Annotated in this window: 54 protein-coding genes (1 of these 54 running past the window's edge); 36 read left to right on the top strand and 18 right to left on the bottom strand. The window is 71.2% G+C overall.

The genetic code is table 11. The features are described 5' to 3' along the window. Positions 1–310, bottom strand: partial view of a PQQ-dependent sugar dehydrogenase gene (locus tag ACILSK_RS05955; RefSeq protein ID WP_395726218.1) — the start only. Its footprint begins 1,763 nt before the window's first position; 310 of the gene's 2,073 nt are visible here — the first part of the coding sequence; the start codon lies at positions 308–310; its stop codon lies off the left edge, out of view. Positions 311–501: 191 nt separating this feature from the next. On the opposite strand from ACILSK_RS05955, the gene ACILSK_RS05950 reads away from it, so the two are divergent. Next, the gene (locus ACILSK_RS05950) at positions 502–1,329 is read left to right on the top strand and encodes a class I SAM-dependent methyltransferase (RefSeq protein WP_395726217.1); all 828 of its coding nucleotides are present in this window, start codon (positions 502–504) and stop codon (positions 1,327–1,329) included. Then, a complete protein-coding gene (locus ACILSK_RS05945; protein WP_395726216.1) occupies positions 1,326–2,546 on the top strand; it encodes a glycosyltransferase family 2 protein in 1,221 nt (406 codons plus the stop codon). Before ACILSK_RS05950 ends, ACILSK_RS05945 begins: the two co-directional genes overlap by 4 nt. A gap of 67 nt (positions 2,547–2,613) precedes the next feature. Here the strand turns inward: ACILSK_RS05945 and ACILSK_RS05940 are convergent, their stop codons facing one another. From ACILSK_RS05940 to ACILSK_RS05920, 5 genes are all read right to left on the bottom strand, one after another. Further along, entirely contained in the window at positions 2,614–4,575 is a 1,962-nt protein-coding gene (locus ACILSK_RS05940) for a hypothetical protein (RefSeq protein WP_395726215.1), read from the bottom strand. Between the two features lie 106 nt (positions 4,576–4,681). Next, complete coding sequence (locus ACILSK_RS05935; RefSeq protein ID WP_395726214.1) at positions 4,682–6,553, bottom strand: hypothetical protein; 1,872 nt, start codon at positions 6,551–6,553, stop codon at positions 4,682–4,684. A 255-nt stretch (positions 6,554–6,808) separates the two neighbouring features. After that, positions 6,809–8,104: an acyltransferase family protein gene (locus ACILSK_RS05930; protein WP_395726213.1), complete on the bottom strand. Its 1,296-nt coding sequence runs from the start codon at positions 8,102–8,104 to the stop codon at positions 6,809–6,811. A gap of 225 nt (positions 8,105–8,329) precedes the next feature. Then, the gene (locus ACILSK_RS05925) at positions 8,330–10,072 is read right to left on the bottom strand and encodes a hypothetical protein (RefSeq protein ID WP_395726212.1); all 1,743 of its coding nucleotides are present in this window, start codon (positions 10,070–10,072) and stop codon (positions 8,330–8,332) included. Between the two features lie 135 nt (positions 10,073–10,207). Next, positions 10,208–11,518, bottom strand: a complete 1,311-nt coding sequence (locus tag ACILSK_RS05920) for an alpha/beta hydrolase (protein ID WP_395726211.1) — start codon at positions 11,516–11,518, stop codon at positions 10,208–10,210. Between the two features lie 190 nt (positions 11,519–11,708). On the opposite strand from ACILSK_RS05920, the gene ACILSK_RS05915 reads away from it, so the two are divergent. The 5 genes from ACILSK_RS05915 (at position 11,709) to ACILSK_RS05895 (ending at position 18,259) form a co-directional block, all read left to right on the top strand. Further along, positions 11,709–13,835: a PQQ-dependent sugar dehydrogenase gene (locus tag ACILSK_RS05915; RefSeq protein ID WP_395726210.1), complete on the top strand. Its 2,127-nt coding sequence runs from the start codon at positions 11,709–11,711 to the stop codon at positions 13,833–13,835. A 184-nt stretch (positions 13,836–14,019) separates the two neighbouring features. Continuing rightward, positions 14,020–15,162, top strand: coding sequence for a glycosyltransferase family 4 protein (locus tag ACILSK_RS05910; RefSeq protein ID WP_395726209.1), 1,143 nt, complete (start codon positions 14,020–14,022; stop codon positions 15,160–15,162). A gap of 11 nt (positions 15,163–15,173) precedes the next feature. Then, positions 15,174–16,091 (top strand): glycosyltransferase family 2 protein, encoded by a 918-nt coding sequence (locus ACILSK_RS05905; RefSeq protein WP_395726447.1) that lies wholly within the window; start codon positions 15,174–15,176, stop codon positions 16,089–16,091. Between the two features lie 117 nt (positions 16,092–16,208). Then, positions 16,209–17,108 (top strand): glucose-1-phosphate thymidylyltransferase RfbA, encoded by a 900-nt coding sequence (gene rfbA, locus ACILSK_RS05900; RefSeq protein WP_395726208.1) that lies wholly within the window; start codon positions 16,209–16,211, stop codon positions 17,106–17,108. 62 nt (positions 17,109–17,170) lie between these two features. Continuing rightward, positions 17,171–18,259 carry a sugar phosphate nucleotidyltransferase gene (locus ACILSK_RS05895; protein WP_395726207.1) on the top strand — a complete coding sequence of 363 codons (1,089 nt, stop codon included), beginning with the start codon at positions 17,171–17,173 and terminating at the stop codon, positions 18,257–18,259. A 38-nt stretch (positions 18,260–18,297) separates the two neighbouring features. Here the strand turns inward: ACILSK_RS05895 and ACILSK_RS05890 are convergent, their stop codons facing one another. From ACILSK_RS05890 to ACILSK_RS05870, 5 genes are all read right to left on the bottom strand, one after another. Continuing rightward, the gene (locus ACILSK_RS05890) at positions 18,298–18,873 is read right to left on the bottom strand and encodes an NUDIX hydrolase (protein WP_395726206.1); all 576 of its coding nucleotides are present in this window, start codon (positions 18,871–18,873) and stop codon (positions 18,298–18,300) included. 35 nt (positions 18,874–18,908) lie between these two features. Beyond that, on the bottom strand, positions 18,909–20,288 hold the full coding sequence (locus tag ACILSK_RS05885) for a coenzyme F420-0:L-glutamate ligase (RefSeq protein ID WP_395726446.1): 1,380 nt from the start codon (positions 20,286–20,288) through the stop codon (positions 18,909–18,911). A gap of 1 nt (position 20,289) precedes the next feature. Continuing rightward, positions 20,290–21,321, bottom strand: a complete 1,032-nt coding sequence (gene cofD / locus ACILSK_RS05880) for a 2-phospho-L-lactate transferase (RefSeq protein WP_395726205.1) — start codon at positions 21,319–21,321, stop codon at positions 20,290–20,292. A gap of 176 nt (positions 21,322–21,497) precedes the next feature. Continuing rightward, entirely contained in the window at positions 21,498–22,823 is a 1,326-nt protein-coding gene (locus ACILSK_RS05875) for a M18 family aminopeptidase (protein ID WP_395726204.1), read from the bottom strand. Between the two features lie 231 nt (positions 22,824–23,054). After that, on the bottom strand, positions 23,055–23,825 hold the full coding sequence (locus ACILSK_RS05870; RefSeq protein WP_395726203.1) for a site-2 protease family protein: 771 nt from the start codon (positions 23,823–23,825) through the stop codon (positions 23,055–23,057). A gap of 330 nt (positions 23,826–24,155) precedes the next feature. Between ACILSK_RS05870 and ACILSK_RS05865 the strand changes: the two genes are divergently transcribed. After that, complete coding sequence (locus ACILSK_RS05865) at positions 24,156–24,410, top strand: WhiB family transcriptional regulator (RefSeq protein WP_395726445.1); 255 nt, start codon at positions 24,156–24,158, stop codon at positions 24,408–24,410. Between the two features lie 76 nt (positions 24,411–24,486). Then, positions 24,487–24,888 carry a YccF domain-containing protein gene (locus ACILSK_RS05860; protein WP_395726202.1) on the top strand — a complete coding sequence of 134 codons (402 nt, stop codon included), beginning with the start codon at positions 24,487–24,489 and terminating at the stop codon, positions 24,886–24,888. Here ACILSK_RS05860 and ACILSK_RS05855 read toward each other — a convergent pair. After that, entirely contained in the window at positions 24,881–25,363 is a 483-nt protein-coding gene (locus tag ACILSK_RS05855) for a metallopeptidase family protein (RefSeq protein ID WP_395726201.1), read from the bottom strand. The genes ACILSK_RS05860 and ACILSK_RS05855 overlap by 8 nt on opposite strands. A gap of 267 nt (positions 25,364–25,630) precedes the next feature. On the opposite strand from ACILSK_RS05855, the gene ACILSK_RS05850 reads away from it, so the two are divergent. From ACILSK_RS05850 to ACILSK_RS05795, 12 genes are all read left to right on the top strand, one after another. Continuing rightward, positions 25,631–25,990, top strand: a complete 360-nt coding sequence (locus ACILSK_RS05850) for a DUF3499 domain-containing protein (protein ID WP_395726200.1) — start codon at positions 25,631–25,633, stop codon at positions 25,988–25,990. Positions 25,991–26,120: 130 nt separating this feature from the next. Beyond that, positions 26,121–27,539, top strand: a complete 1,419-nt coding sequence (locus ACILSK_RS05845) for a phosphomannomutase/phosphoglucomutase (RefSeq protein ID WP_395726199.1) — start codon at positions 26,121–26,123, stop codon at positions 27,537–27,539. Positions 27,540–27,637: 98 nt separating this feature from the next. Further along, a complete protein-coding gene (locus ACILSK_RS05840) occupies positions 27,638–27,859 on the top strand; it encodes a Trm112 family protein (protein WP_395726198.1) in 222 nt (73 codons plus the stop codon). Beyond that, positions 27,856–29,169, top strand: coding sequence for a hypothetical protein (locus ACILSK_RS05835; RefSeq protein ID WP_395726197.1), 1,314 nt, complete (start codon positions 27,856–27,858; stop codon positions 29,167–29,169). The genes ACILSK_RS05840 and ACILSK_RS05835 overlap by 4 nt, the downstream gene beginning before the upstream one ends. Further along, the gene (manA, locus tag ACILSK_RS05830; protein WP_395726444.1) at positions 29,169–30,410 is read left to right on the top strand and encodes a mannose-6-phosphate isomerase, class I; all 1,242 of its coding nucleotides are present in this window, start codon (positions 29,169–29,171) and stop codon (positions 30,408–30,410) included. Before ACILSK_RS05835 ends, manA begins: the two co-directional genes overlap by 1 nt. Before the next feature lie 252 nt (positions 30,411–30,662). Further along, positions 30,663–32,330, top strand: a complete 1,668-nt coding sequence (locus ACILSK_RS05825) for an amino acid permease (protein ID WP_395726196.1) — start codon at positions 30,663–30,665, stop codon at positions 32,328–32,330. A gap of 166 nt (positions 32,331–32,496) precedes the next feature. After that, positions 32,497–32,811 (top strand): integration host factor, actinobacterial type, encoded by a 315-nt coding sequence (gene mihF, locus ACILSK_RS05820; RefSeq protein WP_395726195.1) that lies wholly within the window; start codon positions 32,497–32,499, stop codon positions 32,809–32,811. 17 nt (positions 32,812–32,828) lie between these two features. After that, the gene (gene gmk / locus ACILSK_RS05815) at positions 32,829–33,425 is read left to right on the top strand and encodes a guanylate kinase (RefSeq protein ID WP_395726194.1); all 597 of its coding nucleotides are present in this window, start codon (positions 32,829–32,831) and stop codon (positions 33,423–33,425) included. 83 nt (positions 33,426–33,508) lie between these two features. Further along, on the top strand, positions 33,509–33,802 hold the full coding sequence (gene rpoZ / locus ACILSK_RS05810; protein ID WP_395726193.1) for a DNA-directed RNA polymerase subunit omega: 294 nt from the start codon (positions 33,509–33,511) through the stop codon (positions 33,800–33,802). Beyond that, positions 33,762–35,102: a bifunctional phosphopantothenoylcysteine decarboxylase/phosphopantothenate--cysteine ligase CoaBC gene (coaBC, locus tag ACILSK_RS05805; protein ID WP_395726192.1), complete on the top strand. Its 1,341-nt coding sequence runs from the start codon at positions 33,762–33,764 to the stop codon at positions 35,100–35,102. Before rpoZ ends, coaBC begins: the two co-directional genes overlap by 41 nt. A gap of 114 nt (positions 35,103–35,216) precedes the next feature. Further along, entirely contained in the window at positions 35,217–36,410 is a 1,194-nt protein-coding gene (gene metK / locus ACILSK_RS05800) for a methionine adenosyltransferase (RefSeq protein ID WP_395726191.1), read from the top strand. Positions 36,411–36,791: 381 nt separating this feature from the next. Next, a complete protein-coding gene (locus ACILSK_RS05795) occupies positions 36,792–38,990 on the top strand; it encodes a primosomal protein N' (RefSeq protein ID WP_395726190.1) in 2,199 nt (732 codons plus the stop codon). Here the strand turns inward: ACILSK_RS05795 and ACILSK_RS05790 are convergent. Beyond that, the gene (locus tag ACILSK_RS05790) at positions 38,983–39,660 is read right to left on the bottom strand and encodes a GNAT family N-acetyltransferase (protein WP_395726189.1); all 678 of its coding nucleotides are present in this window, start codon (positions 39,658–39,660) and stop codon (positions 38,983–38,985) included. The two genes, ACILSK_RS05795 and ACILSK_RS05790, sit on opposite strands and share 8 nt — an antisense overlap. A 116-nt stretch (positions 39,661–39,776) precedes the next feature. Here ACILSK_RS05790 and fmt point away from each other — a divergent pair, with 116 nt between their 5' ends. The 10 genes from fmt to ACILSK_RS05740 all read left to right on the top strand — a co-directional run bounded on the left by fmt (position 39,777) and on the right by ACILSK_RS05740 (position 51,711). Continuing rightward, a complete protein-coding gene (gene fmt / locus ACILSK_RS05785; RefSeq protein ID WP_395726443.1) occupies positions 39,777–40,700 on the top strand; it encodes a methionyl-tRNA formyltransferase in 924 nt (307 codons plus the stop codon). A gap of 151 nt (positions 40,701–40,851) precedes the next feature. Further along, positions 40,852–42,306, top strand: coding sequence for an RsmB/NOP family class I SAM-dependent RNA methyltransferase (locus ACILSK_RS05780; protein WP_395726188.1), 1,455 nt, complete (start codon positions 40,852–40,854; stop codon positions 42,304–42,306). Positions 42,307–43,283: 977 nt separating this feature from the next. Continuing rightward, positions 43,284–43,943: a ribulose-phosphate 3-epimerase gene (gene rpe, locus ACILSK_RS05775; protein ID WP_395726442.1), complete on the top strand. Its 660-nt coding sequence runs from the start codon at positions 43,284–43,286 to the stop codon at positions 43,941–43,943. A gap of 93 nt (positions 43,944–44,036) precedes the next feature. Then, on the top strand, positions 44,037–44,720 hold the full coding sequence (locus ACILSK_RS05770; protein ID WP_395726187.1) for a riboflavin synthase: 684 nt from the start codon (positions 44,037–44,039) through the stop codon (positions 44,718–44,720). Next, positions 44,717–46,147, top strand: a complete 1,431-nt coding sequence (locus ACILSK_RS05765; RefSeq protein ID WP_395726186.1) for a bifunctional 3,4-dihydroxy-2-butanone-4-phosphate synthase/GTP cyclohydrolase II — start codon at positions 44,717–44,719, stop codon at positions 46,145–46,147. The genes ACILSK_RS05770 and ACILSK_RS05765 overlap by 4 nt, the downstream gene beginning before the upstream one ends. Positions 46,148–46,191: 44 nt before the next feature. Then, the gene (gene ribH / locus ACILSK_RS05760) at positions 46,192–46,707 is read left to right on the top strand and encodes a 6,7-dimethyl-8-ribityllumazine synthase (RefSeq protein WP_395726185.1); all 516 of its coding nucleotides are present in this window, start codon (positions 46,192–46,194) and stop codon (positions 46,705–46,707) included. Then, positions 46,704–47,396, top strand: coding sequence for a PH domain-containing protein (locus ACILSK_RS05755; RefSeq protein ID WP_395726184.1), 693 nt, complete (start codon positions 46,704–46,706; stop codon positions 47,394–47,396). The genes ribH and ACILSK_RS05755 overlap by 4 nt, the downstream gene beginning before the upstream one ends. 561 nt (positions 47,397–47,957) lie before the next feature. Further along, on the top strand, positions 47,958–48,440 hold the full coding sequence (locus ACILSK_RS05750) for a (2Fe-2S)-binding protein (protein WP_395726183.1): 483 nt from the start codon (positions 47,958–47,960) through the stop codon (positions 48,438–48,440). Further along, positions 48,437–50,848, top strand: coding sequence for a xanthine dehydrogenase family protein molybdopterin-binding subunit (locus ACILSK_RS05745; RefSeq protein WP_395726182.1), 2,412 nt, complete (start codon positions 48,437–48,439; stop codon positions 50,846–50,848). Before ACILSK_RS05750 ends, ACILSK_RS05745 begins: the two co-directional genes overlap by 4 nt. Next, on the top strand, positions 50,845–51,711 hold the full coding sequence (locus ACILSK_RS05740; protein WP_395726181.1) for an FAD binding domain-containing protein: 867 nt from the start codon (positions 50,845–50,847) through the stop codon (positions 51,709–51,711). Before ACILSK_RS05745 ends, ACILSK_RS05740 begins: the two co-directional genes overlap by 4 nt. Before the next feature lie 81 nt (positions 51,712–51,792). Here the strand turns inward: ACILSK_RS05740 and ACILSK_RS05735 are convergent, their stop codons facing one another. Next, positions 51,793–52,683, bottom strand: a complete 891-nt coding sequence (locus tag ACILSK_RS05735; protein WP_395726180.1) for a hypothetical protein — start codon at positions 52,681–52,683, stop codon at positions 51,793–51,795. Then, positions 52,676–53,146 (bottom strand): sigma factor-like helix-turn-helix DNA-binding protein, encoded by a 471-nt coding sequence (locus ACILSK_RS05730; protein ID WP_395726179.1) that lies wholly within the window; start codon positions 53,144–53,146, stop codon positions 52,676–52,678. The genes ACILSK_RS05735 and ACILSK_RS05730 overlap by 8 nt, the downstream gene beginning before the upstream one ends. 161 nt (positions 53,147–53,307) lie before the next feature. Between ACILSK_RS05730 and ACILSK_RS05725 the strand changes: the two genes are divergently transcribed. Next, a complete protein-coding gene (locus ACILSK_RS05725) occupies positions 53,308–53,556 on the top strand; it encodes a hypothetical protein (RefSeq protein WP_395726178.1) in 249 nt (82 codons plus the stop codon). Between the two features lie 58 nt (positions 53,557–53,614). On the opposite strand, the gene ACILSK_RS05720 is transcribed toward ACILSK_RS05725, so the two are convergent. After that, complete coding sequence (locus ACILSK_RS05720; RefSeq protein ID WP_395726177.1) at positions 53,615–53,956, bottom strand: DUF1844 domain-containing protein; 342 nt, start codon at positions 53,954–53,956, stop codon at positions 53,615–53,617. A 267-nt stretch (positions 53,957–54,223) separates the two neighbouring features. Between ACILSK_RS05720 and infC the strand changes: the two genes are divergently transcribed. The 4 genes from infC to ACILSK_RS05700 all read left to right on the top strand — a co-directional run bounded on the left by infC (position 54,224) and on the right by ACILSK_RS05700 (position 56,681). Beyond that, positions 54,224–54,796: a translation initiation factor IF-3 gene (gene infC / locus ACILSK_RS05715; protein WP_395726441.1), complete on the top strand. Its 573-nt coding sequence runs from the start codon at positions 54,224–54,226 to the stop codon at positions 54,794–54,796. 222 nt (positions 54,797–55,018) lie between these two features. Then, complete coding sequence (gene rpmI / locus ACILSK_RS05710; RefSeq protein ID WP_395726176.1) at positions 55,019–55,213, top strand: 50S ribosomal protein L35; 195 nt, start codon at positions 55,019–55,021, stop codon at positions 55,211–55,213. 75 nt (positions 55,214–55,288) lie between these two features. Then, entirely contained in the window at positions 55,289–55,690 is a 402-nt protein-coding gene (gene rplT / locus ACILSK_RS05705) for a 50S ribosomal protein L20 (protein ID WP_395726175.1), read from the top strand. Between the two features lie 88 nt (positions 55,691–55,778). Continuing rightward, positions 55,779–56,681, top strand: coding sequence for a TrmH family RNA methyltransferase (locus ACILSK_RS05700; protein ID WP_395726174.1), 903 nt, complete (start codon positions 55,779–55,781; stop codon positions 56,679–56,681). Between the two features lie 45 nt (positions 56,682–56,726). Here ACILSK_RS05700 and ACILSK_RS05695 read toward each other — a convergent pair whose 3' ends face one another. Both ACILSK_RS05695 and ACILSK_RS05690 read right to left on the bottom strand, forming a co-directional pair. Next, on the bottom strand, positions 56,727–57,269 hold the full coding sequence (locus ACILSK_RS05695; protein WP_395726173.1) for a type II toxin-antitoxin system PemK/MazF family toxin: 543 nt from the start codon (positions 57,267–57,269) through the stop codon (positions 56,727–56,729). 9 nt (positions 57,270–57,278) lie between these two features. Further along, on the bottom strand, positions 57,279–57,671 hold a 393-nt coding region (locus ACILSK_RS05690), incomplete at its 5' end, for a tetratricopeptide repeat protein (RefSeq protein WP_395726172.1).

Here is a 57,671-nt window from a genome sequence, read left to right as displayed (position 1 = left end):
CCGACACCTGGGACACGGCGCCGTTGGGGGTCCGCTTCCAGATTCGGCCCGGACGTTCGTTGTAGATCATCGAACCGTCGGGCAGGAAGAACAGGTCCCACGGGTTGGCCAGCCCGGTGACCACTTCGGTGACGGCCAGGCTCGGCGTCGCTCCGACGGTGACGGCCGGCACCGGCCGAGCCGCCGTCGGCGCCGTGGCCGTCGCGGCCGTCGCGGCCGGGGCGAGCTCCACCACGGCCGTCGCGATCAACGCCCCGATCAGCGCTGTGGCGAGCAACGATCGTCCGGCCTTCGCTGCGGTACGCACCATGCAGGTAGGATGCCCTATCTCCCTGTCCGTAATCTAGTGATCACGAATAGTGATGTGCTGCCGGCGGCGAGCCGGTCGGGCGGGCGGGCGCAGGTTTCCGGCGCTGTCGTTGGGCCGTGCATGTCTCCGGGCATGAGATCCTGGTTGCGCCGGCCCGAGGCCGGCCGTTTCTATTCCCGAGGCATTGTGGGGTGCACACCATCGATCCCAAGAAGCGACCCGATTCCGATGTCGTCACCGACGACCGGTCGTCCAAGGTCGAACATGATGTGGTCGACACGGTCACCGCCGAGCCTGCCGTCCCCTTGCCGACGGCGCTGGGCGACTCGGCTTTGCAGTCCCAGACGCTGGAATCCGTCGCCGGTGCGGTGAATTACCACGAATGGTTGACCGACCTCGCGTTGCCGTTCCTGGGCGACCATCCGATGGAACTCGGCAGCGGCCTGGGCGACTATGCGCAGCGATGGCTGGCGGCGGGTATCCCCGAATTCACCGTGACCGAGGTCGATCCGTCCCGCCTCGGGGTCTTGTCCCGCCGGTTCGCCGACGAGCCGCGGGTGCACGTCGAGCCGATCGACATCCTCAACCCGCCGGCGGCCGAGTACTCGTCGCTGGTCGCGTTCAACGTCCTCGAACACATCCCGGACGACGTCGGCGCCCTCCGGGCGGCCCACACGGTGGTGCGGCCGGGCGGCGCGGTCGTGATGTTCGTCCCCGCCTTCGAGTTCGCGATGAGCAAGTTCGATCGGGCGGTGGGGCACGTCCGGCGGTACACGGTGTCGTCGATGACCACGACCATGCAGGCGGCCGGTCTCACCGTCGAGCAGGCCAAGTACGTCAACATCCCGGGTCTGGCCGCCTGGTTCGTCGGAATGCGACTGCTCCGGATGACACCCGGCGAGGGTCGGCTGCTGGCCACGTGGGACAGCCAGGTGGTGCCCCGGGCGCGTCGCTGGGAGGACAAGCATCGCGCGCCCTTCGGGCAGTCGGTCTTCGCCGTCGGCCGGGTCCCGCGATGACGGCGGTCAGGGCTGAGGACGGGCTGCTGGAGACTGATCCGTCGCCCGGAGAGCCGCAGCCAACGCCGACCGCGTACGAGCTGACAGTCGTGCTGCCCTGCCTGAATGAAGCGGAGACGCTCGCCGTCTGCATCCGCAAGGCGCGCGCGTCGCTCGACCGGCTCGGCGTCGCCGGCGAAGTCGTCATCGCGGACAACGGCTCGACCGACGGATCGCAACAGATTGCCGAAGCCGAAGGTGCCCGGGTCGTGCCGGTGCCCCGACGCGGATACGGCGCGGCGCTGCGAGGTGGTATCGAGGCCGCGCGCGGCACCTATGTCCTGATGGCCGACGCCGATGACAGCTATGCGCTCGACGATCTCGGCCCATTCCTGGACAAATTGCGCGGCGGTGCCGACCTCGTGATGGGGAATCGGTTCAAGGGCGGTATCGAGCCCGGAGCGATGCCGCCATTGCATAAGTACCTGGGCAATCCGGTGCTGTCCAGGATCGGACGGTTGTTCTTCCGCATCCCGGTCGGCGACTTTCATTGCGGCATCCGCGCCTTCCGCCGCGATCGAATCCTGGCGCTGGGCATGCAGACCGACGGCATGGAGTTCGCGTCGGAGATGGTGGTCCGGGCGTCGCTGAACAACTTGCGGATCGAAGAGGTCCCCACGGTGTTGCGGCCGGACGGACGGTCACGACCGCCGCACCTGAGGACGTGGCGTGACGGCTGGCGCCACCTGCGGTTCCTGCTGGCGTTGAGCCCCCGGTGGCTGATGCTCTACCCCGGCCTGCTGTTGCTCGTGCTCGGCGGCTCCGGCCTGGTATGGCTGTCCTTCGGTACCCTCACCATCGGTGAGGTGTCCTTCAGCGTCCAGACCATGCTGGCCTGCGCGACGGCCACGGTCGCGGGAATCCAGACCATCGGCTTGGCGGTGGTGGCCCGTTCGTACGCCGCCGACCTGAAGGTGCTGCCGGTGCAGCCGGGACTGGAACGAACTCTCGGGCGGTTCACGCTCGAACGCGGAGTCATCATCGGGTTGATCTCGACCATGCTGGGGATCGCGGCCTTCATCGTCGCCGTGGTCCTGTGGGGTTCGCACGGATTCGGCCAGCTTGACCCCGCGTCCTCCATGCGTTTGCCGATCTGGGGGATGGTGCTGGTGGTCAGCGGTCTTCAGGTCTTCCTGGTGAGCTTCACGTTGAGCCTCACCAAGATCGAGAGTCGCTGACCGTCGAGGCCCGACCACGGGCATCCTCCTGGTGATGTGATCGCCCGCCGGCGAGGACCGACGAGTCTCAACCCCGGTCGGGGCAACTGACGGCGAGTTGCGGCCGGCCGTAGTAGTCGATCTGCTGGCAGGTTCCGTCCGGGTTGACCGCCACGGGAGTCACGACCGTCAGCGATTCCACGCAGAAGGTCGAGCCCGCCGGCATGCCGAACAGGCGCACCGCGTCGACCGTGCCGGATGGCAACGGAACGACGGTTCGGTGGCTGCCGGCGAGGATGGGCTGTTTCCAGGCGCCGAACCGGAACCGGTCACCATCGAACGCAATCGACCGGATGAGGCCGTCCGAATCGGACCGATAGTGCACCACCGCGAACAGCGGCGTCGCCGTCGCCGGTGGCGAAACGGCGAGCTGGACCCCGTCGGTGTCAGTGGTCGGCGAATTGCAGGACACCTGGTCCCCGGCCGGCCGGTCCGCGGCGGAAACGGTCGCCAGCGTGACGGGTTGAACCTCGCCACGATCGTCCAGGATGACCGTTCGGTCGGTCAGCTCGGTCAATGCCCAGCCCGGCGCCATCAGGGGCAGCAGGAACGACTCCTCACCGTAGGCCTCGACCCATGGGCCGGAGGCAGTGACTCGCTCGGGCGCGTGGAGCGGGAGCACGGTGAGCGCCGGGTCCGTCCACCGCTCGGCCGAGGCACGGGCTCCGGCAAAGAAGTCGTTGGCCGCACGGTCGGCGGCCCAGTCGCGTTGGATGACTTGGCGCGCGTTCGCGTCGACGATCGTCACGACGAGCAGGGCAGCGACGCAGCCGGCCACCAGCCACCGACGGGGATGGGCGGACCGGAGCCGGTCCAGTGCGGTCGACCAGCGGGCCGGGCCGTGCATACTGGCCAGTCCGATGAAGATCGGCAGAGTCAGGTAGGCCGAGTTGCTGAGCCGCGCGGCCGTCCCGGCCACGTTCCACGCGTTGAGGATCGGGCTGAACACCAGGAAGCCCCAGTACAGGCCAAAGACCGCAACGATGAACAGCGCCGGCCCGAGGTTGGCCCGGTTCACCAGAACCACCCCGACCGCCAGCACCAGCCCGAGGACCATCGTGGCCAGCTGCATGGCCGGCGTCGGTGGCGAGACCGGCTGATAGCCGGTCAGCTGAGGGAACTGGTAGGTCAACGCCATGACCATGGTGCGTGCAACGACACCCAGCGGCGGTCCGGTCCCGGTCCCGGCGTAGAAGCGCTGGATCAGGACGGCTCCGGCGGCCGCCGTCACCGTCATCGCGAGGAGCGGCCGGCGGATCGACCAGAGCCGGCGGAGGCGTTCGCGCACCGGCGCCGGATTCCACACCAGCAGCACATCGACCAGAACGACGATCGGCAGGGCGAACGCGGCTCGTTCCTGGATCAGGAGGCCGAAGGGAAACACCGCGGCCGCGGCCCACAACCACAGCGAACGGCCGGTGCGCAGACCACGCACGTGCATCGCGACCACCGCGTTGGTGAAGGCGAGCACGGGCAGGATGTGCCAGGCGGCGTCCGTCCAGTGTGCGACGTCGGTGAGGCCGAGCGAGGCGCCGGTCGCGACGACGACCAGCAGACGGCGGACCAGGGACATGCCCAGTTCGCTCACCAGCCAGATCGTGGACAGCAGCACGATCCCGACCAAGGCGGTCGAGACGGCGGCCCCGACAGTCACGTCGAGTTCGGTGTGCAGCAGCAGCAGATGACCGAGCCGGTTCACCGGACCGAAGTGGGAGAAAACGTTGAGCGTGAGCAACTCCCAGCCCAGGCCGGATCGGCGCGCCACCTCGAACTGGACAAAGTCGTCGTCCGCGAACACGTAGGTGTCGCGCAGGCGCAACCACACCAGCAGGCAGCACAGTCCGGTGGCGAAGCCAAGGACGAGGGCCGTGAGCGAGGACGAGGACGAAGCCGAACTGCCGATCCGATCGGTGCGGGTGGCTACCTCGGCGTCGGCATCGGCGTCGGTGATGACGCCGCGGACCGCGTCGACGCTGTCGGGCACGACCATCCCACCACTTCTGCGGTTCACTTGTCCGACCGTCGGCCGACGGCGAACCGGTCTGTCCGGGCGATTGACCAGCCAGTCTAGCGACCACGGCGGTCACGTTCGGTCACTAAGGGAACTGCCGCCCCCATGACGCCGGACAGGGCTGCGGCTGAACCCTTGATCCGGTTTGGTCGACCAGCCAGCATTCGCCGGGCATCGCACCTGGGTCGCGGTCCGGGGTGGCCGGGTCCGCGGCGACCAGTTCGACGGCAGCCACGGTAGCGATGCACACCGGCCCGCCATTGAGCAGTCTGATCCGGACGGCGTCGATCGCGGGATCCGGGATGCGGGCGATGGCCAGCGTGCCCTGGCCGTCGAGACCGGTGGGGAGTGCGGTGTCAAAATACCTGCTGTTGTCGAACCCGGTGACCTGGGCGGTGGCGTCGGATTCTGCGGTGTAGCGCACCACCAGCCACAGACCGGACGTCGACGAGCTCGCCGTGATCGGGACCTCCAGTTGACCGCCGGGTTCCACCCGCGAACATCCCTGGCCCGGGTCCGTCCACTCGTCGAGCACCACCGGCCGGGTATCACGAACGACCCCGGCATCGTCGACGATGACCGGCCGGCCACCGGCGGGCACCGGCTCGACGGGCCGGTGGAAGATGCGCAGGACGTTCACCAGTTCGGTGTACGGCGAGGTGATCCCCGCGAAGATGTAGGCGGGGGGTGCCAGGGTGGGGACGACGTCGAAGGGTTGACCGGCTTGACGCAGTCTGTCCAGGTCGCCGTTGGCGTTGTCGAGGTAGTCGCGCACCGCCGAGGCGGAGCCGATCGCCCGGTCGGCGAAGCGCGGGGCCGTCACGAGAACGTGCGGCAGGAAGATCGCGATCAACAGGGTCAGGATGGCGACCGCGGGCCAGGAGTCGGCTGACCGGGCCCGCCCGTCGAGCGCCGCTCGGCGCAGCGGCCGGCGCAGCGCCAGGGCCACACACATCACCCAGCAGACACCGACCTCGAGGTAGTAGTTGGCCTCCAGGACGAACGAGGGTCCGTAAAGGCCGACTCTGCCCCACGCCAGCAGCGCGAAATTCGCCAGGTAGACAACGGCGAAGAGGGCCCAGACGATCCATGCGCCCCGCCGGGCCCAACTCGTCCAGGCGACGAAAGCGACCATCAGGAGCAGCACGAGCCAGCACGCGGCGACCCGCCAGGGTGGATCCAGCACGTCGCCCCAGAAGCCGGCGAGGGACTGAACGAACGCACGCGCGCTCAGCCCGAGGGTCTCGATGACGTCATCGACGCTGGCCGGCGCGACATTGGGCCGGTAGAAGGCGATCTGATTGATCGCGCTCAGCAACCAGATCACGAACAGTGGCGCCCACGTCGACCAGTCCCGAACGACCTGTCGGGGCAGGCGGCGCAGCGGGCAACTGGTCTCCGCGAGCACCCCGTAGCGCAGCAGAACGAGCGTCAGGGGCAGCAGCAGCGGCTTTTCCTGGACCAGGACGGCCAGGAGGTAGGCGGCCGAGGCGGCCCACAGGCTCCGGCGGCTTCCCGTCACGCAGAGGCGGATGAAGAAGGCGACGGCCAGGGTGCTGAACCCGGTCGCCAGGAGGACGTGGATACCGTTGGTGAAGACCAGGGCCGGCCGAAGGGTCCAGATGGCGAACCCGACCGTGATGACTGCGTACCAGAGCACGATCGGCCGAGTGCTGATCTGCCGGATCATGAAGGCCACGGCTGCGATCACGCCGGCGGCAAAGAGCGCGAGGACGATCGCGAAGTAGATGAACTGGCCGCTGGCGAATGTGGCCATCAATTTGTAGACGATGCGCAGCAGGGGAGAGAAGTGACCGAACATGTCCGTGCGGAGATAGTCGACGGACAGGTCGGATTCGATTGCCTGCTGCAGGAACAGATAGTCGTCGACGAGGATGAAGGAGCGACGATTCAGGTTGAAGATCCACAGGCCCTGGACGAGAATCAGCCCGGACACCAACCATAGGTACAGGCGCGCGTCACGGGTGGCTCGTGGGGTGTCCGTGGCCGGATCGGCCGGTCGTGTGGTGGAGCCGGACCCCGGCTGAAGGCCGGTGGAAGAATCTGCCGGATCGCCCGTCAAGACCGTCTCGCTCCTATGTGCGAATGGACCCACCCGCCGGTGAGTGGTGCGTGCTCGTGGTCGCGGCCGACCACCCTTTTCGCGAAGTGCGGAGCGCGATGACGGGCCCCGCTGCTACCCCGCCGGCGATCAGCTCTTCTTCGAGTATCGCGCGGCCAGCTTGCGGCCGAAGGCCACCCCGGGCCGCTCCAAGGTCACATAGCTGATGTGCGCGGCGGTGAGGGACAGGACGGCAATCAATGCGAGCTTCGCCCAGGGATGGGTAACGTCCGGAGGATACACCAATGGGCCGCGGCCGTAGACGGAGAGAATGATCGGGAAATGCCAGATGTAAAGGCTGTAGCTCCGGTCGCCCAGCCATGTGGCGCCCTTTCCCAGGAATCCCGGCGAAGGGTTACCGGGTTGTGCCGCGATCAGCAGCACCGGCACCAGAAGCAGGGCAACGACGTAGTCGAAGCCGGTAAACCAGATCCAGTGTCGATAGTCCGAGGCGCGTTCGACGAACATCAGCATGGCCAGCGCCGGGACCATGGAAATGACGACCAGGGGCACTGAGAAGTACCTGGGCAGGTGAGCCCGGAGGCGGTCCAGATGCCCGCGGGTCACCAGGTACTTCAGCGCGATGCCCAGCGCAAAGATCGGCACGATACCCAAGAATTGCCGGGACAGGAACAGGCTTTGGATCCCCGGGTCGGGCCCGGTGCCGGGTGGGCCGAAATAGAATTCGCGGAGGCCGTCGCCGCCGAGGGCCACCCACAGCCGCCAGCCGACACCTATTCCGACCAATGCGATGAACGTGGGCCACGGTGCCCGGATGAACAGCAATGCCATGGCGGGCAGGGTCAGGTACAGCAGGAACTCGGCGGTCAGGGTCCACAACGCGCCATCGACATTGAGCGAGCTGGAGGTGGAAGGGAACATGTACTGCATGAACGTGGCGTTCGCCACGATCTGTTTCACGCCTTGGGCGCTGAACAGCAATGAGTGTTCGGCGAAGAACAGGAACAACACGCCGACGGTCACGTAGTACGCGGGAGCGATCCGGAAGAACCGCCTGATCCAGAACCCGCGGAGGCTGCGCTTTTCCTTGGGGCGCCAGAACTGATCGGCGAGCAGGAACCCGGACAGCAGGAAGAACAGATTGACCCCGAGGCTGCCGAACCCCTCGATGATCTCGTACCCAGGGAAATGCGGCTGGGTCGACAATGACCAGCTGTGGTGCAGGACGACCATTCCGGCGGCGATGCCGCGAAGCGCCTCGATGCCGGGGAGCCAGCCCATCCCGGCGACGCCGGCTCGACCCGGTGGGCGATCGGGCTCCTTCTGCTGGACGGGTGCGGGAGCCGCCGGCGGGGTCGGCGGCGGGGAGTCCGGCGTGCCCAGCGCTGCCGAATCCGGTGACGAGCCCTTCGTGGCGCCGGTCATCGGCCGCTCCACGTCGGATCCGGCAACTGGTTGGCCGGCACGCTGCGGTCGGCGCCTGGCGCCGTACCTGTCCCGCCGTCACACTCCACAATTGCCCATTATTCCATCGAAGGGGCGTTCATCGTGCCGCGTGACTCGCACCGAGTCGCCAGGTGCGGCCCGGGTGGGTGACGGCCAACAGGGAGCTGGGCGACGGCCGGCCTACCCGGAGCCGCCTCGGCTGGGTCAGCCCTTCGGTGCCACATCCACCAGCCCCACCGTGACCGTGCTCAGGCAGACCGAGGTTCCCTTGGCGGTCAGCTGCAGGCCGCCGTCCGGGACACCCTGTGGCGCGTACCCCACCACTCCGTCGGAGCCGGCTTCCAGGGTCAGCGGGTCCAGCTCGCTGTGCGGCGCCACCAGGGCGCCCCGGGCCTCGGCCTGGTAGTCGATCAGCACCCAGTAGCCGCTCGGCACCGAGATCGGCACAGTGACCGACTCACCGTCGGCGAGGCAGGTCGAGATGTCGGCCTCGGCCGTCCGGAAGAACTTCAGGGGTCCGATGGTGCCATCGATGCCGGCCACCCAGGCCTGGCTGGTCTGGTCGGTGAACTGGACATCGGGCATCAACTGCGGCAGAACCCGCTTGCTCATGTTGTACGGGTACATCTGGGACAGCACGATCCCGCCGGGAACCGGGAAGTTGAGGAGCTTCGGGTCGGCGTCGGTGGGCCACGTCTGGGCCACGCGATCGATCCACAGCCGGGCCTCGTGGCCCGGGCTGGCTTGGACGGTCAGGACCGTCGACTGCACCCACAGAGCTCCGCACACCACCAGCACCGCACCCGTGGCCACCAGCGTGGTGCGGGAGCGCGGCCGGTTACCGGCGCCTTCTCGATCCGGTGGGGCCCGGTCGACGCGCGCGAGCAGCACCGAGGACGCGATCACGGCCAGGCCCAGCCAGACGATGGCGGTGTTCTCGATGTGATAGCGCAGCAGGCCCGCGTTCTGGATTCCAAGGAGGTCGGCCCGCCGGGACAGGGCCACCTGGTTGAGCAGGACGCAGATGCCGACGAAGCCCCACACGCCGACCACCGCCGGCTGCCTCCGTACCGAGACGATGATCAGGACGATGACCACGAGATTCGCCAGGACCACCGCGGCCCAGGTGAGAGGCGATGAGTGGAACAGCCACAGATCGGTCCCGAACAGCGACGGGACCAGGCCGCCGACCAGTCCCCAGCCGACGAACGCCGCGGACTCGGCGGTGGACGCAGCCTCACCCGAAGACGCCAGGTACGACCCCGTGACGAATCGGACGACCACCACCAGTGAGATGAGTCCGATGCCCGCCCAGGCCGGCCAGGTGGTCCGCAGCAGCGCGAGCCGCGCCTTCAGTCGCCGGCCGCGCCAGAGCACGAGAAAGCACCACAGCACGGAGAACAGCGAGAACAACAAGGACTTTTCGCTGAAGGCAACGGCAGCCCCGTAGGTCGCCAAGGCGGCGACCAGGTACTGGACCCGACGCCGTACCACCCATCGCGTGAGGCATCCGAGCGTGGAGATACACAGTGCCAGGGCCGCGAAGTTGTTCAGGCTCGCCGCCCACCACATCGCGGGTGCGACTTGGGCGATCGAGAAGGAGAAGGCGATCCCGGCGAGGACGTTCAGACGGCGGGCCTGCTGGGCCGCGTCGAGGCACCTCACCAGTGCGACGAGAGCACCGGCGTGGATTCCCGCGATGATCAACGCGGCCGGCGCCCAGGACAGGCCGAACAGTTTGAGGAAAACGACGTCGGCAAGGATGTAGCCGGGCATCAGGTGGCCGAACCAGGGCCGGATGAGTTCCTCGACGGTCACCCGGTTGTGGATGAAATAGTCGGCGAAAAGAAAATCGTCGGCAAAGAAGAACGACTGCCGGGCCAGGAGCCAGGTCGTCGCGAACACGGCGGCGGTGACCGCCGGCAGCAGCCATCGGGAGCGGATCACGAGCAGCCAGGGAGCCGGCGACCCGAGATCGGCACCGCCCTCGGTGGAAGTCCGTCGATCGTGGCTGATCAGCTTGCACCTCCTCGCGTCGTCGACGGGTGTCCGGAACCTCGGCCGTCGATCATTCTGGTCGGGTCATCCGGTCAGATTCATCTTCTTCGCGGCCCACGGCAGCGCCTGGGTCAACCCGTTGACCGCCGTCGTCCAATCGTGACCCGTACCGGGGCTCGCCCAGAACTGAGTATCCATCCCGGCCGCCTGGGCGATCGCGTTGAGCCGCTGCATGCCGGTGGTGATGCCGCCATCCTCCGACCCGGCGATGAACCAACCGCCGGAGCCGTCGAACCGCTTGCTGGTCATCAGATCTTTCGGGTTCATCGACTTGAACTTGGTGGCATCGCCACCGGCGACCTTGTCGATCGTCTCCTGGAGTTGGCCGTCGTTGAGCACGGCATCCTCGAAGCCGGAGATATCGATGAAGTTCCGGTACAGGTCGGGATGGTTGGTCGCCATCACCAGGGAACATGTTCCGCCATAGGAAAACCCGCCGATGACCCAATGCGACCGGTCCGGATCGACCAGCAGCTGGTTGGCGATCGCCTCCGGGACGTCCTTGGCCAGGTAGGTGTTCACGTTCCCCATCGGTGAATCGAAACAGCCGGGGTTCGACAGCGAGGCGCCGAGAGCGTCCGGGACCACCACGACCGGTGCGATTCCGCGATGAGCGGCCGCGAACTCGTCCATGATGTTCTGCACCCGGTCACCGAGGAACCAGTCGCCCGGTTCGCCGGGTTGACCGGCGATCAGGATCAGCACCGGAAGGGGCTCCGGATTGTCGGCGAAGTAGGCCGGGGGGTAGTAGACCTTCCCCGGGCGCGCGGCGAAGCCTGACGCGGTGCCCGGTAGGTCGATCGTACTGGTTCGGCCCTTCCCGTCGGCGGGGATGTTGCTCCCGGTCGGGTTCCAGGTGGTCGTCAGGGGGCCGGCCGGCACCGGGGACGATGACGTTGCTCGGCTCGGCCCGACGACCGGTGGACCCGAGATCTCGGAGGCCGAGCCCGCGCCGAGCAGGTCGCCCAGTCGCGGGAACTGGACATAGTAGGCGTTGATCTGGTTGGCGGCGGCGGCCACCACCACCACTGCGGCCACCACCGCGAGCACCCGCTGCCACCAGGTCGAGCGGAACATCCAACCGATGGCCAGCCCGATGGCACTGAACCCGACCGCCACCCAGAGCGCGATCTCGAACTTGAGTTCTTCACCGACGTAGTGGGGCGCGACGAACCGGCCGACCGCCCATGCGGCGACGGTCGAGACGGCCAAGACCGGCGGCACCACTCGGATCCACCACCATCGAACCGGTCTGATCAGCAGGAATGCCGCTCCCGCCACCCCGAGGACGATGATGAGGAGATGGAGCCACCCGTCGAGCAGTGAGCTGCTCACTTCCTCTCCCATCCTGGGTTCCGGTCCGAGTTCGCTCCGGCGCAGACCGCCGACGCCAAGTGTCATTCATCGTCCCCCTGCGCGCCGCCCGTCCGCGTAAGTGGCCGGTGAAGTCGTCCTGTCTACAATCGCCCGGCGGTGCGGCCATCGGGCTCCCGGCGGTACGACCATCGATGTCAGAGGGGCCACCATGGCGTGTCCGGCGCGGCGGCAGCGATTGCTCCGGGTTCAGGCGGTGCTGCTGGTCGGCATGCTGACGGCCGTCGTGGCCGCAGCGCCGGCCGCGACGGCGACGACGGGTCCGGCCGGCCTGCGAGCGGCGGCCGCGAATCCGCCGGTGCCCGAGCTCACCGTCAGCACAGTGGTCGACGGGCTGAGCAACCCGTGGGACGTGACCTTCACCCCGGACGGCACGATGCTGTTCGATCAGCTTCGCGGTGGCCTCGGCGCGGTGTTGCCGACCGGTGAGGTCCGATATCTCGATGCCGACTTCGCGGACAACTTCACCGGTAACGAGTCCGGAGTGATGGGGCTGGTCGTCGATCCAGGGTTCGCGAACAATCGGACCCTGTACATCTGCCAGACGCTGCGGGGTCCCGACCCCGCGCAGCCCGGGGTCGGATCGGCGACCTCCGTCGTGCGGTGGCGGGTCGCGGCGGACTACGGGTCGGCGGTCCGTGACGGCACCGTCGTATCGGGCATTCGACCCGCCAACACCGAGGGCCGCCACGTGGGTTGCCGGCTGCGGTTCGACGACGCCGGGCTGCTCTACGTGTCGACGGGCGACGGGAACTCGCCGACCGGCCCCGAGGACATCACGAGCCCGCTCGGCAAGGTGCTCAGGGTCACCACCGCGGGCGACCCGGCCCCGGAGAACCCCTTCGCGGCCGACGAGAACGACTGGGCCAAGCGCGTCTTCACCTTCGGGCATCGCAACCCCCAAGGGCTGGCCTGGCGGGCCACGACCGGCCGGATGTGGTCGGTCGAGCAGGGTCCGAACCGCGACGACGAGATCAATCTGCTGGCGGCCGGCGCCGACTACGGCTGGAACCCGGTCGGGCCGGGCGGGGCATATCAGGACAACGGAACCCCCATGACCCGGGAGGGTGCGACGCCGGCGGCATGGTCGTCGGGCAGTCCCACCATCGCGACCTCCGGGGGGACCTTCCTGGTCGGCACCGGGTGGGGCGCCTGGGAGGGCGCGCTGGCCGTCGCCACGCTCAAGGGCGTGTCCCTGCGAATGTTCTCGGTCGCGGAAACTTCCCAGGTCGCCCGGACGGCGGCCGGTGATCCGGCGACGACGGTGGCGGAACCAGGGCCGGAGGTCACCCTGACCGGAGGCGACGACGGCGCGGTGGTGACCAGCGCCGGAGCCACTGCGACCGCCACCGCCGACCCGATCGGGACTGCGTTCTCGGGCACGTTCGGCCGGCTCCGGACTGCTCAACTCGGACCGGATGGCGACCTGTTCGTGACCACCAGCAACGGAAACGGGCAGGACAAGATCCTCCGGATTCGGCCGGTATGGCCCTGCGACGGTCCGGCGGACGATCCGGTCCCCAGCGGCGTGGCCGCCACCCGGTTGGATTCGACCACGGTGGTCTCCGTCCGGGGCAACGACGATGCGGTCTGGTACCGGACGGCGCAATCCGGGTGGGTGTCCGTGGGCGGCGTGACCCGGAACGGACCGGCCACAGCCAGCTGGGACGGTCGGCGGATCGACCTGTTCGCGGTCGGTACCGATGGCGGGCTCTATCACCGGGTGGGTTGGCCGGACGGCCCGTGGTGGCCGTGGGAGAGCCTGGGGGGTGTGTTGACGTCGGCGCCCGCGGCGGTCGCGCCGAGCCCCGGGAGACTGGACATCTACGGCCGGGGCGCGGATCGCGCCTTGTGGCGGATCAGTTGGACCGGTTCCCGCTGGACTTCCTGGGAGTCGGTGGGCGGCCAACTCGCGTCCGCGCCCGGTGCGGCTGCCGGCGACAACGGCCGGACGGTGGTCGGTGTCCGAGGCCTGAACGGCCAGGAGTACCGCGTGCGGCCGGCGGGCGGGTTCGACAGCGTCGGAACCCCGATCTGCTCGGCGCCGGCCTACGCGAACGGCGGCGGCGCCGGCCCCGTCGTCGCCTACCGTCTGGGCAGCCAGGACATCTCGCTGTCCGGACGATCGATCGGTGGCGTGCTGACGTCATCGCCGGCGGTGACCGCCGATGCCGGCTCCGGTCGGCTGGACGTCTTCGCGCGCGGCAACGACAACGGACTCTGGACGTACTCGACGGCCGGAGCCGGCTGGACGTCGTGGGGGGGATCGCTGCGCTGACCGTCGCCGTCGGGCCGGCGGCCGGTCGGCCGGCGACCCCCGTCGGCCGATCCGGCCGGCCGCAGCTCCGGGGTGGCGCTCCGGTGCCCCCGACGTGTCCCCGACGCGCGTCCTGTGCGGTCGGGCCGATCGGCATCAGTAGGCTGGCGCGGCTACGGCAGACCCTTGAGGGAGGGTGACAGAGTTGGGCGCACACCCGCGGGTGTTGCTGGACGCGACTGCGATTCCGGCCGATCGGGGTGGCGTCGGGCGGTATGTGGACAACCTGACGGAAGCGCTGGACGTCGCCGGTGCCGCCCTTTCGGTGGTCTGCCAGCACCGGGATGCGGAGAATTTTGCGCGGCTCGCCCCGCGCAGCCGGATCATCCCGACCGCCGAGGAACTCGGCAGCCGGGCGGCCCGGCTGGCCTGGGAGCAGACCACCCTGCCCAGATTGGCCAACCGGCTGCCCGTCGACGTGATCCACTCGCCCCATTACACGATGCCGCTCGCGGCGTCGGTGCCCGTGGTCGTGACCCTGCACGACGCGACCTTCTTCTCCGATCGCGGCCTGCATCTCGGCGTGAAGGGCCGATTCTTCCGGGCGTGGACGCGTACCGCCCTCCGCCGTGCCGCGATGTGCATCGTGCCCAGCATCGCCACCCGAGACGAACTGGTCAGGTTGGTGCGCGCCGATCCCGCGGCCATGGTGGTTGCCTACCACGGCGTCGACCTGGACCGGTTTCAGGTGCCGACGGCCGATCAGATTCGTGCTGCGGCCCGTGCCCTCGGCCTGAGTGATCGGACCTGGATCGCCTTTTTGGGGACGTTGGAGCCGCGAAAGAACGTGCCGGCCCTGATCCGGGCCTTCATTCGCGCCGTGGCCGATCGGGGCGATCCACCGGTCCTCGTCCTGGCCGGTTCTCCCGGCTGGGACACCGGCATCGAGCCCGCCATCGCCGCCGTCCCGCCCGGTCTCACCGTGCTGCGTGCCGGACACGTGCCGATCGAGGTGCTGCCCGGCCTTCTCGGCGGCGCGCTGGTGGTTGCCTATCCCAGCCTGGGTGAGGGTTTCGGCCTGCCCGTCGTCGAGGCCATGGCCTGCGGGGCGGCGGTGCTGACCACGCGGAAGCTGGCCCTGCCCGAGGTCGGGGGCGACGCGGTGGCCTACAGCGGAACCGGGGCCGGTGACATTGCCGCGGCCCTGACCGAGCTGCTGGACCGACCCGACGAGCGGGCGCGGCTGGGCGCGGCGGCGGCGGCCCGCGCGGCCACCTTCACCTGGGCGGCCAGCGCCCAGGCCCATCAACGGGCCTACGAACTCGCCGCGTCCAAGGCGACCAGGTGAGTGCCGATCCGTTGCCCCCGGCCGTGGTCCGGGACGCGTCGTCGAACGGTCGGATCGGCCTGGTGGCGGTCACCTACTCGCCGGGCCCGGCGCTCGTCGGGTTGCTCGACTCGATCCCCGGTGCGACCGGGCGGCAGGTGATGATCGTGCTGGCCGACAACGGCTCGACGGACGGATCCGTGGAAGCGGCTGCGTCCCGGCCCGGGGTGCGGTTGGAGCGCACCGGCGGGAATCTCGGCTACGGCGGGGCGGCCAATCTGGGGGTCCGCGCCCTCGACCGGGACATCGAGTGGGTGCTGATCGTCAACCCGGACCTGGTGTTCGGGGCCGGGTCGATCGACGAGCTGATCGACGTGGCCGGCCGGTACCCCCGAGCCGGTGCGCTGGGACCGCTGATCACCACGCCGGGCGGCGTGGTGTACCCCTCCGCTCGCGACCTGCCCTCGGTCTTCACCGGTGCCGGTCACGCCATCCTCGGCTGGCTGTGGCCGACCAACCCGTGGACGCGCCGGTACCGGCGGGACGCCGATCACCCCGTCGAGCGGGCGGCCGGCTGGCTCTCCGGGTCGTGCCTGTTGGTGCGACGGTCCGCGTTCGACCAGGTGGGCGGGTTCGATCCCGGTTACTTCATGTACTTCGAGGACGTCGACCTCGGCGATCGGCTCGGCCGGAAAGGCTGGGTGAACGTCTACTGTCCGTCGGCGACGGTGGTGCACCAGGGCGGGCATTCCACGGAACGTGACCCTGCGGCGATGGCGAAGGCGCACCATGCCAGCGCCTACCGGTATCTGTCGCGCCGCTATTCCGGTTGGTGGAATGCGCCGTTGCGGCTGATCCTGCGGGTCGGGCTCGCCGCCCGCGCCTACGTGTCCGCCCGGTCGAACCGGGTGGCCGGCGGTGCCTCCATCCCGGATCGGCGCATGGACTGATTGCTTTCGCCCGGCCCGATCGGCCGGGCCGCGGGAACCTGCCGGCGGTGGTCGGATACGGTCGGCTCCTGTCGATATGCGCCGCGCAGGCGCGAGCGAGCGGATGGGTGAGGGATCATGAAGGGCATCATTCTGGCCGGCGGCGCGGGCACTCGCCTGCACCCGATCACCCGTGCAGTGTCGAAGCAGCTGTTGCCGGTTTTCGACAAGCCGATGATCTACTACCCGCTGTCGGTGCTGATGCTCGCCGGCATTCGTGACGTCCTGGTGATCACCACGCCGGAGGACAATGCGGGTTTCCGCCGGCTACTGGGGGACGGCTCGGAGTGGGGAATTTCCATCTCGTACGCCGTCCAGTCGGCGCCGAACGGTCTCGCCGAGGCGTTCATCATCGGCGCGGACCACGTCGGAGACGATTCGGTTGCGCTCGTCCTCGGGGACAACATCTTCTACGGCCAGGGCTTCTCGCGGACCCTGCAGCGAGCCGTCGAGGGCATCGACGGCTGCGTGCTGTTCGGTTATCCGGTGCGGGATCCCGAGCGGTACGGGGTCGGGGAGCGGGACAGTACCGGCAAGCTGATCTCCATCGAGGAGAAGCCGGCCGACCCGAAGTCGAACCTGGCGATCACCGGGCTCTACTTCTACGACAACGACGTCATCGAATACGCCAGGTCGCTGCGACCCAGTGCGCGCGGTGAATTGGAAATCACCGATCTCAACAACATCTACGTGCGTGCGGGCAAGGCGTCATTGATCGATCTCGGCCGCGGGTTTGCCTGGCTGGACACCGGTACCCACGATTCCCTGCTCGAGGCGGGAGAGTTCGTTCAGGTGCTCGAACACCGCCAGGGCGTCCGCATCTCGTGTCTGGAAGAGATCGCGCTGGCCACCGGATTCATCGACGCGGACCAGTGCTTCGCACTGGGCAAGGCCCTCGCCAAGTCGCCCTACGGGCAGTACGTGATGAATGTGGCGCGAACCGCGGGAGCGGGCACCGACCAGCCTGCCGATCGGTAGCCGCCACGGAACTACCCTGCGCTGGACAACGGCCGGATCAACGAGGGGATTGACGAGAGACTGTGGCGACCCACCCGCCTGCCGAGCAGGTTGACGCCGTCATTCTGGTCGGTGGCCAGGGGACGCGGCTGCGGCCATTGACGCTGTCCGCGCCCAAACCCATGCTGCCGACCGCCGGGGTGCCGTTCCTGGAGCATCTGCTGTCCAGGATCCGGGCCGCCGGGATGACTCATGTGGTGCTGGGCACCAGCTACAAGGCGCAGACGTTTGCCGAGTACTTCGGCGACGGCTCGTCGTTCGGGCTGGACATCGACTACGTCGTCGAGGAGGTGCCGCTCGGGACGGGTGGCGCCATCCGGAACGTGGCGGACCGGTTGCGCGCGGACACGGCCATGATCTTCAACGGCGACATCCTGTCCGGCCTCGACCTGACCGCCCTGCTGACCACCCATCGAACGGTGGGTGCCGACGTCACTTTGCACCTGGTGCAGGTCGACGATGCCCGGGCGTTCGGGTGCGTACCCACGGACCCCGCCGGCCGGGTGACGGCGTTCCTGGAGAAGTCGGAGCAGCCGCCGACGAACCAGATCAACGCCGGTTGCTATGTCTTCGAGCGGTCGGTGATCGAACAGATTCCGGCGGGTCGCGTGGTTTCGGTGGAGCGGGAGACGTTTCCGGGCCTGCTGGCGGCCGGAGCCGTCGTGGCCGGCCATGTCGACTCCTCGTACTGGCTCGACCTCGGTACACCATCGGCCTTCGTGACCGGATCGGCGGACCTGGTGCGGGGCATCGCACCGACGATGGCGCTGCCGGGCCCGGTGGGCGAGTCCCTGGTGCTGGACGGCGCCGACGTGCATCCAGGTGCGGCGATCTCCGGCGGGACGACCATCGGTCGTGACACGACCGTCGGCGAGGGTGCCGTGGTCGAACGGTCGGTGGTGTTCGACGGCGCTCGCATCGGGCCCGGTGCGCGAGTCACGAGTTCCGTGATCGGGGCGGGCGCCCACGTCGCGGCGAGCGCGGTGGTGGCGAATGCGGTGATCGGGGACCGGGTGGTGGTCGGCGAGAACTGCGAACTGGTAGGCGGCATTCGGGTGTGGCCCGGGGTCGAGTTGCCGGCCGGATCGGTGCGGTTCTCGGCGGACAGCTGACGGCGTCCCTGCTGGGCCATCCCGCGTGGCGACGCCGGTCAGCCCGCCAGCGCGGCCGCGACGAGTTCGTGGTCCCCGGCGTCGAACCCCGCCGGTAGGGCGTCGACCGGCCAGAACCGCAGGTCGTCGGACTCGTCGGAGATCACCGGCCGGGCCCCGGCGGGCGCGACGACCCGGAACCGCACGTCGAAGTGCCGGGTCGGGATGCCCAGCGAGCAGGTGACCGGGTGGATGTCCAGGTGGACCGGCACCGGGTCGATGCGCAGACCGGCGATGCCGGATTCCTCGGTGGCCTCGCGTAGCGCGGCGCCGGCCAGCGTCTCGTCCCGTCGTTCGCAGTGCCCGCCCAGTTGCACCCAGCGGCCCAGCCGCGGGTGCAGGGTGAGCAGCACCTGCCGCCGGTCGGGGCTCAGCACCAGCGCGCTGGCGGTGATGTGGCCCGGCGCGCACTTGCGGCGGGTCGCGTCCGGCCGGGCGGCCAGGAACCCCAGAAAGCCCTCCCGCACCGCCGCCTGCCCGGGGGTCGGCGCGGGCCAGGCGGCCAGCACCGCGGTGACGTCGGCGTGCAGGGCCGCGTCCGCCGCGGTGACGGTGGCGATCTCGATCGTGCTCATCGGTACGCGCTCACCGGTGTGTGCTCGTCGGAGCGTCACCGCATCACCAGGCCGCCGCCGGCCGGCGGGCGGGGCGTGCCGATGGGATCGATCGGGTGTCCGACGGCCACTGCGCCCAGCGGCTGCCAGTCGGCCGGCAGATCGAGGACGGAATGCACCACCGCCGGGCAGAAGATCGTCGAGGAGATCCAGGCCGAGCCCAGGCCTTCCGCCGCCAGCGCAACGAGCAGGGCCTGCACAGCGGCCCCGCCGGCCACGGTGAACATGGTCCGTTCGGCGTCCCGCCGGCGCTCGTCCGGGTAGTCGTGCCGGCCCTCGCCGTCGATCAGCGGGACCAGGATCTCCGGGGCGTCGCGCAGCACCTGGCCGCGGCCGGTGCGCCGGGCGATCCGGGCGGCGTCCCAGCCGTCACCGGCCAGGTCGGCCTCCCAAGCCGCCTGCATGGCCTCCAGCAGCGCCCCCCGGTGCTCGCGCACCCAGACGAAGCGGACCGGCCGGGTGTGGTGCGGCGCCGGCGCCGTCAGCGCGATGTCGACGCAGCGGGCGATCGTCGTCGGATCGACCGGCGCGTCGGCGAACTCCCGGACGGTCCGGCGCAGCAGCACCGCTTCCCGTCGGCCCTGCTCGATCGCCAGATCGGTGCCGAGCCGGAACAGGTCCTCGTCCCGCGGCCGGACCAGCGCGCGGGCGGTCCGGTGCTCGGAATCGGGCTGCCGGTCGGCCCGCCGCAGTCCCCGGGCCACGGCCACCGGGACCTGACCGAGCTTGCCCTTGACCAGGTCACCGGCGGCGGCGAGTTCGTCGGCGACCGCCACCTGGGTCACCACCAGCTCGTTGCCGTGCCGGTCCGTGCCCCCGCGGTGGTCGGCCAGCACCGGCCGGCCGGCCGCGCCGATCGCCACGTCGGTCACGCCCAACCGCCAGGCCCGGCCCTGGGTGTCGGTGATGATCACCCCGACGTCCAGCCCGCGGGCGGCGAAGGCGTCCCGCAACGCGGCCGCGGACGCGTCGGGATCGTCGGGCAGCAGTGCGATCTCGTCGGCCAGCACGTTGGACGCATCGATCCCGGCCGCGGCGGCCACGATGCCCAGCCGGTTCTCCACGATCTTGGTCCGGCCCATCTGGGCGACCAGCCGCACCGACTCCTCGTCGATGAGCCGGCGGCGCAGCGCGTCCCGCTCCGCCGGGTCGGTGGGGGATGGCACCAGCCGGCCCTCCACCTTGCTGACCACCTTGGAGGTGACGAGCAGGACGTCGCCGTCGGCGAGCCACGGCGCGGCGGCCGCGATGGCGGCGGCCAGGTCGTCACCGGGCCGGAACTCGGGCAGCCCGGTGACCGGTAGCACCTGGAGGCCGGCCGGGGCGGGCGCGTCGGCCGGGTCGGGTGTGGCCGGGTGGGTGCCGGTGTCGGGCAGCTCAGCCACGGCCGGCCACCCCGGCGATCTCGGCGCAGGCCGCCACCATGGTCGCGGTCCGATCCGGGTCGGTCATCAACAAGGGCCGGGCGGCCACCGTCACCCCGGGGATCGTCGCCGTCTCGCCGCCGGCGATCAGGTAGGCGTCCAGCAGACCACCGTCGGACCGGGCGCCGTAGTGCCGACCCACCCCCTGCGCGCTGACCGGCACCCCGACCGCCTCCAGGCATTTGTCCGCATGACCGCGGACCGGGGCGGTGCCGATGATGGGTGACACCCCGACCACCGGCGCCGACGTCGTCCTGATCGCCTCGGCGATCCCCGGGACGGCCAGGATCGGCCCGACGGACACCACGGGGTTGGACGGGGCGACCAGCACCAGATCGGCGCCGTCGATGGCCTCGAGCACGCCCGGCGCGGGGGTCGCATCAGCCGCACCGATCGGGGTGATGGACATCGCCGGCAGCTTGGCCTGGTAGCGGATCCACCACTCCTGGAAGTGCAGGGCGACCAGCGGCGCGGCCGACCCGGCCGCGTCGGGCAGCACCGTCGGGTCCTCGACCACCACGTGGGTCTCCACCCGGTCGTCGCTCATCGGCAGCAGGGTCACCCCGGGCTGCCAGCGCCGGCACAGCGCGTCGGTGACGTCGGAGAGCCGGTAGCCGGCGTCGAGCATGCGGGTGCGCACCAGGTGGGTCGCGATGTCCCGGTCACCCAGGGAGAACCAGGGCGCTTCGGCGTCGTACCCGGCCAACTCGCTCGACACGGTCCATGTCTCGTCCGCCCGGCCCCAGCCGCGCTGCAGGTCCGAGATCCCGGCCAGGGTGTACATGCACGAGTCGAGATCCGGGCAGACCTGCAGGTTGTGCAGCCGGATGTCGTCGGCCGTGTTGACGATCGCCGTGATCCGGTGGTCGCTCCCGGTCGTGTCACCGGGCCCGGGCGGGCCGAAAGCCGGCCATCCCAGGTACCGCTTCACCCCGAGCAGGAACTTCGCGCCGCCCACTCCGCCGGCCAGGACTGCAATTCTCACGTCTGCCGATCCTTCCAGACTCCAGGACCCGGGAATCCGCGTGACGTCCCGGGCGGCCTTGCGGCTGAACCGGGGTTGCGCTCGGACCCACCCCCGTGCGCAATCCCGGTTCGGTGGAATCGGGTCCGGCCGCCCGTTGCGGCCGACGCTCGCCCGGAGTGAGCCGGCGTGCGCGGTCAGGCCGGCGCCAGGAACGCGGCCAACGCATCGGCGTACATCACCTGATCGGCCACCCCGCACAGCTCGCGGATCGAATGCATGGACAGCGTCGGTGCGCCGAAGTCGACCGTGGTCGCCCCGGTCAACGCGGAGGTGATCGGTCCGACCGTCGACCCGCAGGGCAGGTCGGACCGGACCACGAACCGTTGCACCGGCACCCCGGCCTGCTCGCAGGCCAACTCGAAGGCCGCGGCGCCGACCGCGTCGGTGGCGTACCGCAGCTGGTTGTTGATCTTCAGCACTGGCCCGCCGTTCATCGCGATCCGGTGATTCGGCTCGTGCTTCTCCGGGTAGTTCGGGTGGGTGGCGTGGGCCATGTCGCCGGAGGCGATGACAGTCCCGGCCAGGGCGCGCAGCACGTCCTCCCGAGCGCCGCCCGCGGCCAGCACGACCCGCTCGATCGTGGTCGCCAGCAGGGTGGACTGGGCCCCCCGCTCGGACACGCTGCCGACCTCCTCATGGTCGAACAGGGCCAGCAACTGGCGGTGCCGCGTGTCGCCCGCGCGGATCAACGCGCGGACGCCGGCGTAACAGGTCGCCTGGTTGTCCAGCCGGGCGCTCGCGATCAGCGCCCGGTCCAGTCCGATCCGGCGGGCCGGCGTCAGGTCGTACGCCGACAGGTCCCAGCCGAGGACGTCGGATCGCCGGACGTCCAGCCGGTCGGCAAGGAACTGCCGCAGGTCACCGGGCCGATCGCCCAGGCCCCAGTGCGGGGCCAGATGCAGCTGCGGATTGAGCACCAGCCCATCGGTGTTCACCCCCCGATTGAGGTGAATGGCCAACTCGGAGACCCGCAACAGGGGCTCGTCCACCTGCAGTAGCCGGGTGCGGCTGCCGCCGGTGCTGCGGGCGCTGCCGGTGCGGCCGCCGGACCGCAGGGCTACCCGACCGGCCAGGCCCAGGTCGCGGTCCACCCAGCTGGCCAGCAGCGGCCCGCCGTACACCTCGACACCCAGCTGCTGCCAGCCCTGCGACGCCAGGTCCGGGTTGGGCTTGATCCGCAGCCCCGGGCTGTCGGTGTGCGCCCCGATGATCCGGAACGGGGCGGCCGGGTCGGGGTCATCGCCCGTCCGCCAGGCGATCAGCGAACCGCCGCGGATCAGGTAATACCCACCCCCGGTGCCCGGCCACCGGTCGCGCTCGTCCAACCGCCGGAAGCCCGCGTCATCGAGCAGGGCCGCCGCGGTGGCGCAGGCATGGAACGGGGTGGGGGAGGCATCCAGGAACGCGCACAGGCCGGCGGCGGTTCCGTCGGCCACCTCGGCATCGCTCCATGTCGTCATCCTGCAACCCTCCCATCCCGGTGTCCCGCGGCCGAAGCCGCCGGCCGGCCCGGCGGGGCTGCCGGGCCGCCTGTCCGGACCCGCGCACGGCGGTCGACTTGCCAATTTCCGCCCGAGGTGAATCGATTCCGGAGGGCGAAGAGTGGCAAGTCGTTCGGAACCGGCGGCGACCACCCCCTCCGGTCAGCCCGGGAGCCGGCCGGCCCGGGCCGGTCGGCCCGGAGAAGTCGGTCAGGCCCAGAAGCGGAAGAGGTTCGATCCGATGCCGGCCAACAACGGGTTGCCGCCGACCCAGACGAACAGTTCGTTGGCCGAGGTGAACAAAACCCGGCTGACCTGCGGCACGGAGAACAGGATGATGAACGCGACCAGCGGGATCCAGGGCCGGGCCGGGCGCAGCCGCTCGGTGAACCGCGGCGACAGGTAGGGCTCGATCACGCCGAACCCGTCGAACCCCGGGATCGGCAGGATGTTCAGGATGCCGGCGACGAACTGCAGCAGGGCCAGGTAGGACAGGGCCGCGCCGAGCGGCGACGAGATCGGGGCCGCGACGATCGCCAGCACCACGCCGCAGACGAAGTTGGTGGCCGGCCCGGCGGCCGAGACCAGGCTCGCCCACCAGCGAAACCGCAACCGGCCGGGCTCGACCAGGACGGCCCCACCCGGCAGCGGGATGCCGCCGATCGCCAGCAGGATGATCGGCATGACGACCGAGGTGGCCAGGTCGGTGTAGCGGGCCGGGTTGAGGGTCAGGTAGCCGCGGGCCCGCACCGAAGTGTCGCCGCCGGTGTAGGCCACCAGCGCGTGGGCGAACTCGTGCAGGCACAGGGTGATGACCCAGCCGCCCAGGACGACGACGAACACCCAGACGCCGACGGGGACGCCGAACGTCCCGGACGCGGACGATGGGGTCGACGCAGCGGACTGAGCAGCCAGGGCCCCGCCGGCCGTGACGAGCACGATCAGCGGGAAGATCCAGCCACCACCGGAGGACTTGGCCATCCGACCAGTCTTCCTGGCGATCACGCACAGCGACGTGTGCGCCCGCTCACCCTCCCGAAGCGGCAATTCTTGGCGCGACGCGCCGTATAGCACCCGTCCCAGCTTGACGTGAGGCGAGACACACGGGTGTAATCACATCGGTGTCATTTCACCGGTCGTCCTCGATCAGTTCCCCGACGTCAGCGCAGATCCGCGGCGAACGCCTCCGATCGAGGGCGGTACAGGGCCCGACGCCCCGGTGATCCGGCAGTCGGCGGCGACACGATCGCCGCCGGCGCCACAGCAAGGACAGTGAGGAACCAGCGCGTGACCGACCTGGGGGTGCCCACCATGCGGCAGATTCCCTTCTCGCCGACGGAAACCGGCGAACCGGAATGGCACGAAAGAGCTCTGTGTGCGCAGACCGACCCGGAGGCGTTCTTCCCCGAGAAGGGAGGGTCGACCCGAGAAGCCAAGAAGATCTGCACCGGCTGCGAGGTGCGGGCCGAATGCCTGTCGTACGCGCTTGCGCACGACGAGCGGTTCGGCATCTGGGGTGGATTGAGCGAGCGGGAACGCCGCCGGCTCAAGCGCGCCGCGGGCTGAGGCCCGCCGGCGGTCGGCTCACCCGCATCGGGTGACCGGCGCCCGTCGACGGCCCCCGATCAGTACCGTCGACGGCGTGCGCGTTCTCCTCAACATCATCTGGCTGGTGCTGTGCGGCTTCTGGATGTTTCTCGGATACATCCTGGCCGGCATCGTCGCCTGCATCCTGATCATCACGATCCCGTTCGGTATCGCCTCGTTCCGGATCGCCGGGTTCGCGTTGTGGCCATTCGGCCGGACCATGGCCAACCGACCCGGTGCGGGGGCGCCCTCGTTCATCGGCAACGTCATCTGGTTCATCGTCGCCGGGCTCTGGTTGGCCATCGGGCACCTGGTCACCGGGCTGGCGCTGTGCATCACGATCATCGGCATTCCCTTGGCCATCGCCAACTTCAAGCTGATCCCGATCTCGCTGGCGCCATTGGGCAAGGAGGTCGTCCGGCTGGGCGACCCACACGCGCTGCAGACCGTCAGCTGATCGGGCCGTCGCCGTCGTCGGGTTCGCCCAGCATCTCGCCGAGCAGTTCGGCCAGCACCTCGGCGACCAGGTCACCCAGTTCGCCCGCGTCGCCCGACCGCACCTCCAGCGGTCGCCGGTACACGACGATCCGGGCCTTGGTCGGCCGGCCGCGCGAGTCCATGCCGGGCGGGAGGAAACGGGCCAGCGGCACCCCGCCGTCCAGCACCACTTCGTCGGAGCCGATCTCCTGGCCGTCGGCCGGCACGACGGGTACCTCGTCGACGGCGAACTCGAGGGATTCAAGTCGTCCCGGCCACCGGGCGTCCAACTCGGCCACCGCCTCCAGGACGGCCTGGTCGAACCGTTCGGCGCGGGTCCGGGACGCCGGGAGTTCGGCCGGTAGCAGCGGAGTGCGCAGGCCGCGACCCCGCCGGTCCCGTCGGGGCGGCGCCGCCGACGCGTCGACCGGCGGCGCGGACCGACGCTGCACCACCGGCCCGACCGGTCGCGAGGTTCGTCCGGGCAGCCCGGGGCGCGGGCGTCGGGGTTCGGGATCGGTGCCGGCCATGACGGACCCAGTATGGCGGGCGGCGGCACCGATCACCGGGCCCAGGTACCTGGTGACCGGCCACCGCCGCCGGGCGCCGGTACCCCCACGCACTGGCGGATCGGCTTCCCGGCCGGTCCCCGCGGCGGGTCCGTCCCAACGGTCCGGCGTGCCGCGGCACCCCCGTCGGGGCGATGGCGTTATCGTGCCGCAGTGGCCAGACTGCGGCGATGCTCACGGAACGGGTGTACCAACCCGGCCGTCGCGACTCTGACGTTCGCGTACGCCGATTCGACCGCGGTCGTCGGCCCGTTGGCCACGGCCGCGGAACCGCACTCGTACGACCTGTGTTCGGCGCACGCCCAGGGCCTGACCGCGCCGAAGGGCTGGGAAGTGGTGCGGCCGGACGACGAGTTGGGCGAGGTCACCCGCAACGACGACCTGGAGGCCCTGGCCAACGCCGTTCGCGAGGCCGGTCGGATCGAGCGAGGGGTCTCGCGGGACCCCGAACCGGCGCCGGTCGAGGGCGGTCGCCGCGGACACCTGCGGGTGCTGCCGTCCCCCGACGCCTGACCGGTAGGGTCCTTGACGGGAGCCCACTGCCGGGTCGGTGCGGGCGCCGGACCGGCTCATGCCGGCTGCAGGCGGGGCACCGGCCTGCGAATTCGGGCCGGATCGAGCGCAGATCGAGAGGACTGATGTCGTGGCGGTACCGACCTCGGAGGCCGGTCGACCGGCCGATGTGAGCCAGTCGCGACTGACCGCGTTCGTCAAGGCCTACGACGTGCGGGGGCTGGTCGGATCGCAGCTGACCACGGAGGTGACGAGGGCGATCGGATACGCCTTCGCCCGGTTCCTGCGCCCGGACGCGTCCGCGGTGGTCGTGGCCTACGACATGCGTGAGTCCTCGCCTGCGCTGGCCGGCGCCTTCGCCGAGGGTGTGACCACCGCCGGCCTGGACGTGGTGATGGCCGGCCTCGGCTCCACCGACATGCTCTACTTCGCCGCCGGCCACCTGACCATGCCGGGCGCGATGTTCACCGCCTCGCACAACCCCGCTTCCTACAACGGGATCAAGATGTGCCTGGCCGGGGCCGTGCCGATCAGCCTGGACACCGGTCTGGCCCTGGTCCGGGACGAGGCCCAGGACATCCTGGACGCCGGCTGGGACGCCGCCCGGCTGGCCGCCGACCGGGTCGGCGTGGTGACCGAGCAGGACCTGCTGGCCGAGTACGCCGAGTACCTGCATTCGTTGGTCGACCTGCGGTCGATCCGGCCGTTGCGCGTCGTGGTGGACGCCGGCAACGGCATGGCCGGCTACACCGTGCCCGCGGTGCTCCGGGATCTGCCGCTGCAGGTCGACGCGATGTACTTCGAGCTCGACGGGAGCTTCCCCAACCACGAGGCCAACCCGCTGGACCCGGCCAACCTGGTCGACCTGCAGGCCCGGATGCGGGCGACCGGAGCCGATATCGGCCTGGCATTCGACGGTGACGCGGACCGCTGCTTCGTCGTGGACGAGCGCGGTGAGCCGGTCTCGCCCAGCGCGATCACCGCGCTGGTGGCCACTCGGGAGCTGCGCCGGCACCCCGGCGCGACCATCCTGTACAACCTGATCTCGTCCCGGGCGGTGCCGGAGATCGTCGCCGAGGCCGGCGGCAATCCGGTCCGCACCCGCGTGGGCCACTCGTTCATCAAGGCCGAGATGGCGCGGACCGGCGCCGTGTTCGGTGGCGAGCACTCCGCCCACTACTACTTCGCCGACTTCTTCCGGGCCGACACGGGCATGTTGGCCGCGCTGCATGTGCTGGCCGCGCTCGGCGGTCAGGACGCCCCGCTCTCGGAGTTCGCCGCGGAGTACGACCGGTACGCCGACTCCGGGGAGATCAACTCGACTGTCGACGACGTCCCCGGCAAGCTCGCCGAGATCACGTCCTGGGCGGCCGCGCACGCCGGCGACGTCGATGAGATGGACGGCATCACGGTCAGCTTGGACGACGGTCGCTGGTTCAACGTGCGGTCCAGCAACACCGAACCGCTGCTCCGGCTCAACGTCGAGGCGCGGACCCCGGCCGCGATGGCCGAATTGCGCGACGAGATTCTGGCGTTGATCCGCGCCTGAGCCGCCGGGCGGCGTCATCCTTGACGGGGGATGCCGGCCCGGCCGACCCACCGGCGATGATGATGACCGCCGCACCGCTGACCAGAAAGGCTCCGACGATGTCAGGTCCGGGGGAGGGACCGGCCCGGCTGGACCCGGCTCTGCTCGACGTGCTCGCCTGCCCGGCCGAGCACCACGCGCCACTGATCGAGGGCGCTCCCGGTGATCCGGCCGCGCCCGCGCTGACCTGCACCCACTGTGGGCGCGTCTTCCCGATCCGGGACGGCATCCCCGTCCTGCTCCTGGACGAGGCCAGCGGCGGGGACGGGTCGCCGGCATGACGCCCGCAGACCTGCACGATCCGGCCTCGCTGGTCGGCGCCGACGCTGCCCAACTGTTGCCGTCGGCGGCCCTGGCCGGGGCCCTGGTCCGGTCCACCGCCGAACAGGTTGCCTCGTTCGCCGAGTTCGGCCGGCCGCGCGCGTTGATCGTCATCGGGGCCAACGCGGCCGTCGACACCGCCCTGTTGACGGCTCTGGTCGGTGACGTGCCCGCGCCGGTGGTCACCGGGACGAGCCTGCCGACCTGGGTCGGCCCGCTGGACATCGTGGTGGTGCTGGCGTCCCTGGTGGACGACATCGCCGCCGCCGAGGCCGCCGCCCAGGCGGTCCGCCGCGGCGCCCGGGTCATCGTCCGGGCGGCCGGGCACGGTCCGGTCGCCCAGGCCGCCGCGGGTGCCGTGCTGGTGGAGCCGATGATCCCGGTGACCGAGGCGTTGGCCGGGGCCGCGCGGCTCACCGTGCTGGTCGGCGTGGCCACCGCCGCCGGGTTCGGCCGACGCCCCGATTTCCTGGCCGCGGCGGACCAGCTCGATGCGCTGGCCGTTGCCTGCCATCCGTCGTCGGAGTTCTTCGTCAACCCGGCCCTGACGTTGGCCGAGCACCTGTCCGCGGGCACCGGCCTGATCATCGGGACCGACCCGGTGGCCGATGCGCTGGCCGGCTACACCTGCCGCGCGTTGGCCGCGCTGGCCGGGTACGCGGGAGCCCCGCTGCTGTCGTACCAGGCGGCCGGATCGCCGCCGGTCCTGGCCAGCGCGGCGCGCACGGACGGCCCCGCCGGCACCTTCTACGACCCGTACCTGGACGACGACGACGCCGCATCGGATGGCGGGCAGACCCTGGCCAGCGTGCTCGTCGTCGGGCCGGCCGCCCAGGGCGGCGCGGCGGCGGCCGGTGGCGCGCTGCTGCCGTTGGAGTCCCTGCCGGCGTTCGGGTCCGAGCCGGTCGACCCGGTGCACCCCGCGGCGCCCCGGTCGCCGCTGGCCGCCGCACTGCAGTCCGCGCTCCCGCGTGCGCTGACCATCGGGCCGGAAGAGCTGCCGTCCCGCGAGGCATCCACCGACGAGGCGGCTGCCCCGGCGCCGGCCCGGGATGCGTTCAGCTGGACCCTGGCCATGATGGCTCGGGTCGATTTCGCCGCCGTCTACCTCAGCCTGCGGGCGGGGTCCCGGGTGCCGATGGACAGCCCGGACGGCCTCGGCCGGCCGGGCAGCGCCGCCCTGCACCTGCCGGCCGGGGGATCGATGCGCGGCGGCCGCGGCGATTCGAGGGCGCCGTGGAACGAAAGGGAGTCCGGTTCGTGGAGTTGATGCGCAACCGGGTCCGGCCGTACGCCTGGGGTTCCCGGACGGCGATCGCCGAACTGCTCGGCGAGCCGACGCCGGCCCCGCACCCGCAGGCCGAGCTGTGGATCGGCGCGCACCCGGCCGACTCCTCGGTGCTGCTGACATCCGATCCGGCCGACGGTGCTGACCGGACGGAGGGTGCCGATCGGGTGAAGGGTGCCGGACGACCGCTGGTCGAGGTGATCGCCGCGGACCCGGTCGGCACGATGGGCGCGCGAGTCTACGACCGGTTCGGTGCCCGGCTGCCCTTCCTGCTCAAGGTCCTGGCCGCGGCCGAGCCCCTGTCGCTGCAGGCGCATCCGTCGGCGGCGCAGGCCGAGCGGGGGTTCGCGTTGGAGGAGGCGGCCGGCATCCCGCTGAGCTCGCCGCAGCGCAACTACCGGGACAGCTGGCCCAAGCCGGAGCTGATCTGCGCGCTCACCGAGTTCGAAGCCCTGTGCGGGTTCCGCGAACCGTCCCGAACGGTGCATCTGCTGGCCGCCCTGGAGGTGCCGGCGCTCGATCACTACCTGGGACTGCTGTCCGGTCAGCCCGACGAGCATGGCACCCGCGCGCTGTTCTCCTCCATCATCACCATCCCGCCGTCCACCCTGGGACCGCTCCTGGCCGACGTGCTCGCGGCCTGCGTGCAGCGGGTGCAGCGCGGTGACGAGTTCGCCACCGAATACCGGACCGCGCTCGCCCTCGGTGAGCGGTACCCGGGTGACCCCGGGGTGCTGGCCTCGCTGCTGCTGAACCGGATCACGCTCCAACCCGGGCAGGCGCTGTTCCTGCCGGGCGGGAATCTGCACGCCTACCTGGCCGGGGTGGGCATCGAGATCATGGCGAACTCGGACAACGTGCTGCGCGGCGGTCTGACCCCCAAACACGTCGACGTTGGCGAGCTGATGAAGGTGCTCGACTTCGGCCCCGGGGAGCAGCCGATCCTGCACGGAGATCCGGGTGACACCGGCGAATGGGTGTACCGGACGCCGGCGCCGGAGTTCCGGCTGTCCCGGCTCCAACCCGGCCCCGACCGGCGGGAGATCACTCACCCGGGTCCGCAGGTGCTGCTGGTGGTGGACGGGTCCATCGAGGTGTCCGACGGCCGCGGGACCGTGCTGGTCGTGCCGCGCGGTCGGTCGGTGTGGATCGGCGCGCAGGACGGTCCGGTCTGGGTCAGCGGCGGAGGCACCGCCTTCCGGGCCATCGACGGATTGCGCTGACGCACGGGCCGACGCATCCGCCTTGCGGGCACGCGCGTCGGTGATCGGTGCACCCGCCGTCGTGGGTGAATCCGCCGTTGTGCGCACCCGCCGTCGTGGGTGAATCCGCTGGCCGCTGTCGGCCCTACCCGGGTCGATCCAGGAGGGCCGAAACCGGCGCGTCGAGGCGAAGGTGGGGGTGTCACTGCATGAGCCTCGGGTGACCGCTACGGTCGGCGGGTCCGCGCACCGTGACAGGGGAGGGGGACCATCGTGTCGGTCTGGCGCACCAAGTCCGTCGAACAGTCCATCCAGGACACCGACGAGCCCGGTCACAAGCTCAAGCGGAGCCTGTCCGCCTTGGACCTGACGATCTTCGGCGTCGCCGTCGTCATCGGCGCCGGCATCTTCACGTTGACCGCGCGGGTCGCCGCGACCACCGCCGGGCCGGCCGTGTCCCTGTCGTTCGTGATCGCGGCCGTTGCCTGCGGACTGGCCGCCATGTGCTACGCGGAGTTCGCCTCCACCGTGCCGGTGGCCGGGTCGGCGTACACGTTCTCCTACGCGACGCTCGGCGAGCTGATCGCCTGGATCATCGGCTGGGACCTGGTGCTGGAACTGGCGCTCGGCGCGTCCGTGGTGGCCAAGGGCTGGTCGCTGTACCTGGGGAACCTGTTCACCCAGTTCGGCGGGTCGCTGCAGACCTCGATCGAGCTGGGTCCGGTGGACTTCGATTGGGGCGCGGTGGTGATCGTCGCGCTGATCACCCTGGTGCTCATCCAGGGCGCCAAGCTGTCCGCCCGGGCGAACATGATCATTACCGCGATCAAGGTGTTCGTGGTGCTGCTGGTGATCGTCGTCGGCTTCTTCTACTTCGACGCCAGCAACCTCTCCCCGTTCGTCCCGGCGAGCCAGCCGGCGCCGGAGGGCGGCAAGACCGGGCTGGAGCAGCCGCTGCTGCAGCTGATCGTCGGCAGCGCGCCGTCGTCGTTCGGCTGGTTCGGGGTGCTGGCGGCCGCCTCCCTGGTCTTCTTCGCGTTCATCGGTTTCGACATCGTGGCCACCGCGGCCGAGGAGACGCGCAATCCGAAGAAAGATCTGCCGCGCGGCATCCTCGGCTCGCTGGTCATCGTCACCGTGCTGTACGTGCTCGTCTCGCTGGTACTCACCGGGATGGTGCCGTACGACCAGCTCGGCCCCCTCCTGCCGGACGGCACCCACGACGGCAACGCGGCCACTCTGGCCAGCGCGTTCTCCGCCGTCGGGGTCAACTGGGCGGCCAACGTGATCGCCATCGGCGCGCTGGCCGGGCTGACCACCGTCGTCCTGGTGCTGCTGCTCGGGCAGAGCCGGATCATCTTCGCGATGAGCCGCGACGGCCTGCTGCCCCGCTCGATCGGCACGGTCGACGAGAAGACCGGGACGCCGGCCCGGATCACCGTCGGGGTCGGTGCGGTGGTCGCGATCATCGCCGGATTCTCCGAGATCAGCGTGCTGGAGGAGATGGTCAACGTCGGCACGCTGTTCGCGTTCATCCTGGTGTCCATCGGGGTGATCGTGCTCCGCCGGACCCGGCCCGACCTGGAACGGTCGTTCAAGGTGCCGTTCATGCCGGTGCTGCCCATCCTGTCGGTCGTCGCCTGCCTGTGGCTGATGATCAACCTGACCGCCATCACCTGGATCCGGTTCCTGGCCTGGATGGCCCTGGGCGTCGTCGTCTACTTCGCCTACGGCAAACGGCATTCGCTGGTCGGCAGGCGGGCGGACGGCAGCCTCGGGTTCGCCGAGGAGGAACTCAAGTCGACCTGGCGGGCCGAGGAGGACTCGGGCTGGGTCGGCCCCCGGTCGGCCCGCCGGCCATCCGGCGGTCCGGCCCACGATCACCCCGATCGCCCCGGTGGTCCGGGGCGTGACCAGGACGGTTCCGAGAGCGACCGATGACGGCGCACCGGCAGGCGGTGTTTGCCGCCCCGGCCGGGCCTGGGTAGGTTCGCAGGGGACCGAACGGACGTGACCGGCTTCACCGGTGCGCCAGCCGGATCCGGGGGCCGCAGGCACTGCGGTGAACTTCAGCACGGATATTTCACAGGAAAGAAGTGAGGCCGACGTGGCTCTTCCGCAATTGACCGACGAGCAACGCGCCGCGGCCCTGCAGAAAGCGGCCGCCGCCCGTCGTGCCCGGGCCGAGCTCAAAGAGCGGCTCAAGCGGGGCGGGACCACCCTCAAGCAGGTGCTGATCGACGCCGAGACGGACGAGGCGCTGGCCAAGCTCAAGGTGTCCGCGCTGCTCGAGTCATTGCCCGGGGTGGGCAAGGTCCGCGCCGCGCAGCTGATGGAGCAGTTCGACATCGCCCAGAGCCGCCGGGTCCGGGGGCTGGGCGAACGTCAGCGGCAGGCCCTGCTCAACGAGTTCGGCTACTGACCCCGCACCAGGGTTCGGTGCCTGAGCCGGTGAGCCAGGGACGCCTGTTCGTCCTGTCCGGGCCATCCGGGGTCGGCAAGAGCACCGTTCTCGCCCAGGTGCGGTCGCTGCTGCCCGACCTGTGGTACTCCGTGTCGGCCACCACCCGGGCCATGCGCCCGGGTGAGGTCGACGGGGAGAACTATCACTTCGTCACCGAGGAACGGTTTCGCCACCTGATCTCCACCGGCCGGCTGCTGGAGCACGCACACTTCGCCGGCAATTGGTACGGCACCCCCCGCGACCCGGTCGAGGAGCGGTTGGCCGCGGGCGAGGATGTGCTGCTGGAGATCGAGGTGCAGGGGGCCCGCCAGGTGCGGCAGGCGCCCGGCCTCGGCCCGGACGCCGTGTTGATCTTCCTGGCCCCACCGTCGGTCGACGAGCTGATCCGACGGCTGGTCGGCCGGGGGACCGAGGACCGGGCGACGATCGAGGCCCGGCTGGCTGCGGCCCGGAACGAATTGGCGGCGGAACCGGAGTTCGACCACACGGTGGTGAACACGAACGTCGGGGCCGCGGCCGCCGGCTTGGTACAGTTGGTGACCGGGTCCCGGCCCGGTTCGCGCGTGCCCTGAATTCCGGGCGCGGCCGACGAGGGCGGCGGCGAGCGCATTTCCTTGGCCCGGCCAAGGCTTCCATGGAAACAGGAGCACCGCAGATGAGTACTTCAGCAGACACCGGCGCGCCCACCGCGGCGTCGATCGCGGCCGCCGGCATCACCTACCCGCCGATCGATGAGCTGCTCACCCGCACCAGCTCCAAGTACGGCCTGTCCATCTACGCCGCGAAGCGCGCCCGGCAGATCAACGACTACTACGCCCAGCTGGGCGAGGGTCTGCTCGAGTACGTCGGCCCGCTGGTCGAGCCGCTGCCGAAGGAGAAGCCGCTGTCGATCGCGCTGCGCGAGATCAATGCCGGCCTGCTCACCCACACCGAGGGCGAATCGGCCTGATCAGCCCGCTCGTCCGGAATCGGTGACGGTGCCGTCAACCCCTGCGTCCGACCCCCGCCCGCGCGTCGTCGTCGGGGTCGGGGGTGGTATTGCCGCGTACAAGGTCGGCGGCCTGGTCCGGGCGTTCACCGAGAGCGGCGCGACCGTGACCGTGGTGCCGACCGCCGCCGCGTTGAACTTTGTCGGCGCGGCGACCTGGGAGGCCCTGTCCGGGCAGCCGGTCGCGGCCGACGTCTTCACCGACATTCCGCAGGTCAAGCATGTGCTGACCGGTCAGCGGGCGGATCTGGTGGTGATCGCCCCGGCCACCGCCGACCTGCTGGCCCGGGCGGCCACCGGCCAGGCCGACGATCTGCTGACCTCGACCCTGCTGGTCACTCGCGCGCCGGTGCTGATGGCCCCGGCGATGCACACCGAGATGTGGTCGCACCCGGCGACCGTCGCGAACGTCGGCACGTTGCGGTCGCGGGGGGTGACCGTGCTCGATCCGGCCGTTGGCCGGCTCACGGGCGCCGACACCGGTCCCGGCCGGCTGCCCGAGGTGGACCACATCCATTCCCTCGGTTCCCTGCTGTTGTGCGATCCCGGCGCCATCCCGCACGACCTCGCGGGTCGCCGGGTCGTGATCTCCGCCGGCGGCACCCGCGAACCGCTGGATCCCGTGCGATTCCTCGGCAACCGGTCGTCCGGCCGGCAGGGCTACGCGCTGGCCCTCGTCGCGGCGGCTCGTGGTGCGCAGGTGACCCTGGTGTCGGCCAACGTGGCACTCGAACCGCCGCCGGGCGTCACCGTGGTCGAGGTCGGCGACGCGCGCGAGCTCGAATCCGCGATGACCACGCATGCCGCCGGCGCCGACGTCGTCGTGATGGCCGCGGCCGTCGCCGACTTCCGTCCGGTCCGGGCCGGCGAGACCAAGATCAAGAAGCGGGCCGGGCAGGGGCCGCCGGCCGTCGAGCTGGTCGAGAACCCGGACATCCTGGCCGGGCTGAGCCGGCCGTCGCCGGACCGGGCGCGGGTGGTCGTCGGGTTCGCCGCCGAGACCGGGGACGGCGACGGCACGCCGCTGGACTACGGGCGCGACAAGCTCGCCCGGAAGGGCTGCGACCTGCTGGTGGTCAACAGGGTCGACGAGGGTCGCGCGTTCGAGGTGGCCGACAACGCCGGGGTGATCCTGGCCGCGGACGGTTCGCCTCCGGTGGAGGTCCCGTTCGGCCCGAAGACCGTGCTGGCCGCCGCGGTCTGCGCCGTGGTCGCGCGGCGCCTGGCCGGCGCGGCACCCGGCCGCGAGCCCCCGAAATGACCGGTTCCGCCCTGCGCGCCGCGTAGGGTTCGGCGCGATCGGGCTTTCGAAGACCCGGCCCCGCCTTTCATTCCGTCCGATCCCAACCCACCCGCACCATAGGAGCAAACAGCCGTGACCTCCCGCCTGTTCACCTCGGAATCCGTCACCGAGGGACACCCGGACAAGATCTGCGACGCGATCAGCGACTCGATCCTCGACGAACTGCTCCGGCAGGACCCCGCCAGCCGGGTCGCCGTCGAGACGATGGTCACCACCGGCCAGGTGCACGTCGCCGGTGAGGTGACCACCAGCGCCTACGCGGACATCCCCGCGATCGTCCGGGAGACCGTGCTCGGCATCGGCTACGACTCGTCGGCCAAGGGCTTCGACGGCGCCTCCTGTGGCGTGAACGTGGCCATCGGCGCGCAGTCGCCGGACATCGCCCAGGGCGTGGACACCGCGTACGAGTCGCGGGTGGACGGCCACATCGACCTGCTGGAGCAGCAGGGCGCCGGCGACCAGGGCCTGATGTTCGGGTACGCGTGCACCGACACCCCCGAGCTGATGCCGCTGCCGATCGCCCTGGCCCACCGGCTGTCCCGCGGGCTGACCGGCGTGCGCAAGTCCGGCGCGGTGCCGTACCTGCGGCCCGACGGCAAGACGCAGGTGACCATCGAGTACGTCGGCGACAAGGCTGTCCGGCTGGACACCGTGGTGGTCTCGACCCAGCACGCGGAGAACATCGACCTGGAGCAGCTGCTCGCCGTCGACGTGCGGGAGCAGGTCGTCGAGCCCGAACTGGCCCCGCTGGAGATCGACACCACCGGCTACCGGCTGCTGGTCAACCCGACCGGGCGGTTCGTGATCGGCGGCCCGATGGGCGACGCCGGGCTGACCGGTCGCAAGATCATCGTCGACACCTACGGCGGGATGGCCCGGCACGGTGGTGGCGCATTCTCCGGCAAGGATCCGTCGAAGGTCGACCGGTCCGCCGCCTACGCGATGCGCTGGGTGGCCAAGAACGTGGTGGCCGCCGGGCTGGCCGACCGGATCGAGGTGCAGGTCGCCTATGCCATCGGCAAGGCGTCCCCGGTCGGCCTGTTCGTGGAGACCTTCGGCACCGAGCAGGTCGACCCGGACAAGATCGCCGAGGCGATCAAGCAGGTGTTCGATCTGCGGCCGGCCGCCATCATCCGGGACCTGGACCTCAAGCGCCCCATCTACGCGCAGACCGCCGCCTACGGCCACTTCGGCCGCACCGACGTCGACCTGCCCTGGGAGAACACCGAGCGCGCGGCCGACCTGAAGTCCGCCCTCGGCATGTAAGTACGGCGCGTGGGCACAGGCGCCCGTCTCCGCGGGGCGTCTCGTCCGCGCGGGCGCGCCCCGTCCACGCGGGGGCCGGCCCCTCCGACGGCCCCGTCCCGCGCGGATCATCAACGCCAGCGCGGATGAACCTGCACCGAATGTGATCGGTGTGACGCCTGAGTGCGATTTCATCCGCGCGGCGCGGAACCGCGCCGTGGGCCGGATGTTGTCCGATGCCGCCGGACGTCGCCGCGGCGGCGACGGTCGCTGTGCCGCGGCATCCCCGCACTCCGGGTCGAGGTGGCGTCGGCGGCCGGGCTGTGGAGTCGCGTCGGCCCCCGGCGGCGTCGCCCGGACCGGCCGGGGCCGGGTGTCGGCGGTGCTTGATATGCATGACGGGTGACCGCCTCGTCCGCCCGCCGCCCGGCCGGCCCCCGGCCCCGCCCGTCGGCGGGTGCCCGGACGCCGGCCTCGTCGCTGCCGGTGGCCCGGGTGCTGGTGGAGGTGCCGCTGGCGCACCTCGACCGGCCGTTCGACTACCTGGTCGACGCCCGGGACGATGCTGCGGCGCAACCAGGGGTCCGGGTGAAGGTGCGGTTCGCCGGTCGGCAGGTCGGGGGGTTCGTCCTCGCCCGGGTTGCCGAATCCGACCACACCGGTCAGCTCGGCTACCTCGAGCGGGTGGTCTCGCCCGAGCCGGTGCTGACCACGGAGGTGTTCGAGCTGGCCCGCGCGGTCGCCGACCGGTATGCCGGAACCCTCGCCGACGTGCTGCGGTTGGCCGTGCCGCCCCGACACGCCCGGGTGGAGAAGCAAGGCAAAGCCGGTCCCGCGACGGATGCACCGGTCGGTACGCCGGTCCCGGCCGGACCCGGCGGTGACGACGCCGAGCGGCCGGTGCCACCCGTGCCGCCCGACTGGTCCGACGCCGAGCGGCCGGTGCCACCCGTGCCGCCCGACTGGTCCGACGCCTACCCGGCCGGCGCGGCCTTCTTCAAGGCGATCCGGGAAGGCCGGCCGGCGCGCGCGGTCTGGCAGGCGCTGCCGGGGGAGGACTGGCCGGCGCGGCTGGCCGAGACCGCGGCCGCGGCGTGGGCGGCCGGTCGCGGCGCCCTGCTGATCGTCCCCGACGCCACCGACCTGGCCCGGCTGGACGCCGCGCTGACCATCGCGCTCGGGCCGGACCGGCACGTCACGCTGACCGCGGACCTCGGCCCGGCGGAGCGGTACCGGCGTTTCCTGGCCATCCGGCGGGGGGAGCGGACGATCGTCGCGGGCACCCGCGCCGCCGCCTTCGCCCCGGTGGCCGACCTCGGACTCGTCGCCGTGTTCGACGACGGCGACGACTTGCTCGCCGAGCCTCGGGCGCCGTACCCGCACGTCCGCGAGGTACTGATGTTGCGCTCCGCGGCCCGCTCGGGTCCGATGCTGATCGCCGGGTTCGCGCGAACCGCCGAGGCCCAGTTGCTGTTGGACAGCGGCTGGGCGCAGGCGCTCGGGCCGCACCGACCGCTGGTGCGGGCGCGCTGCCCGTGGGTCCGGGCCACCGGCTCCGAACACGTCGCGGGCGCCACCTCCGCCGCCGCCCACACGCGTCTTCCCCCGGCCGCCTTCGAGGCCGCCCGGTCGGCGCTGGGGCGGGGTGCGCCGGTGCTGGTCCAGGTGCCGCGGGCCGGGTACGTGCCCGCCGTGGCCTGCGAGCAGTGCCGCCGCCCGGCCCGCTGCCGGCGCTGCCGGGGCCCGCTCCGGGTGACGGCGGCCCAGACCTCGAGCCTGCTGCAGTGCCGCTGGTGCGGCACGAACGAGGCCTACTTCCGCTGCGGCGCCTGCGGCAGCGCCCGGATCCGGGCCACCACCATCGGTGCGGGCCGGACGGCGGAGGAGATCGGCCGGGCCTTTCCCGGGGTGCCGATCCTGAACTCCTCCGGCGCGACGGGACGACCGGACGTGCCGGACGGACCGGCCATCGTGGTGGCCACCCCCGGCGCGGAGCCGGTCGCGCCGACCGGGTACGGCGCCGCGCTGCTGCTGGACGGCCGGCTGCTGCTGGGCCGGCCGGATCTGCGGGCGGGGGAGGAGACGCTACGACGGTGGATGGGCGCGGCCGCGCTGGTCCGCCCGCAGCGATCGGGCGGGCAGGTCGTGGTCGCGGCCGAGTCCGCGCTGTCCACGGTGCAGGCGCTGATCCGCTGGGACCCCGCCGGTCACGCCGAGGCCGAGCTGGCCGCCCGGCGGGAACTCGGCTTTCCCCCCGCGGTGGCGATGGCCGCGATCGACGGAACCCAGGTGGCGATGATGGACGCGCTGGACCGGCTGCATCTTCCGCCGGACGCCGAGGTGCTCGGGCCGGTGCCGCTGGACGACGGCGAGCAACCCGTCACCGACCTCGAGGACGAGCCGCTCGACGGCGCCGGCTCGATGCTGCTCGGGTCGGACCCCGGGCTGCCGGCCGGCACCCGGCTCCGCGCCCTGATCCGGGCGCCGCTCGCCCAGCGCAAGGCGTTGACCGCCGCGCTGCAGGCGACCGCGGCCGGCCGGTCGGCCCGCAAACTCGGCGGTGGTCTGCGGGTCACGATGGACCCGGCGGAGGTCATCTGAGTTCGGTCAGCCGCCGGCGCAGACCGTCCCGGACCGCCGGCCACTCGTCCCGCAGGATCGAGAACACCACGGTGTCCCGGAAGGTGAAGTCGGCCCGCGCCTGGTGGCGGCGCAGCACCCCCTCCCGGACCGCGCCCAGCTTGGCGATCGCCGCCTGGGAGCGGGTGTTGAGCAGGTCGGTCTGGATCTTGACCCGGCCGAACCGGCAGTCGTCGAACGCGTGGGCCAGCATCAGCAGCTTGCATTCCGGGTTGACGGCCGAGCCCCAGACCGCCGGCGCATAGGCGGTCCAGCCCAGGTGCACCCGTTCGTCCGGCAACGACACGTCACCCAGGGACGACGTGCCGACGATCGTCCCGGCCGGCCCCAGCGGGCCGTCGGCGACGAGCCGGACGACGTATGCGGCGGACCGGCGGGAATCGGCCAGCGCCGACGACCACCACCGGCCGAACGCCAGCAGGTCCCGGGGCCGCCCCGACGGGCCGCCGCCGTAGCCGCCCGCGTACACCCGAGGGTCGTCGAGCGCGGTGAACAGTCCCGAGGCATCGGCGGGCCGGCCCGCGTCCAGGCGCACGACGTCACCGACCAGCCAGCGGCCGTCCGGTTCGACCGCCACCATCGCCGTCACCCCTTCGTCGGTCGAGTGCGTGCGGTCGCCGGCCGGGGTCATCCATAGACTTGCCGGGCCGCGGGCGACCACGGCAGATCATCCCGCACCCGGGCCGCGCGCCGATGCCGCCCCGGAACCCGGGCCGATCCGGCTCCGCCCAGCAGAGAGGCAGTCAGCTGCGCATCGTTTACGCAGGCACCCCGGAACCCGCGGTGCCGTCGCTGTCCGCCCTGCTCGCGTCCCGGCACGAGGTGTTGGCGGTGATCACCCGGCCGCCCGCGCCGCGGGGTCGGGGACGCGCCCTGCAGCCCTCCCCGGTCGGGGCGCTGGCCGCCGAGGCCGGCCTGCCGGTGCTCACCCCGCGCACCGCCCGGGATCCGGAATTCGCCGACCGGCTCCGGGAGCTCCGGCCGGACGCCGCCGCCGTCGTCGCGTACGGCGCGCTGCTGCCCCCGGCGATCCTGGAGATCCCCACCCACGGCTGGGTCAACCTGCACTTCAGCCTGCTCCCGGCGTGGCGGGGCGCCGCCCCGGTGCAGGCAGCGATTCGGGCCGGTGACGACATCACCGGCGCCACCACCTTCCGGCTCGAGGCCGGCATGGACACGGGCCCCGTGTACGGGCTGATCACCGAGCCGATCCGGGCCGACGACACCGCCGGAGACCTGCTGACGCGCCTCGCGATCGAGGGCTCGCGGCTGCTGGTGGCCACCCTGGACGGGCTGGCGGACGGCGCCATCGAGGCCCGGCCGCAGCCGGCCGAGGGGGTCTCCTACGCGGGCAAGGTCGGCGTCGACGACGCCCGCGTCGACTGGACCTGCCCTGCGTCGGCGCTCGACCGGTTGATTCGCTCGCTCACCCCCGACCCGGGCGCGTGGACCGACTCGCCGTGGGGTCGGTTGGTGCTCGGCCCGGTCCGGCCGACGGACACCGGCGGGTTGAGACCGGGGCAGCTGCAGGCCGGCAAACGGGACGTGCTGGTCGGCACGTCGACCACCGCAGTGCGGCTGAGCCGGGTCACCGCGCCGGGCCGCAAGGCTATGGACGCGGCGGACTGGGCGCGCGGAGCCCGTCCCGAACCCGGCGTGGTGCTGACGTGAGTGCGGCCCGCCCAGCGAACCGTCGATCGGCCGGTGCCGGTGCCGATGTCGGCGCGGACGGGTGGCCGCCGCGGCCGGACGTCGGCGGTGGCGTGCTGACCCCCGGCCCGAGAACAGACCTGACGACCTCCGAACCCGAAACGGTGCTGGCATGACGAACCCCCGACCGCGCCGTCCCACCGGCGGACGGCCGTCCGCTTCGGGCAAGGGCGGCGGCAAACGCCCGTCCGGGCCGCCCCGCCGGCCACCCACCCGCCGGCCGCCGGTCGTCGACGAGTCCCGGCAGGCCGCCCTCGACGTGCTCGCGGCCGTGCGCTCGCGAGGCGCGTACGCCAACCTGGCCCTGCCGCCGATCCTGCGCGACCGGGGCCTGTTCGGCCGCGACGCCGCCCTGGCCACCGAGTTGGCGTACGGCAGCTGCCGCGCCCTGGGTCAGCTCGACGCGATCGTCGCCGCCTGCGGTGAGCGGGCCTTCGAGGATCTGGACGGCGAGGTCATCGACGCCCTCCGGCTGGGGGCCTACCAGCTGCTGCACACCCGTATCCCACCGCACGCCGCGGTGTCCACGGTCGTCGAGCTCGTCCGCGCGGGGGACCGGCCCGGCGCGGCCGGCTATGTCAACGCGGTGCTGCGCCGGGTGTCCGAGGCCGACCTGGACACCTGGATCGACCGGCTTGCCCCGCCGGAACAGACCGATCCGCTGGGCCGGTTGGCGATGGCGACCGCGCATCCCCGGTGGATCGTCGCTGCCTACCGGGACCGGCTGGCCCCGGAGAACGACGAGACCGACGAGCTGGTCGCGGCCCTGCGCGCCGACGACGTGCCGCCCGCCGTGCACCTGGTCGCGCGGCCCGGGCGGATCGGCCGCGACGAGCTGGTCGAGCAGTCCGGTGGCGTCCCCGCCCGGTACTCGCCGTACGGCGTCTACCTGTCTGGCGGCGACCCGGGGGCGATCGAGGCCGTTGCCGACGGGCGGGCCGCGGTCCAGGACGAGGGTTCCCAGCTCGTCGCGATCGGCCTGGCCACCGCGGATCTGACCGGCACGGACGAGCGCTGGCTCGATCTGACCGCCGGTCCCGGCGGCAAGGCCGGTCTGCTCGGCGCGTTCGCCGCGCTGCGCGGCGCCCGGCTGGACGCCGTCGAGCTGGCCCCGCACCGGGCCGAACTGGTCCGGCGGACCACCGAGGGACTCCCGGTCACCGTGCACACCGCCGACGGGCGGGCCTCCGGCCTGGCCGAGGCGGCCTACGACCGGGTGCTGCTGGACGCGCCATGCACCGGGTTGGGTGCCCTGCGCCGCCGGCCGGAGGCCCGCTGGCGGCGCCGCCCGAGCGATGTGGCCGACCTGGTGCAGCTGCAGCAGGAGCTCCTTCGGGCGGCCGCCGGCCACGTGCGGGTCGGCGGCCTGGTCGGGTACGTGACCTGTTCGCCGCATCTGGCGGAGACGCTCGGTGTCGTCGGCCGGCTGCCGGACACCCTCGAACCGGTCGATGCCCGCCCGTTCCTGCCCGGGGTGCCGGACCTCGGCGACGGGCCGACGGTGCAGCTCTGGCCGCACCGGCAGGGCACCGACGGGATGTTCCTGGCCCTGCTGCGCCGAACCTAGACCGCTCGGCCACCCGGCCTGTCGCTCACGGTGGCAGGACCCGCCGGGGACGGTTGCCGACGCCGATCGCTGCCCGTCGTGGCCGCACTCACAGTGCCGTGCCGCTGAGCGGTACGACCCGCTTCGGCCCGCCGGTCCGGCGCGCGATGCTGACGTCGGTCATCGCCGAGCAGGTGTCGGGTCCACGCCGGACCCAGGTGGATGCCGGTTCGGCCGAGATGCGAAGCGTGCCCGCGACCCACGCAGGGTCACGGGCACGCTCATCGTGACGACGGTGCGGCAGTCGAGCGCCCGGGGCGCCCGACGATCGATCAGCTGAAGAGGCTGATCACCGCGGTGAGAGCCATGGCGGCGATGCCGACGATGGCCGAGTACTTGAACGGCTTGCCAAGCTCCTGGGGGTTCATGTCGTTCCTCTCGGTTGTGGTTGCGCTCTGGTTCCGGACCGATCGAACTCCGGGCGGACTGGCCGACCGGCGTTCCGGCATCGTTGCGGGGCCCCACGAACCGGTGGCACCGCACTCGGCACCACCGACGTCCATTCTGCCGAACGGGTCGGCCCGCACCGTCGTGAATGGCTGTGAACAAGACCGTCGTGGACGCGGCGCAACCTGCCGTCGATCGGGCCATTCAGGCTGGTCAACGGATGTGTCACCGGCCTGTCCGACGGGGCGGCGAGCGCCGGGTGCCGCGCATGGCGCCGGGTTTGGTGTGTAGCCCTGTGAAGTGAATCATGGAAGTCGTACCGCCGAAAGGGTGAATCATTCCTCCGTTGGGGACTGATGTCCGGGGTTGGCGAGTCGGGCCGGCCGGCGACAAGCGGCGCAACGACCGGCGGAGCGGGGTCTGCACGCTCGCTCGCCGGCTGCTCCCGGGCCGAGGGGTCGCCGATGCCATCCTTCTGCACCCGATGGTGGCGCCGCACTGGATGGTGGCGGCGCACGCTCGGCCAACTACTCTGCACGGCTGTGACCGTGTTGATCGCACCGAGCATCCTGAATGCCGACTTCGCGCACCTGGCCGACGAGATCGCCGCCGTCGCCGGCGCGGACTGGCTGCACGTGGACGTCATGGACAACCATTTCGTGCCCAACCTGACGCTCGGCCTGCCTGTGGTCGAGTCGATCCGGAAGGTCACCGAGATCCCGATCGACTGTCATCTGATGATCGAGAATCCGGACAGGTGGGCGATCGGATACGCCGAGGCCGGCGCGTACAACGTGACGGTGCACGCCGAGGCGGTGGCCGACCCCATTGCCACCGCCGCGAACATCCGGGCCGCCGGGGCCAGGGCGGGGCTGAGCCTGAAGCCCGGGACGCCGATCGAGGACTGGGTCGAGGTGCTCAAGCACTTCGACACCCTGCTGGTGATGACCGTCGAGCCGGGTTTCGGCGGGCAGTCGTTCATGGCCGAGATGATGGGCAAGGTGCGCACGGCCCGGAACCTGGTCGACGCCGGCGAGCTGTCCGTGGTCGTCGAGGTGGACGGCGGCATCGGCGCGGACACCATCGAGATCGCCGCGGCGGCGGGCGCCGACTGCTTCGTCGCCGGCTCCGCGGTCTATTCGGCGGCCGACCCGGCGCTGGCCGTCGCCCGGCTGCGGGCGGCCGCCCAGCGCGCGGTGCCCGTCCGGTAGGGACAGCCGGGTCCACCGATGGTGGAACTATGGACGGGGCGACGGCCGCGGAGCGACCGGCGGCGCCATCGAATGACGAGGGAGAGAACCGGGATGTTCACCGGCATTGTCGAGGAGCGCGGCCGGATCGTCGACGTGCGCCTCGACGGCGCGCAGGCCGGCCCGGACGCCGGATCGGCCCGGCTCACCGTCCTCGGGCCGAAGGTCACCTCGGACGTGGGGCACGGCGATTCGATCGCCGTCTCCGGGGTCTGCCTGACGGTGGTCGACCGGGACGGCGACCGCTTCACCGTCGATGTGATGGCCGAGACGCTGCGCCGCACCACCGTCGGTGCACTCAGTGCGGGTGACGAGGTCAACCTGGAACGGTCGGTCACCCCGACCACCCGGTTGGGCGGGCACATCGTGCAGGGTCACGTGGACGGCACCGGGATCGTCGTGCAGCGCACCCGGCATCCGGCCTACGACGAGATCCGGATCCGGACGTCGACCGAGCTGGCCCGGTATCTGGCAGCCAAGGGGTCGGTCGCCGTCGACGGCATCTCGCTCACCGTCATCGACGTGATCGATCTGATCGCCGGTGACGGGGGCCCCGGCGGGGTGGAATTCACCATCGGCATCATCCCGGAGACCCGCACGGCCACGACGCTGGGTGACGCGCAGGTCGGCGCGGTGGTCAACCTGGAGGTCGACGTCATGGCCAAGTACGCCGAACGCCTGCTGACTGCGGGTGCGGCGAGACCCGAACACATCCACGAGCGCGGGGAGACGGCATGACCACCTCGGAGGGCGACCTGGGTTTCGCCGGGATCCCCGTCGGTGACGGGCTCGATGCCGCGCCGCGGCCGGCCCGGGTCCGCCGGGATCCGGGTCCGGACGCCGGCCCGCACGTCGGGTACGCCGGGATCCCGTTCGACGACGCCGAGCTGAGCCCGCCCCGCACCTGGGATCCGAATCGCCCCAAGACCGCGGCCGGTTTCGACACCATCGACTTCGCCGTCGCCGAGATCGCCGCCGGGCGGGCCGTGGTCGTCGTCGACGACGAGGACCGGGAGAACGAGGGCGATCTCATCTTCGCCGCGGACCTGGCCAGCACCGAACTGACGGCGTTCACCGTCCGGTACTCCTCGGGCGTGATCTGCGTCGGATTGACGGGTGAGACCTGCGACCGGCTCGACCTGCCCCCGATGTACCACCACAACCAGGACCGCAAGTCGACCGCGTTCACGGTCAGTGTGGACGCGAAAGAAGGCGTCACCACCGGGATCTCGGCCGCCGAGCGGGCCCACACGGTACGCCTGCTGGCCGACCCGGCGGCCACCGAGCAGGACCTGTCGCGGCCCGGGCACGTCTTCCCGTTGCGAGCTCGGGAGGGCGGGGTGCTGGTCCGCCCGGGGCACACCGAGGCGGCCGTCGATCTGGCCCGGCTGGCCGGCCGGCAACCGGCCGGCGCGCTGTGCGAGATCGTCAAGGACGACGGGTCCATGGCCCGGCTGCCCGACCTGCAGGTGTTCGCCCGCCGGCACCGGCTCGCGCTCATCTCGATCGCCGACCTGATCGCCTACCGGCGGGCCCGGGAGGTGCAGATCCGCAAGGTGGCCACCGCCCGGTTGCCGCTGCCGCAGGGTGAGTTCCACGCCGTCGGCTACCTCAGTACGGTCACCGGACGCGAACTCGTCGCCCTGGTGATGGGCGACATCGGCGACGGCGAGGACGTCCTGGTCCGCGTGCACTCCGAATGCCTGACCGGCGACGTCCTGGGCTCGTTGCGCTGCGACTGCGGCCCCCAGCTGCACGCGGCCCTGGACGCGGTGGCCGAGGAAGGGCGCGGCGTCGTGCTGTACATCCGCGGCCACGAGGGTCGCGGGATCGGCCTGCTCGGCAAGCTGCAGGCGTACGAACTCCAGGACGCGGGCGCCGACACCGTCGACGCCAATCTGCAGCTGGGCCTGCCCGCCGACGCCCGGGAATACGGCACCGGCGCGCAGGTGCTGGCCGATCTGGGCATCCGGTCGATGCGGCTGTTGACCAACAATCCGGCCAAGCGCGCCGGGCTGGAGGGCTACGGGCTGTCCATCGTCGGCCGGGTCGCGCTGCCGGTGCACGTGAACCCCGAGAACCTGCGTTACCTGACGACCAAGCGGGACCGGATGGGCCACGAGATCGACGGGCTGGAGGCCCTGTACGGCGAGGGCCACGCATAGGGTGGACACCCCGACACGGGCATGGCGGACCTGAGGAGATTGTGATGAGCGGTGACGGGCGACCGGAGTTGGAGATCCCCGACGCGACGGGTCTGCGGGTCGGCATCGTGGCCACCAGCTGGCACGGGTCGGTGACCGACTCCCTGGTCGAGCGGGCCGTCTGGTTGGCCACCCGCGCCGGCGCGACGACGCCGACCGTGGTGCGCGTGCCGGGGGCCATCGAGATCCCGGTGGTGGCCCAGGCGCTGGCCACGAACCACGACGCGGTCTGTGCCCTTGGCGTGGTGATCCGCGGCGGTACACCGCACTTCGAGTACGTCTGCGACTCGGTGACGGCCGGACTGACCCGGGTGGCCCTGGATTCCGGGGTGCCGGTCGGGAACGGCGTCCTGACCTGCAACACCATCGAACAGGCCGTCGACCGCGCCGGCGGGCCCGGAGCCAAGGAGGACAAGGGCGCCGAGTCCATGTCTGCCGCGTTGGCCACCGCGCTCGTGTTGCGCAGCCTGCGGGCGGCCGGTGGCCGGATGGGCTTCGCGCCGGCCGCCGGGCGGGCATGACGGGCGCCGCTGACGGGACGTCAGCCTCGAGTTCGCCGGGCGATCCACTGGACGACCGGGCGCCCGACCGGTCCCTGCCGGTGCTGTTCCAGGTGCGGCCGCGCAAGATCACCATCCTGGCCACGATCGCGGCGGTCGTGGTCGTGGGCGTGTCGGTCCTCGCCGGGGTGCTGCTCAAGGACGTCGACGAGGGCGTCTCCTTCCGGACGACCGATCAGGTCGGCACGATCGGCATCGGGGTGGTCCTGGCCGCGGCGATCATGACGACCGCCCGGCCGCGCCTGCGCGCCACCGAAGCCGGACTCTGGGTGCGGAACATGCTGGGGGACAAGTTCTTTGCCTGGACGATGGTGATCAGGGTGGCCTACCCGCCGAACGCACCCTGGGCCCAGCTGCAACTGCCGGACGACGAGATTCACCCCGTGATGGCGATCCAGTCCCTCGACCGCGCCCGGGCCGTGCGGGCCCTGGAGGAGGTGCGGCGGCTGCACGACCGGTTCGCCCCGCCGCCATCGCGGCCCCGGCCGATGGCCGCGACCGTCGAGGACGCCGCCTACGCCCGCCCGCTCGGCCGGCTGGAGAAGATCGACCTGGAGAAGGCCGCCGCACACCGGCGGGACCTGCGGGCCAAGGCCGAGAAGCTGGCCCGCAAGGACGCGGCCAAGGGCGGGGACGCCCCCGCGAGCTGAGCCGCCCGGCGTCAACACCGGCGGCCCGATCCCAACGCCGCCCCCCGCCCCTCCCCGCGCGGATCATCTACGCCCGCGCGGACGAAGTCGTTGACTTCCGTCCCACCGATCACATTCGGTGCCACTTCATCCGCGCGGTGACCCACAGGAGCGATGTGGACACCCGCGCGGATGAAGGCGTTGACTGCTGTCCCACCGGTCACATTCGGTGCCGGTTCAGCCGCGTCGGCGTTGTTGATCCGCGCGGGCCGGGCGGCGGCGCGTTGTTGATCCGCGCGGGCCGGGCGGCGCCGGCGTTGTTGATCCGCGCGGGCCGGGCGGCGCCGCACGTCGGGTCGACCGCGCCGGCCGGACCCTCCGCCGCCGGGCGTCACCGGGAGCGCCCGAACGGGCACGGTGTGTCCACGCTTGCCCGACTTGCTGATACTGCCGGGTCGGTCGGAATCGGTTCAGAATCCGTTTGTCCGGTTCACTGCGGCGGGATTCGCACATTCGGCCTACCGTCCGAAGCATCGTGGCCCCCGATGCCGCCAGGGGGCCAAGAAGAATCGGTGGTCACCCATGGCTCGGATCGACGTCAACGTGGACGGGATCGGGCGCAGTGACGAGGTCGAACCTCGACTGTTGCTCGTCCATTATCTGCGCGAAAAGCTAGGTCTCGTCGGAACTCCCATCGGCTGCGACACGTCCAACTGCGGGGCCTGCACGGTCCTGCTGGACGGGCGCAGTGTGAAGTCGTGCAGCGTCCTGGCCGTCCAGGTCGACGGCGCCGAGATCACCACCATCCAGGGGCTGGCCAACGGCTCCTGGCACCCGGTGCAGACCGCCTTCAAGGAATGCCACGGCCTGCAATGCGGGTACTGCACCCCGGGCATGGTGCTCGCCGCAGTCGACCTGCTCACCGAGAATCCCGACCCGACCGACGCCGAGATCCGGGAAGGCCTGGAGGGCAACCTCTGTCGCTGCACCGGGTACCAGAACATCGTGAAGTCCGTGCATCACGCGGCGGATCTGATGCAGCAGTCGGCGGAGGTGGCCAAGTGACCGACGTCGCCGAGAACGTCGCCGCCGCGGCCGTCAGTACCCCGGCCATCGGGCAGTCCATCCGCCGCAAGGAGGACGCGCGGCTGCTCACCGGCACCACCAACTGGACCGACAACATCCAGCTGCCCGGCGCCCTGCACATGGTGTTCGTGCGCAGCCCCTACGCCCATGCCCGGATCACCCGGGTGGAGCTGACCGCCGCCCGCGCCATGCCCGGCGTCGTCGCGGCCTACGCCGCGGCCGATCTGGGCGAGGCCAACCCCAAGATCATCTGCGTCTGGCCGGTCACCGACGACATCGTCATGCCCGAGTTCCCGGCGCTGGCCACCGACGAGGTGCGGCACGTCGGCGACTGTGTGGCCGTCGTGCTGGCCACCGATCGCTACCTGGCGGCCGACGCGGCCGAGGCGGTGGAGGTCGACTACGAGCCGTTGCCCGCGGTCATCGACATGGAGGCCGCGCTGGCCGACGGGGCCCCGCTGGTGCACGCGGACAAGGGCACCAACAAGTGCTATTCGATGAGCTACCCGTGCGGGGACTGGGACAAGGCCGTCGCCGAGGCCGACGTGGTGGTCAAACGTCGCTTCGTCAACCAGCGGCTGATCCCCAGCCCGATGGAACCGCGGGCCGTCGTCGCGGCCCCGCAGGGCAATCTGAGCGAGATGACGATCTGGACGGCCACCCAGATCCCGCACGTGCTGCGGGTGCTGCTGTCGCTGACCACCGGCGTGCCGGAGCACAAGCTGCGGGTGATCGCCCCCGACGTCGGCGGCGGATTCGGCGCCAAGCTGCAGATGTACCGCGAGGAACAGCTGTGCGTGGTGATCGCGGGCAAGCTCGGCCGGCCGATCAAGTGGACCGAGACCCGCACCGAGAACATGGTGGCCACCCACCACGGGCGCGACCAGATCCAGTACCTGCAGATCGCCGCCAAGTCCGACGGCACCCTGCTGGGGCTCAAGGTCGACCTGATCGCCAACATGGGCGCCTACCTGCAGATCATCACCCCGGGCATCCCACTGCTGGGCCAGTTCATGTTCAACTCGATCTACAAGATGGACGCCTACCACTTCGGCTGCACCAGCGTGTTCACCACCACCACGCCGACCGACGCGTACCGGGGCGCCGGCCGGCCCGAGGCCACCTTCGGCATCGAACGGATGATGGACGAGCTGGCCGCCGAGCTGGGCCGCGACCCCATGGAGCTGCGGCAACAGAACTGGATCCGGCACGAGGAGTTCCCGTTCACCACGATCGCCGGGATGACCTACGACACCGGCAATTACGAAGCGGCGACCGCCCGGGCGATGGAGCTGTTCGACTACGACGGCCTGCGAGCCGAGCAGCAGCAGCGCCGCGAGTCGGGTGATCCGGTGCAGCTGGGCATCGGCATCTCGACCTTCACCGAGATGTGCGGGCTGGCCCCGTCCCGGGTGCTGCGGGACCTGAAATACGCCGCCGGCGGATGGGAGCACTGCACCATCCGGATGCTGCCCACCGGCACCGTCGAGTTGGTGACCGGCACGTCGCCGCACGGCCAGGGGCATGCCACCGCCTGGAGCCAGATCGCCGCCGACCAACTCGGGGTCGGCGTCGACGACGTCACCGTCATCTTCAGCGACACCGGGATGGCCCCGTACGGCATGGACACCTACGGGTCGCGGTCGCTGGCCGTCGGCGGGCAGGCGATCGTCAAGGCCGCCGACGCGGTGGTGGCCAAGGCCCGGCAGATCGCCGCCCACCTGCTGGAGGCCTCCGCCGACGACCTGGAGTTCCTGGACGGTTCGTTCCGGGTCAAGGGCGATCCCGAGCAGGTCAAGACCATCCAGGCCGTGGCCTGGGAGGCGTTCACCGCCCACAACCTGCCCGACGGCATGGATCCGACCCTGTTCGGGGCCTCCACCGTCGACCCGGACGGCTTCTCCTTCCCGCACGGCACCCACCTGTGTGCGATGGAGGTGGACACCGAGACGGGCAAGGCCACCATCCGCAAGTACGTCGCCGTCGACGACGTCGGGGTGCAGGTCAACCCGATGATCGTGGAGGGGCAGATCCACGGCGGTCTGGCCCAGGGCATCGCCCAGGCGTTGTGGGAGGGCGCCCACTACGACGAGGACGGCAACCTGACCACCGCGTCGCTGGCCGACTACCTGTTGCCAACCGCGATGGACGTGCCCGAGTACGTCACCGACCGGACCATCACCCCGTCCACCACCCACCCGCTGGGCACCAAGGGGGTGGGCGAGGCCGGCACCATCGCCTCGACACCGGCAGTGGTGAACGCCGTCGTCGACGCCATCCGGCACCTGGGGGTGCAGGACGTGCCGATGCCCTGCACACCGCAAACGGTCTGGCGGGCCCTGCAGGCCGCGTCCGGCCGGGGCGCCGCCGGGGGAGGTGCGGCATGATCCCGAACGAGTTCGACTACGTACGGCCTTCCTCGGTCGACGACGCGGTGGCCGCGCTCACCGAGGGCGGCGACGACGCCAAGATCATCACTGGCGGCCAGTCGCTGTTGCCACTGCTGCGGGTCCGGCTGGCCAACCCGTCGGTGCTGGTCGACTGCGGCCGCATCGAGGAGATGCGCGGGGTGGCCGACGCGGGCGCCACCCTGCTGATCGGAGCGGCGACCACCCACCACGACGTCATGCACTCGCCTCTGGTGAAGGAGCATGCCGGGCTGCTCGCCGCCGCCACCGCGACGGTGGCCGACCCGCAGATCCGGCACCGCGGCACCTTCGGCGGTTCGCTGGCCCACGCGGACCCGGCCGGTGACCTGCCCACGGTGGCGCTCGCGCTCGACTGCGTCATGATCGCGGCCGGGCCGAACGGGCGGCGGGAGATCCCGGCGAGCAGCTTCTTCGTCGACTACTTCACCCCGGCCCTGGAGTGGGACGAGGTACTGGTCGCGGTTCGGGTGCCCAAGCTGAAAATCTCCGATGGCTGGGGTTTCCATTACGAGAAGTTCCACCGCACCGCCCAGTCGTGGGCGATGGTCGGGGTGGCGGCTGCGGTGCGCCGGAGCAACGGCTCCATCGCGGAGGCCCGGATCGGACTGACCAACATGGGCCCGACCCCGCTGCGGGCGGCGGCGACCGAGGCCGCGCTGGCCGGGGCGGCGGCCACCGAGTCCGCCGTTGCGACAGCGGCCGAGCGGGCCGCGGAGGGCACCAGCCCGACCAGCGAACTGCACGCGCAGGCCGACTATCGGGAGCACCTGGCGCGGGTGCTCACCAAGCGGTCCGTGCTGGCCGCGGGTGGGGTCGGCTGACGCGGACACGCCGGATCGCTCGAGTGCACGCTTGGGCCGGGTGGGTCCTGCTTCCCGGGCGAGCGGGCGGGCGGGCGCGAGCTACGAGCCGATGCGAACCGAGTCCAGGATGGCGGACACCTCGGCCTGGGTCGGTGCGCTCATCGGCTGATAGGCCCAGGAGGTGACGACCGCGCGTCGACCGTCGAGATCCAGAATCCACATCGTCATCGGCCCGGCGTAGCTCAGGTCGGCCAGCTGGCCGTCGGCATCGGTGAAGGTCGCGCTCTGCCCTCCGTAGCACTTCGACTTGTCGGTGCCGGCCGGGCTGAGCGTGAGTGCCACCCCGGTGAAACCGTCGATGGTCAACGGTCGCGGCCCGGAGACGGTGGTGTTCTGCTGGGCCTGGAGCGCCTTGACCAGCTCGTCGACGGAAGGTCCGACCGGCGCGTCGGTATCGATCCAGTTGCACGAGTCGGAGTGCACCGAGGAAACGTCCGAGAAGGCAATGACCGACTCGTCGGGGCCTTGCACCGTCACCCCGTATTTGCGTTCCCACCCGGTCGGCATCGTCACCTCGATCGGGGTGCCGAACCGGTCCACGACGTACGTGCCCGGTTCGATGACGTCCGGCCCGTCCAGCAGCGAGGGCGACCCCGTTGACGATGCGGCCGATGTCGTCGGCGTCGGGGTGGACGCGGTGTCCTGGGTGCTACTGCAGGCCGCGGCCAGCAGGCACAGTCCGAGCACGGTGCCGGAGCCCTTGCGCATGTTTTCCTCCTCGGATCGGAGCGCGGTGGGTAGGACGGCGGCGGTCACCGCGACGGTGGCGGTCACCGCCGCGGCGAGCAACCAGGGGTGACGGCGCAGTGAGCGCCGTGGTCGGGCCGACGGTCCGGGGTCCGCCGGAGTTTCCGGGGCGCGCGGTCGGTCGGCCAGATCTCGCTCGATCTGGCGCCCGTAGGCGCGGAGCTGGTCGTCTAGGTCAGCCACCGGAGCACCCCAGATCGTGTCGGAGCCGGGCCATCCCCCGCCGCTCGTGCACCTGCACGCTGCCCTTGGACATCCCCAGCACCTCGGCGACTTCGGCGAGCGTCCATTCGAAGCAGTGCACCAGCATCACCACCTCGCGTTGCCGGCCCGACAGCCTTTCCAGGGCTCCGGGCAGGCCCGGCTCGACCCATGGAATCTCGGTTGGTGCGACGGCGGGCAGGCGCGGAGCCCGCCGCCGGATCCGGTCCCTGGCCCAGTTGCGGCCGGCCGCAAACACATAGCCGATCGGGTTGGCGCAGGCCGCCACGCGTTCCCAGTGCTCCCACGCGAAGGCCAGCGCCTCGGCAGTGGCGTCCTCGCCCATGTCGAAGCCGAAGGCGGCCCCCAGGGCAAGGCGAAGCCGTGGTTCTGCGGCCGCGACGAACTCCGCGAACTCGCTCGTCGCGGGCGCCACAGGGGTCATCGTTCCTCGCTCTCACCCCATAGTCGCCACTGGCGTTCCTCGTAAGACAGAGCCTCAGTTCAAATCCGAAATTCCCGACCAATCCGACGATTAGCTCGTGACGGACCACATGCGACATGTGACTGGCGCCGACCCGGCGTCACCGGACGAGGGAGCATGACATGGGCAGGAAAGTGGCCACGATGATCGTCACCGCAGGATCGGGGGTCCTGTTTGCCGGTTTGAGCGCGCTGGCGCCCGCCGCGTCCGCGCTCGTCCTGCCGCCCGGTGGCCTCGTGCACGCGCCCGACTACTGCCTTGCGGTCTACGGCGATCCGGACCCGTGCCCTCCGCCGGACCGGCCGGATCCCGTTGACCCCAACTGTCTCCGGGTGAACATCCAGCCGCTGACCTGCCCGTACCAGCCCTGACCCGGTTGTGCGGTGGTCCGGGCCGGCCGGGCGGTGGCCGGGCCCGCTCCGGGGGCGGTCAGCTTCGCTCGCCCGGCCCCTGGCCGGGCGCATCGGGCTCGATGGAATAGTCGCGGAACGCCCCTTGCAGGCCGGCCAGGCCGTCACGGAACGCCGCGGCGTGCGGGCCGAGGTCGGGAGCGGCCGCGTTGACCAGACCGGCCAGGGCGGTGATCAGGATTCGCGCCTCGCCCAGGTCGCGGTGCTCGGGATGCTCCGGGTCGGCGGCGCCCAGGCCCAGCTGCTCGGCCGCGGCGCTCATCAGCAGGACCGCCGCGCGGCTGATCACCTCCGCCGCAGGGATGTCGACCAGGTCCCGAGCAGCGGGTTCAGGGTCGACCGGTCGATCAGGTGTACTCACAGCGTGTACGCTGTCATGTGCGACCAGCCTCCGCGCACGCGGGGGAGACAAGCGGAGCCCGACTCCCACCCGATCTGCTCACGCGGACGGGTCCAGGTCCACCGATCGTAGATCGGTGACGCGCGCCCTCGGCCGAGGGTGCGCGCCGAACGGCGTACCGACGCTGTTCGGACTTGGGTGAGGGCTCTGCGCGTTTCGCGCCGGGCCCTTTTTTCGTCGGCCAGTCCAGCGACGAGCCACGGGTCCGACGAGCGGCCGCATGAGGAGATCAACCGTCTGCAGGAGGACTCAATCAGCGTCGAGCCACGCATCAACGACAGGATCCGCGTTCCCGAGGTACGTCTCGTCGGGTCGGAGGGGGAGCAGGTCGGCATCGTGCCGATCGGCGAGGCATTGCGCATGGCGCAGGAAGCCGACCTCGACCTGGTGGAGGTCGCCCCGGACGCCCGGCCTCCGGTCTGCAAGCTCATGGACTACGGCAAGTTCAAGTACGAGAGTGCGCAGAAGGCCCGCGAGGCCCGTCGGAACCAGGTCCTGACGGTCATCAAAGAAATGAAGCTTCGGCCGAAGATCGACTCGCACGACTACGAGACCAAGAAGGGTCACGTCGTGCGGTTCCTCAAGGCCGGGGACAAGGTCAAGGTCACGATCATGTTCCGCGGGCGGGAGCAGTCCCGTCCCGAACTCGGGTACCGCCTGCTGCAGCGGCTGGCCAACGACGTCGCCGAGCTCGGCGTCATCGAGAGCGCGCCCAAGCAGGACGGTCGCAACATGATCATGGTGCTGGCCCCCCACAAGCAGGTACGGCCGCGTCAGGCCCAGGCGGCAGAAGCCTCCTGAGCACGGCCGGATCGGACCGGAGCAACGGTTGCGGTCCACCGGTCATGCCGATCCACCCGGTAGTGGTTCGGGAACGGGGCGGCCCGTTGATTCACACCGGCCGACCCGGCGATGAAGCCTGCGCCCGCAGTACCGCACGCCCCGCAGTACCGCACGCAGTGAAGACGCAGGTGATCCACCCATCCGGGTCACCACGACAGTGGAAATGAGAGCGAACCAGCGATGCCCAAGAACAAGACGCACTCCGGTGCCAAGAAGCGCTTCAAGGTCACCGGCAGCGGCAAGCTGACCCACGCCGGCTCCGGCAAGCGGCACAACCTGGAGAAGAAGTCGACCAAGATGACCCGGCGGATGGACGGCGCCAAGGTCGTTGCGCCCGCCGACGCGCCCCGGGTGCGCCGGCTGCTCGGCATCTGATTCCCCGCCCCATCCCCTCCTCGATTCCTTTCCGGTCGTTGCCCGACCGGCCCAGATAGAAAGCCAGGTGCCACCATGGCGAGAGTGAAGCGGGCGGTCAACGCCCAGAAGAAGCGCCGGGTCGTCCTCGAGCGGGCCAGCGGCTACCGCGGTCAGCGGTCCCGCCTGTACCGCAAGGCCAAGGAACAGACCCTGCATTCGGCGAATTACGCCTACAACGATCGTCGCAAGCGCAAGAACGACTTCCGCAAGCTGTGGATCGTCCGGATCAACGCCGCGTGCCGCGCCGAGGGCCTCACCTACAACCGGTTCATGCAGGGCCTCAAGCTCGCCGGCGTCGAGGTGGACCGCAAGGTGCTGGCCGAGCTGGCCGTCAACGACCAGGCGGCCTTCGCCGCGCTGGTCAAGATCGCCCAGGACACCCTGGTGTCCTCCGGTGCCGCCGCCGCGGCCCAGGCCCCGACGGCCGCCGCTTGAGCGAGCGAATGCGAGCGACACACCAGCGCCTGAACGCGGGTCCCGCGTCGGGTGACGGCCGTCAGGTCGTCACCCGAAAGCGACCCGGGTGAACGCCCGCCACCCGCGCTCCGCACGCCCGGTCGACCGTGAGTCGGCCGGGCGTTCCGGTGTCCGGGACGAACCGGCCGACGGGGTGCTGACCGAACGGTCGGCCCGCATCGTCGCCGCACACAAGCTGCTGCGTCGCGCCCGCCGGGCCGAGGCCGGTGAGTTCCTGGCCGAAGGTGCGCCGGCCGTCGCCGAGGCCATCGGTGCCGAGGCCGAGAGCCCCGGCACGGTGCTGGAGTTCTATGTGACCGAGACGGCCGGCACCCGGCACCCCGAGCTGGCCCGGCAGGCGTTCGCGGCCGGCATCACCGTCACCCAGGTCACCGACCGGGCGGCCGCCGCGTTGACCGATGCGGTCACCCCGCAGGGCCTGGTCGTCCGCTGCGCCCTGCCGACCACCACCGTGTCCGATCTGCTGGCGACCGGGCCGAAACTGCTCGCAGTGCTGGTCCGGACCAGTGACCCGGGCAACACCGGCACGGTCATCCGGCTCGCCGACGCGGCGGGTGCGGACGGCGTCATCGTCGCCGGTGAGGCCGCCGACCCGGTCAACCCCAAGGCGATCCGGGCCTCGGCCGGCAGCCTGTTCCACCTGCCGGTGGTCACCGCGCCCGACGCGGCCGACCTGGTCGCGCAGCTCGGCGCGGCCGGCCTGTCGGTGCTGGCGTCGACCGGCTACACCGATCTGGAACTGGACCAGGCCGACCGGGACGGCATCCTCGACCTGCCCACCGCCTGGCTGTTCGGGTCCGAGGCGCACGGCCTGCCGCCGTCGCTCATCGAGGCCGCCGACGAACGGATCCGCATCCCGATCTACGGCCGGGCCGAGTCGCTGAACCTGGCCGCCGCCGCCGCGATCTGCCTGTACGCCAGCGCAGCCGCGCAGCGTCGGGCGGGCTGACCTCCGCCCCGTCCGATCGGTCGGGGCCGGGCGCGGCCCCTGCGGTCAGCGCCAGCCGTAGCGCTGCCGCAGCCGCGTCTCCACCGCCGCATAGCTGGCCTTCGGCAGGCCGGCGGTCTCCCGGCGCATCCCGCCGGCGTGCACGCGGAACACCCGGTCGACGTTCACCCAGGACGGCCGTCCGGAGGAATCCCAGGCACCGGACCCGATGGCCACGAAGTCGGCGCCCTGGTGTTGCTTCGACGTCAGCTGCACCGCCAGGAAGGTCCCACCGGGTTCGGCCGCCACCACCAGCACCGGCCGGTCCTTGCCGCGGCCGTCCCGCTCCTCGAACGGCACCCAGGTCCAGACCACTTCGCCCGGGTCGGGGGCACCGTCGCGGGACGGCGCGTACGTCATCCGGACCTTGCCGACGCGTCGCGGGTCGATCTCGACGGTCGCCGTTGGGCCCGACTGCCCGGGCGAAGCGACTGCGGTTCCCGGCCGCGAGGCGGTACCCGGACGAGTCGCGCCGGAGCGGGGTGCGGGTGCCTTCTTGGGGGTCAGGAGGCCGCGGATGGCGTCGGTCAGCCGGCTCAGAAACGACATGACGGCAACCTAACCAGATCCCTCCGGTGCCAAGGGCTCGGTCGCCGCCGCGAGCGACGCTTCGATAGCAGCTATCCAGTCCGGGTCTGCCCAGTTCGGGCCGTAGGTCGCCAGATCGGCCAGCGTGGCGAGCGCGTCCCGGTAGGCGGTGGTGGCGGCGGTCAGGTCGCCGCGGTCGCGGGCGGTGCCGCCGACGTTGTCCAGGGCGATGGACAGGTCGCGCAGGGTTTGGGGGGTGTCGCCGTAGGTGTCGCGGAGGCGGCGGGCGATGTCGAGGGATTCGGTGTAGGCGGTGGTGGCGGCGGTCAGGTCGCCGCGGTCGCGGGCGGTGCCGCCGACGTTGTCCAGGGCGATGGACAGGTCGCGCAGGGTTTGGGGGGTGTCGCCGTAGGTGTCGCGGAG

Source organism: Nakamurella sp. (assembly GCF_044224575.1).
Lineage (GTDB): Bacteria > Actinomycetota > Actinomycetes > Mycobacteriales > Nakamurellaceae > Nakamurella.
This window is presented reverse-complemented; position numbering and strand designations above follow the sequence as displayed.

Coding starts and splice junctions, on each gene's coding strand:
- ACILSK_RS05945 (WP_395726216.1), top strand. CDS start 1,326: ATGACGGCGGTCAGGGCTGAGGACGGGCTGCTGGAGACTGATCCGTCG.
- ACILSK_RS05940 (WP_395726215.1), bottom strand. CDS start 4,575: ATGGTCGTGCCCGACAGCGTCGACGCGGTCCGCGGCGTCATCACCGAC.
- ACILSK_RS05930 (WP_395726213.1), bottom strand. CDS start 8,104: ATGACCGGCGCCACGAAGGGCTCGTCACCGGATTCGGCAGCGCTGGGC.
- ACILSK_RS05915 (WP_395726210.1), top strand. CDS start 11,709: ATGGCGTGTCCGGCGCGGCGGCAGCGATTGCTCCGGGTTCAGGCGGTG.
- rfbA (WP_395726208.1), top strand. CDS start 16,209: ATGAAGGGCATCATTCTGGCCGGCGGCGCGGGCACTCGCCTGCACCCG.
- ACILSK_RS05890 (WP_395726206.1), bottom strand. CDS start 18,873: ATGAGCACGATCGAGATCGCCACCGTCACCGCGGCGGACGCGGCCCTG.
- ACILSK_RS05875 (WP_395726204.1), bottom strand. CDS start 22,823: ATGACGACATGGAGCGATGCCGAGGTGGCCGACGGAACCGCCGCCGGC.
- ACILSK_RS05870 (WP_395726203.1), bottom strand. CDS start 23,825: ATGGCCAAGTCCTCCGGTGGTGGCTGGATCTTCCCGCTGATCGTGCTC.
- ACILSK_RS05865 (WP_395726445.1), top strand. CDS start 24,156: ATGCGGCAGATTCCCTTCTCGCCGACGGAAACCGGCGAACCGGAATGG.
- ACILSK_RS05840 (WP_395726198.1), top strand. CDS start 27,638: ATGTCAGGTCCGGGGGAGGGACCGGCCCGGCTGGACCCGGCTCTGCTC.
- ACILSK_RS05835 (WP_395726197.1), top strand. CDS start 27,856: ATGACGCCCGCAGACCTGCACGATCCGGCCTCGCTGGTCGGCGCCGAC.
- manA (WP_395726444.1), top strand. CDS start 29,169: ATGCGCAACCGGGTCCGGCCGTACGCCTGGGGTTCCCGGACGGCGATC.
- rpoZ (WP_395726193.1), top strand. CDS start 33,509: ATGAGTACTTCAGCAGACACCGGCGCGCCCACCGCGGCGTCGATCGCG.
- coaBC (WP_395726192.1), top strand. CDS start 33,762: ATGCCGGCCTGCTCACCCACACCGAGGGCGAATCGGCCTGATCAGCCC.
- ACILSK_RS05790 (WP_395726189.1), bottom strand. CDS start 39,660: ATGACCCCGGCCGGCGACCGCACGCACTCGACCGACGAAGGGGTGACG.
- ACILSK_RS05780 (WP_395726188.1), top strand. CDS start 40,852: ATGACGAACCCCCGACCGCGCCGTCCCACCGGCGGACGGCCGTCCGCT.
- ACILSK_RS05770 (WP_395726187.1), top strand. CDS start 44,037: ATGTTCACCGGCATTGTCGAGGAGCGCGGCCGGATCGTCGACGTGCGC.
- ACILSK_RS05765 (WP_395726186.1), top strand. CDS start 44,717: ATGACCACCTCGGAGGGCGACCTGGGTTTCGCCGGGATCCCCGTCGGT.
- ribH (WP_395726185.1), top strand. CDS start 46,192: ATGAGCGGTGACGGGCGACCGGAGTTGGAGATCCCCGACGCGACGGGT.
- ACILSK_RS05755 (WP_395726184.1), top strand. CDS start 46,704: ATGACGGGCGCCGCTGACGGGACGTCAGCCTCGAGTTCGCCGGGCGAT.
- ACILSK_RS05750 (WP_395726183.1), top strand. CDS start 47,958: ATGGCTCGGATCGACGTCAACGTGGACGGGATCGGGCGCAGTGACGAG.
- ACILSK_RS05740 (WP_395726181.1), top strand. CDS start 50,845: ATGATCCCGAACGAGTTCGACTACGTACGGCCTTCCTCGGTCGACGAC.
- ACILSK_RS05730 (WP_395726179.1), bottom strand. CDS start 53,146: ATGACCCCTGTGGCGCCCGCGACGAGCGAGTTCGCGGAGTTCGTCGCG.
- ACILSK_RS05725 (WP_395726178.1), top strand. CDS start 53,308: ATGGGCAGGAAAGTGGCCACGATGATCGTCACCGCAGGATCGGGGGTC.
- rpmI (WP_395726176.1), top strand. CDS start 55,019: ATGCCCAAGAACAAGACGCACTCCGGTGCCAAGAAGCGCTTCAAGGTC.
- rplT (WP_395726175.1), top strand. CDS start 55,289: ATGGCGAGAGTGAAGCGGGCGGTCAACGCCCAGAAGAAGCGCCGGGTC.
- ACILSK_RS05695 (WP_395726173.1), bottom strand. CDS start 57,269: ATGTCGTTTCTGAGCCGGCTGACCGACGCCATCCGCGGCCTCCTGACC.